This window comes from Streptomyces sp. NPDC001020, assembly GCF_053599115.1.
In genome coordinates this window covers 113,265-170,935 of sequence record NZ_JBSFLQ010000010.1, presented here as the reverse complement: position 1 = coordinate 170,935, position 57,671 = coordinate 113,265, and the positions used below count along the sequence as shown (strand labels likewise).

Here is a 57,671-nt window from a genome sequence, read left to right as displayed (position 1 = left end):
CACCCCGCTGGTCGTCCTGGCCGGCAAGGAGTACGGCTCCGGTTCGTCCCGTGACTGGGCCGCGAAGGGCACCGCGCTCCTCGGCGTCAAGGCCGTCATCGCCGAGTCGTACGAGCGCATCCACCGCTCGAACCTCATCGGCATGGGTGTGCTCCCGCTCCAGTTCCCGGAGGGCACCTCGGCCGAGTCCCTCGGCCTGACCGGCGAGGAGACCTTCTCCTTCACCGGCGTCACCGAGCTGAACGAGGGCACCACGCCGCGCACGGTCAAGGTCACCACCGACAGCGGTGTCGAGTTCGACGCGGTCGTCCGCATCGACACCCCTGGTGAGGCCGACTACTACCGCAACGGCGGCATCATGCAGTACGTGCTGCGCAGCCTCATCCGCAAGTAAGCGGTTCCGTACGGCAGTCGAGGGCCGCACCCCCACGGGGGTGCGGCCCTCCGCCATGTCCGCCCGGCGTGCTGGGACAGCCCTTAGATCCACCCAACGGCCTGGGCAACCACGAACGGTGCGGGGACCAGGGTCGCCATGCCGAGCCACAGGTGCAGCGGTCTGCCTTCCTGCCACGGTATGAGGACGTCCACGACCAGCACCATCCCGACGACGAACGCGCCACCCAGCACCGCGCCGAGCGTCATGCCGAGTGCGTTGTCGGGCGACTCCGCGCCACAGCCGAACTCGCCGACGCAGCGGACCAACTCGTGCCCGGTCAACAGCCACCGGATGCACATGCCCGGGACGATGGCCACTGCCCCGATCAGAAGGTTCGCCACCGCGGGCGCCCACCAGGAACCGGCAGTGTTCTTCTCGCAGCCATCCGCACCGGAACCGTGCACAGCCCGCCCGCCCTCTCCCCGGTCGTTGCGTTCGTAAGGTGTAGATGACCACGAGAGCACTAGGGTTGCCCGTTGCGCGCCCCGGGACCGAGAACACCGCCCCCACGAGTGACGTCGAGTGGATTCAGGTGCCACTCCGAAGCGGAAGGGACGGGCCCAGGTGACCTCGGGCCCGCCCCCTTTGCCGTGAGCGGTGTCAGGCCAGTAGTTCCACCTCCGCCAGGGTCGCCTTCCGGTCCAGGACCAGGCGGTAGTGCGGGTACGAGGCGGGATGCGGGATCGAGAACGCCTTCGTCTGCCGGTCCCAGGTGAAGGGTTCGCCCTCCCGCCGGTCCAGCGTCGTCCAGTGCGTGCCGTCCTCGGAGGCCTCCAGCCTCCAGCCCGTCGGGGCCCGCGTGTGGTCGGCCGGGGAGGTCAGGGTGTACTGAACCGCCTTGGTGCGGCCCGCCACCGGCAGGTCCACGCTTGTCACGGTCGCCTCCGTCGCCGACGTGTTGTCGAAGAGCGCGCCCGCACCCGTGAGCACGTCCGTCCGCGGCGACGGCGCCCTGCCGTCCCGCGTGATCGAGACCGGTGCCGCGTTCTTCCCCGTGCCCCACGCCGACGGCCGCGGCCCCAGGTCGAAGTCCAGCACTCCGCCCCGCGCGATCAGCGCATGCGGCAGCGATGTCGAGTTCCACGCCTTGCCGTTGACCCTGAGACCCTGGACGTAGACGTTCCTCGCGTTGTTCTTCGGCGCGTTGACGACAAGGTCCTTGCCGTTCTCCAGGTGCACCGTCGCCATAGTGAACAGCGGCGATCCGATGGCGTACTCGCCGCTTCCCATCACCAGCGGGTAGAAGCCCAGCGCCGAGAACACGTACCAGGCCGACTGCTCGCCGTTGTCCTCGTCGCCGAGATAGCCCTGCCCGATCTCGCTGCCGGTGTACAGGCGGGAGAGGACCTCGCGAACGTATCCCTGCGCCTTCCACGGCTGCCCCGCCGCGTCGTACATGTAGATCACGTGGTGCGCCGGCTGGTTGGAGTGCGCGTACATGCCCATCCGGACGTCGCGCGCCTCCGTCATCTCGTGGATGACGCTTCCGTACGAGCCCACGAACTGCGGCGAGGCCGTCTCGGGTGTGGCGAAGTACCTGTCGAGCTTGTCCGCCAACTTGCCGCGGCCGCCGTACAGGTTCGCCAGACCCCGGCTGTCCTGCGGGACCATGAAGGCGAAGCCCCAGCCGTTCGTCTCCGTGTAGTCGCAACCCCACACACGCGGGTCGTACGCGGACGGCTTCAGTCGCCAGTCGCCCTGCGCGTCGCGGCCCTGGAAGAAGCCCACTCTCGGGTCGAAGAGACGGACGTAGTCCCGGGCGCGGTCGAGGAAGTACGCCGACTCCTCCTGGTAGCGCTTGTTGCCGGTCTTCTTGTACAGCGCCTGGCCCATCTTCGCGATGCCGTAGTCGTTGACGTAGCCCTCCATCGCCCACGACAGGCCCTCACCGGTACTGGTGCTGGTGTAGCCGAGGAACGGCGCGGTCACCATGCCCTTGCGGCCGACCCCGGACGAGGGCGGCGCGACCGTCGCGTTCTTCACCGCCGCGTCGTAGGCGGCCTGCGCGTCGAACTTCACGCCCTTGACGTAGGCGTCCGCGAACGCCACGTCCGAGGACGTACCGGTCATCAGGTCCGCGTACCCGGGGGAGGACCAGCGCGAGGTCCAGCCACCGTCCTTGTACTGCTGTACGAAGCCATCGACGAGTTGACCCGCTTGACGTGGTGTCAACAGTGAATATGCCGGCCAGGTGGTCCGGTAGGTATCCCAGAAACCGTTGTTGACGTACACCCTGCCGCCGACGATCTTCGCGCCGGTGCGGGTGGGCGTGTCCGAACCCGTCATGGGGGAGAAGGGGGACGCGTACCGGTAGGTCGAACCCACCTTCTCGGAGCCCGAATTCGGGTACAGGTACAGCCGGTAGAGCGACGAGTACAGCGTCGTCAGTCGATCCGTCGTCGCTCCCTCGACCTCGACCTTGCCCAGCAGTCTGTCCCAGGTTTTCCGCGCCTGTGCCTTCACCTCGTCGAACGACCTGCTGTCCGGGACCTCTTGGCGCAGATTGTCCTTCGCCTGGGCCACGCTGATGAGGGAGGTCGCGAGGCGGAGAGTCACCGTGTGGTCGGCGCCCGGCTTGAAACGCAGATACCCCTTCACTCCCGTGGCGGCTCCGTCCGTCACGGGTGCGTCGAACACACCGTAGACGAACAGCCGTGTCGCTCCCGTCGAGAGTGCGGACTTCACGTCAGAGAAGCCGGTGACGGTTCCGTTCGCCTTGTCGAGGGTCAGTCCGCCCTGTTCCGTCACGTTGTCGAAGAGCACGCTCGCGTTGTCGCCGGGGTAGGTGAACCGCAGCACCGCCGCGTGGTCCGTCGGCGTCATCTCCGCCTTGAGACCGTTCTCGAAGGTCACCCCGTAGTAGTACGGACGCGCGGTCTCCCTCTCGTGCCGGAACGCCAGCGCCCGCGCGGTACGGCCGGTGTCAGGCGTGCCGGACGCGGCTGACGGCATCACCTGGAACGTCTGCCGGTCACCCATCCACGGGCTCGGCTCATGGCTTGCGCTGAACGCCTGGATCGTGGGCAGATTGTCCGCGTTGTTGGCCCGCGCGTAGTCGTACAGCCAGCTCAGCGAGCCCGCGTTGGTCACCGGCGTCCAGAAGTTGAAGCCGTGCGGAAGGGCCGTCGCCGGGAAGCTGTTGCCGCGGGAGTAGGAGCCGCTGGAGTTGGTGCCGCGGGTCGTCAGCACGTAGTCGGACAGATGCGCCTTCGGCCTCTCCGGCGGCACGATCCTCAGTGCGATGTCGTCCAGCCAGCCCTGCGACCTGGCCGGTCCCTTGGGCGAGTCGTAGGCCACCAGGATCCGGTCGACGGTCTTCCCGGCCGCAACCGACCCGATCCGCGAGACCACGTTGTTCCACTGGTTGACGGACAGGACCTTCGCCGCGCCCTGGCCCTGCGGGCTCAGCGGGAAGCCGTGCTGGTCGAGCGCCCCGAGGCCGCTCAGACAGGTGCCGTCGGTGAAGGCCAGGTCGACGGAGACGTTCGTGGCGTCGTAGTCCCGGTCCCCGTCCGCCATGGACGGGAAGATCCGGTACGAGAGCTGGGTGTTCCGCTCGACGCCCACGTGCACATGAAAGATCTTGTTGTACGAGTACGCCCGGCCGCCCGCCGTGTGCGTGCCCGCGTACCGCAGTGCCCGCCTGCCCGTGAAGCCCGCACCCGCCTTGGCGGTGGGGGAGCCGCTGGGGCCGTGGTCCACCAGCGTACGCATGTCCTTGGCGTTCCCGCCGTCCACACCGGATGCCCGCTTCGAGCCGTCCGCCGCCGTGTCCACGGTGTTCAGCCAGGTCGGCGCGGCGTCACCGGGTTCGAACGAGGAGGCGAACTCCCGGTCCGTGGACGCCTCGTGGGCGGGCAGTGCCACCGCCGAGCCCTGCGCGGCCACCAGCAACGCGAAGGCGGCCGTGGCCACGACCGCCGTGGGGGCCCATCTGTGCCGATATCTGTGCCGCTCACGAGCGCCGCGTCTCCACGAACACCACTTGGCTGTCGCTGATGATCTGGGTGGCGGGAATTCATACCGAAGCTGCACAGCCGCGATCGTAGCCTCCGTAATGCACACGAACCCGGTCTTTGCGACGAAGCACCCACGCGGCGTACGCGACAACGGGACGCCGACGGCGGGAGAGGACTCCACGCGCACGGTGTCCGGGGACTGCTGAAGCGGCTTCAACGGCGAAACCGATCACGGGCTGAAGGTCTGGGCGCCGGATGCCCTCATGGGCCCCGGAAGGCGGGGAGCTCGCCACAGCACGGGTCAAGTGACCAGTGGTCTAGAGGCGTTGAGTGTGCCGTTCGAGCCCAATGCGGCGGATATCCCGTTCGGTGGGACGCGCGGGCATTCCGTGTTTCCGCGAGGTCTCAACTCGGAAAAGCACGGCGCCATCCTTGCGCTCGATCTTGCTCAGCTGGCGGGAAGTGGACTATACCTGTCGGCGTCCGGGCAGTCGTCACCAAACCGAACGACGGCCGCGGGCAGGCACGACCGGGGGGAATCGGGAGGCGGCGGACCGTTGCGGGTACGACCGGCTGTTGTGCCGTCCTACTGAATCCCCCATGCACCACCCGAGCTTCACCATCACCGCGGTGCCGGGGAGGATCCGGTTCACCGCCTGAGTCCTGGAGAAAGCGAGGACTTGAGCATGGGATCCACTTCCGGCGAGAGCAACGAGAGCACCACCTTCGGGGGCGTCGGCCGCCGCGACCTCATCAAGCGGTCCGCCGCGCTCGGCTTGATCTCCGTGCCCACGATGAGCTTCCTGTCCGCGTGTGCCAGCAGCGGGGGCGGCGACAGCGAGGACAAGCCCAAGGCGGGCAAGAAGACCGCGAAGAACCCGCTCGGCGTCAACGACACGACGCAGATGGAGTTCGTGCTGTTCGACGGCGGTTTCGGCAAGGAGTACGCCCAGGACGCGGTCAAGATCTACGAGAAGGCCTATCCCAAGGCGGAGGTCAAGTTCACCGCCACACAGAAGATCCAGTCCACCCTGCAGCCCCGCTTCAACCAGGGCAACCCGCCGGACCTCATCGACAACTCCGGCGCCGAGCAGATGGACATGGGCGTCCTCGTGGGCAAGAACCAGCTCGCCGACCTCACCCCGCTCCTCGACGCGCCGTCCGTCGACGACCCGAACAAGAAGGTCCGCGACACGCTCCGCCCGGGCATCGTCGAGATGGGCCAGTTCGACGGCAACCCCGTCTGGATCATGTACTACGCCTACACCGTGTACGGCGTCTTCTACTCGCAGAAGGCCCTGGACTCGCTCGACGAGAAGTACCCCGAGACCTGGGACGAGATGCTCAAGGTCTGCGAGAAGGCCAAGAAGAAGGGCATGGCCGGCTGGACCTACGCGGGCAAGTACCCGTACTACATCCCCTTCTCCCTGTACCCCATGATCGGCAAGGTCGGCGGCCGTGAGGTCCTCGACGCCATCGACAACCTGGAACCGAACGCCTGGAAGGACCCGGCGGTCAAGGCCTGCTTCGAGGCGTACTACGAGCTGTACAAGAAGGGATACATCCTCAAGGGCACCCCCGGTCTCGACCACATCCAGTCGCAGACCGCCTGGGCCAAGGGCAAGGCGCTGTTCATCCCGAACGGCAACTGGGTGGAGAACGAGTCCGCGAACGTCATCCCGGCCGACTTCAACCTCGCCGTCTCCGCGCCCTCGGGCCTCGACTCCTCCGACAAGCTGCCGTTCGGCACGATCTGGGCCTCCGGCGGCGAGCCCTTCGTCGTCCCGGCCAAGGCGAAGAACCCCGAGGGCGGCATGGAGCAGCTGCGCATCATGCTCAGCGAGGCGTCCTCGAAGAACTTCACCGCCAAGGTCAAGTCGCTGACGGCGCTCAACGGCGGCACCGAGGGCCTCGACCTCACCCCGGGCCTCAAGTCCGGCGTGGCCGCGCTGGAGAAGGCCGGAAGCAACGTCCTGAACCCGCGCATCCAGGACTGGTACGTGAAGCTCCAGAAGGAGCAGATCGGTGTGTCCGCCATCGGCGAGATGATGGCCGGACGTCTCACTCCGGCCGAGGCCATCAAGAAGATCCAGGGCTTCGCCGACGCGGCGGCCAAGGACACGTCGATCAAGCACTACAAGCACAAGTGAGGGTCCGTCACCAATGGCGCCGGCCGCCCGCGCGGCCGGCGCCGGGGGCCATGCAGCGAGATCGAGGTCGGTAGCAATGCAGCACGGCAAATACCGGTTCATCGTGGGGTTCCTGACGGTCCCCCTCGGGCTGTACGCGATCTTCGTCGTATGGCCCTTCATCCAGTCCATCTACTACACGTTCACGGACTGGACCGGGCTGAGCCCCGAATTCAAGATGGTGGGCTTCGACAACTACAAGAGGATGTTCGACGACGACATCTTCTGGAAGTCGCTGCAGCACAGCCTGCTGTTCGCGCTGCTGGTGCCGTTGGTGACGATCAGTCTGGCGCTGTTCCTCTCCTTCATGATCAATGTGGGCGGTCGGCGGCGGAAGGGCGGGCCGGCGATCTCCGGCGTGCGGGGCTCGTCCTTCTACAAGATCGTCTACTTCTTCCCACAGGTCCTCTCGATCGCCATCGTCGCGCTGCTGTTCGCCTTCGCGTACAACCCGGACAGCGGTGCGATCAACTCGCTGCTGCGCGGCATCGGTCTCGGCAGCGTCCAGCCGCTGTTCCTGGGCGACCCCAACCTCGCCCTGTGGTGCGTGATGGCGGTCCTCGTCTGGTCCACGGTCGGCTTCTTCGTGGTCCTCTTCTCCGCCGGCATGGCCTCCATCCCGGCGGACCTCTACGAGGCGGCTCTGCTCGACGGGGCGGGCCGCGCCACGACGTTCTTCCGGATCACCCTGCCGCTGCTGTGGGACACCGTGCAGTCCGGCTGGGTGTACATGGGCATCCTGGCCCTGGGCGCCGAGTCGTTCGCGGTCGTACAGATCATGACGACCGGTCCGGGTGGGCCCGACTACTCGACCACCGTCCTGGTGCTGTACGTCTACCAGAAGGCCTTCCGTGACGGTCAGGCCGCCTACGCAACCACGATCGGTGTCGCCCTGCTCGTCGTGACGCTGCTCTTCGCGGCGATCGTGATGCGGCTGGGCCGGCGCGAGCGGCTGGAGTTCTGAGCATGAAGACAACCAAGACCCCCGCCCCGATCCCGGCCGAGCCCGGCGCCACCGTGACCAAGACCGGCGCCGGGGCCGACGGGCCTGTGCGACGCAAGAAGGACGGCGCCGTCCTCAACGTCTTCTCGCACGGCATGCTCGTCCTGTGGGCGTTCATGGTGGTCATGCCGCTGCTGTGGGCGGTGATGACCTCCTTCAAGGACGACAACTCGATCTTCAGCTCGCCCTGGGCGCTGCCGGACAAGCTGCACTTCGACAACTGGGCGCGGGCGTGGACCGACGCCAACATGAGCGACTACTTTTTCAACACCGTCCTGGTGGTGGGTGGTTCGCTCATCGGCACGCTGGTACTCGGCTCGATGGCCGCGTACGTCCTGGCGCGCTTCGACTTCCCGGGCAACCGGTTCATCTACTACCTGTTCATTGCCGGCATGAGCTTCCCGATCATGCTCGCGTTGGTCCCGCTGTTCTACGTCGTGAACAACATGGGCCTGCTGAACACGATCCACGGTCTGATCCTGGTCTACATCGCCTACTCGCTGCCCTTCACGGTCTTCTTCCTGACCGCGTTCTTCCGCACGCTGCCGACATCGGTGGCCGAGGCCGCTTTCGTGGACGGGGCCTCCCACACCCGCACGTTCTTCCAGATCATGCTCCCGATGGCGAAGCCGGGACTGATCAGCGTGGGGATCTTCAACTTCCTGGGCCAGTGGAACCAGTACATGCTCCCGACCGTCCTGAACACCGATCCCGACAAACACGTCCTCACCCAGGGCCTGGTCCAACTCGCCGCCAGCCAGGGCTACAAGGGCGACTGGTCCGGCCTCTTCGCGGGCCTGGTGATGGCGATGCTGCCGGTGCTGGCGGCGTACATCATCTTCCAGCGGCACGTGGTGCAGGGGCTGACCGCGGGGGCCCTGAAGTAGCCGCCTGGGTTTCACCCGAAGCAGCCGTACGGGCCCGAACGACCTGACGCGCCGACGCCCTCCCGTGAACCGGGGGTGGCGTCGGCGCGTCCGTATGTCTGCCCATCCGTTCCCCCTCGATTTCCGTCAAGGACTTGACTGCGGTAACCCGTTCGGCGGACTTTGGAGTTCACAACTTGTACGTGACCCGGGTTCCGCTGCCGTGACCCGGGCCACACGGGCGGCATCGTGGCCGTCGGGCTGAGGGAGTGGATGAGTCGATGGAGACTCCGGGGTCGCAGTCGTCGCTGCACCGAGCAAATCTCGAGCGCGTCGTCCGTGCGGTGCGCCTTGCCGGGTCGCTCACGCAGGCCGAGATCGCGAGGACGACGGGTCTGTCCGCGGCGACGGTCTCCAATATCGTGCGGGAACTCAAGGACGGCGGAACCGTCGAGGTCACGCCCACGTCGGCGGGCGGTCGCAGGGCTCGCAGCGTCTCGCTCAGCGGAGACGCCGGCATTGTCATCGGCGTCGACTTCGGGCATACCCATCTGCGTGTCGCGGTCGGAAACCTCGCCCATCAGGTGCTCGCCGAGGAGTCGGAGCCGCTGGATGTGGACGCTTCCGCCGCGCAGGGCTTCGACCGGGCGGAAGAGCTGGTCAACAGGCTGATCGAGGCGACCGGGGTGGACCGGTCCAAGGTCGCGGGCGTGGGTCTGGGCGTGCCCGGTCCCATCGACGTCGAGTCGGGCACGCTCGGCTCCACCGCCATCCTGCCGGGCTGGGCCGGCACCAGACCCGCCGAGGAGCTGCACAGACGGCTCGGCGTGCCGGCGTACGTGGACAACGACGCGAACCTCGGCGCCCTCGGAGAACTGGTCTGGGGCAGCGGCCGGGGGGTCAAGGACCTGGCGTACATCAAGGTCTCGAGCGGTGTCGGTGCCGGACTGGTGATCGACGGGAAGATCTACCGCGGCCCCGGGGGGACCGCTGGGGAGATCGGTCACATCACCCTTGACGAATCAGGTCCCGTCTGCCGCTGCGGCAACCGCGGCTGCCTGGAGACGTTCACGGCGGCCGGGTATGTCCTGCCGCTGCTTCAGCCCAGCCACGGCACCGATCTGACCATGGAGGGCATGGTCAAGCTGGCACGGGACGGTGATCCGGGGTGCCGTCGGGTGATCGCCGACGTGGGCCGCCACATCGGTAGCGGAGTGGCCAATCTCTGCAACCTGCTGAACCCCACCCGAGTGGTGCTGGGCGGGGATCTCGCCGAGGCGAAGGAACTGGTGCTCGGGCCCATCAGGGAGTCGGTCGGGCGGTATGCGATCCCCAGCGCCGCACGCCACCTGACGGTGCTGCCGGGTGCACTGGGAGGCCGTGCCGAGGTGCTCGGCGCGCTCGCGCTCGCCCTCAGCGAGATGGGTGATTCAACCCTTTTGGATGGCACGCTGTCCGCTGGGCCCGTGCCTTCACTTAGAGAACGGATGGCATCGTTGCCATCTCGTTAAGGATTTACTTCTTGACGTCGCACGTATGGCCGACTTGACTTCCAGTCACCTCGGCCGCAACGTCGCGGCCTCGTCAGGGAGGTTTCTGAAGTGAACACGCGTATGCGTCGTGCCGCCGTTGCCGTTGCCGTTGGCGCGATGGCCGTCTCGCTGGCTGCCTGTGGCAGCGCCAAGGAGTCGGGCGGCAGCTCTTCTTCGTCGTCGAGTGCGAAGAAGGGTGACGCGATCAAGGTCGGTCTGCTCCTGCCGGAGAACAAGACCGCCCGGTACGAGAAGTTCGACAAGCCCCTGATCGAGAAGAAGATCAAGGAGCTGACGGGCGACAAGGCCACGCTGGCGTACAGCAACGCCCGACAGGACGCGAACCTGCAGGCCCAGCAGGTCGACACCATGATCACCGACAAGGTGGACGTCCTGATCATCGACGCCGTCGACTCCAAGGCGATCGCGAACTCGATCAAGAAGGCCGACGACGCCGGCATCCCCGTGGTCGCGTACGACCGTCTGGCCGAGGGCCCGATCAAGGCCTACACCTCGTTCGACAACACCGAGGTCGGCAAGACGCAGGGCGCGGCCCTGCTGAAGGCCCTTGGCGGCAACGTCAAGAAGGGCAAGATCGTCATGATGAACGGCTCGCCGACCGACCCGAACGCCGCTCAGTTCAAGAAGGGCGCCCACTCCGTTCTCGACGGCATCGTCAAGATCGGCCGCGAGTACGACACCAAGGAGTGGTCGCCGGACAACGCCAACGCCAACATGGAGGCGGCGATCTCGGCGATCGGCAAGAAGAACATCGTCGGTGTCTACTCCGCCAACGACGGCATGGCCGGCGGTATCATCACCGCCCTCAAGGCCGCGGGCATCTCCGACGTCCCGGTCACCGGTCAGGACGCCGAACTCGCGGGTGTGCAGCGCATCGTCTCCGGCGAGCAGTTCATGAGCGTCTACAAGTCGTACCCGCAGGAGGCGGACGTCGCCGCGCAGATGGCCGTCCTCCTCGCCAAGGGCAAGTCGCTCGACACGATCGCCAAGGACAAGGTCGACAGCTCGACCGTCAAGCAGGTGCCCTCCGTCCTGGTCCCGGTCATCGCGCTGGTCAAGGACAACATCAAGGACACGGTCATCAAGGACGGCATCTACACCGCCGCCGACATCTGCACCGGGCAGTACAAGAAGGACTGCGACAAGATCGGTCTGAAGTAACCGGCCCGAGCCCCTTTCCCCCTATGGGACTTCGCCCTTTGAATGCCCGTACGGGACCGGTGCCCCGGCAGACGACGCTCGCCCCGTCGAACGCCGCCTGCCGGGGCACCGCACCGAAGCTCCTCCGGCGCCCCGTGTTCACCAGCCCCGCAAGCTCGTCGCGTGGCGCCGGAGGGGAGCACTTCCTCCATACTTCTGCACAACCTTCCGCCGGGTCAGGCGGCGAAGGAGATGGTTCACGTGTCCGCTACGCCCGTGCTGGCGTTGCGCGGGGTCTCCAAGCGGTTCGGTGCCGTTCAGGCGCTCACCGACGTAGAGCTTGAGGTCCACGCCGGTGAGGTGGTCGCCCTGGTCGGCGACAACGGCGCCGGAAAGTCCACGCTGGTCAAGACGATCGCCGGCGTGCACCCCATCGATGAGGGCGCCATCGAATGGGAAGGCAAGCCCGTCCAGATCAGCAAGCCGAACGACGCCCAGAACCTCGGCATCGCGACGGTCTACCAGGACCTCGCGCTGTGCGACAACATCGACGTCGTCGGCAATCTCTTCCTCGGCCGCGAGATCAAGAGGCGCGGCATTCTCGACGAGGTCGAGATGGAGCGGCGAGCGCGCGAACTGCTCACCACCCTGTCGATCCGGATCCCGAGCGTGCGCATCCCGATCGCCTCGCTCTCCGGCGGCCAGCGCCAGACCGTGGCCATCGCCCGTTCGATGCTCGGCGAGCCCAAACTGGTCATCCTCGACGAGCCCACCGCGGCGCTCGGCGTCGAGCAGACCGCCCAGGTCCTGGACCTGATCGAACGGCTGCGCGAGCGCGGCCACGCGGTGATCCTCATCAGCCACAACATGGCCGATGTGAAAGCCGTGGCGGACAAGGTCGCGGTGCTGCGCCTCGGCCGCAACAACGGCGTCTTCGAGGTGAAGACCACCTCGCAGGAGGAGATCATCTCCGCCATCACCGGCGCCACCGACAACGCTGTGACCCGCCGTGCGGCGCGCACGAACGGGGAGGTTTCCAAGTGAGTATCGACAAGACCTCCGAGACCGCGAAGGGCGCGCCCGCCGTCGAGAACCCCGAGGCCGCCGCAGCCGCGGTGACCGCGGTCGACCCCCGTCTCCTCGTGCGCGAGCAGGGACTCGCGGGCTACGTGGGGGAGTTCAAGCGGAAGATGCGCGCGGGTGAGCTGGGCTCGCTGCCCGTCATCGTGGGCCTGATCGCCATCTGCGTGATCTTCCAGAGCCTCAACTCGGCCTTCCTGTCCGCGGAGAACCTCAGCAACATCACGATCACGATGGTCGGCACGGGCATGATCTCGGTCGGCATCGTCTTCGTTCTGCTGCTCGGTGAAATCGACCTGTCGGTCGGTTCGGTCAGCGGCGCGGCCAGCGCCCTCTCGGCCGTCTTCGCCGTCAACCAGGGCTGGCCCGAGTGGCTCGCGGTGCTCGCGGCCGTCGCGGCGGGCGCGGCGATCGGCGCGGCCCACGGCTTCTTCTTCGCGGTGCTCGGCGCTCCCGCCTTCGCCGTGACACTGGCCGGCCTGCTCTTCTGGCTGGGCTTCATGCTCCAGGTGCTGGGCGCCAACGGAACCATCAACCTCAAGAGCGACGGCCTCATCGGCCAGCTGACCACGTACTTCTTCTCCGATGTGGCAGCCGCCTACGGTCTGGCCGCGGTCGTGGTCGTGGTGTTCTTCGCCACCTCGTACCTGGGCGCGCGCCGCCGTGAGGCCGCGGGGGTCCCGTCCCGCCCGCTCAGCGAGACCGCCCTGCGCACGGCCCTGCTGGCCGTCATCTCCTTCGCCGCGGCCTACATGTACAACCAGTACAAGGGCCTGCCGCTGGCCACGGTGATCTTCCTGGCCGTCCTGGTGCTCACCGACTTCGTGCTGCGTCGCACGGCGTACGGCCGCAAGGTCTTCGCGCTCGGCGGCAGTGTCGAGGCGTCGCGTCGCGCCGGTATCAACGTCACGGCCATACGGATCTCGGTCTTCGCGATCTCCGGGTTGTTCGCGGCCATCGGCGGACTGTTCCTGGCCTCCAAGATCGCCGCGGCCAACCAGAGCGCCGGTACCGGTGACCTGCTGATGAACGCGATCGCCGCGGCTGTCATCGGCGGTACGAGCCTCTTCGGCGGGCGTGGGCGTACGTGGAACGCGCTGCTGGGCGTGATGGTGATCGTTTCGATCCAGTACGGCCTCCAGCTGGAGTCCATCGCCGAGCCGGTGAAGTACATGATCACCGCGGGTGTGCTGCTCACCACCGTGGTGATCGACTCGATCACCCGCAAGACCCAGAAGACCGCGGGTCGGGCGTGAGCCACACGCCCTGGGGTCTTTCGTCCGGACCCGGTTCGATCCGGACGAGAGGCCTCGGCGGCGCGGGCCTGCCCCGTTGACCTGTGCTCGGTACCCATCGCGGTGCCGGGCACAGTCATGTGCGGCCGAACGTGTGGCGTGGAATGCGAGGCCCGCCCGTGATCCGCGCAGGCGGAACATTAGACTCAGCCCGGCGAATAGCTCGACACAGCTCTACTTCAAGGAGGCACAGGTGCCGCTGCTGACCCGCATCGGGGGACCGCGCGATCTGGACCGGCTCAGCCTGGAGGAGCTGGACCAGCTTGCAGAAGAGATCCGGACCTTCCTCATCACCGAGGTCTCCAAGACGGGCGGCCACCTCGGCCCCAACCTCGGTGTGGTGGAGCTGACCATCGCCCTGCACCGGGTCTTCCACTCGCCGAAGGACAAGGTGCTGTGGGACACCGGCCACCAGTCCTACGTGCACAAGCTGCTTACCGGCCGTCAGGACTTCTCCAAGCTGAAGATGAAGGGCGGCCTGTCCGGCTACCCCTCGCAGGCCGAGTCCGAGCACGACATCATCGAGAACAGCCACGCCTCCACTGTGCTGGGCTGGGCCGACGGCATCGCCAAGGCCAACCAGCTGCTCGGGCGGGACAGCGATGTCGCCGCGGTCATCGGCGACGGCGCGCTGACCGGCGGCATGGCCTGGGAGGCGCTGAACAACATCGCTGATGCCAAGGACCGCCCGCTGGTCATCGTCGTCAACGACAACGAGCGGTCGTATTCCCCCACGATCGGTGGTCTCGCCAACCACCTGGCCACCCTGCGCACCACCGACGGCTACGAGAAGTTCCTCGCCCGCACCAGGGAGGTGCTGGAGCGCACGCCCGTCGTCGGCAGGCCGCTCTACGAGACGCTGCACGGCGCCAAGAAGGGCCTGAAGGACTTCATCGCCCCGCAGGGCATGTTCGAGGACCTGGGCCTGAAGTACGTCGGCCCGATCGACGGCCACGACATCGAGGCCCTGGAGTCCGCGCTGGCCCGCGCCAAGCGGTTCCGTGGCCCGGTCATTGTGCACTGCCTCACCGAGAAGGGCCGCGGCTACCAGCCCGCTCTCCAGGACGAGGCCGACCGCTTCCACGCCGTCGGCGTCATCCACCCCGACACCGGTCTGCCCATCAAGGCCGCAGCCGCCAGCTGGACCACCGTTTTCGGCGACGAGATGGTCAAGCTCGGCCGCGAGCGCGAGGACATCGTCGCCATCACCGCGGCGATGCTCCACCCGGTGGGCCTGAAGAAGTTCGCGGACGCGTTCCCGAACCGCACCTACGACGTCGGCATCGCCGAGCAGCACGGGGCGGTCTCCGCGGCCGGCCTCGCCACGGGCGGACTGCATCCCGTCTTCGCGGTGTACGCGACCTTCCTCAACCGCGCCTTCGACCAGGTACTCATGGATGTCGCCCTGCACAAGTGCGGTGTGACCTTCGTCCTCGACCGGGCCGGTGTCACCGGTGACGACGGCGCCTCCCACAACGGTATGTGGGACATGTCGATGCTCCAGGTGGTACCGGGTCTCAGGATCGCCGCCCCGCGTGACGCCGAGCAGTTGCGCGCCCAGCTGCGCGAGGCCGTCGACGTCGACGACGCGCCGACCGTACTGCGCTACTCCAAGGGCGTCGTCGGCCCGGCGGTCCCCGCGGTCGGCACGGTCGGCGGCATGGACGTGCTGCGCAAGGCCGACGCCCCCGTACCGGACGTCCTGCTGGTCTCCGTCGGCGCGCTCGCGCCCATGTGCCTGGAGATCGCCGACCTGCTGAACAAGCAGGGCATCTCCACCACCGTCGTCGACCCGCGCTGGGTCAAGCCCGTCGACGAGGCCCTCGCCCCGCTCGCCGAGCGGCACCGTGTGGTCGTCACCGTGGAGGACAACTCGCGCGTCGGCGGCGTCGGTTCGGCGATCGCGCAGGCTCTGCGCGACGCGGGCGTCGATGTGCCGCTGCGTGACTTCGGTATCCCGCCGCGCTTCCTCGACCACGCCTCGCGCAAGGAGGTCATGGCGGAGATCGGCCTGACCGCGCCGGACATCGCCCGCCAGGTCACCGGGCTGGTCGCCAAGCTCGACGGAGGGTTCCACCGTACGGGTGCCGCACAGACGGTGGACTCGGTCGAGCCCGCGCGCGACTGACCGATCGCAGGCCTGCTGGGCCGGTTTCGCCATCCTTTATGGTGGCGAAACCGGCCCATTTGCGTGAATCGGCCCACCCCAGGGCATATGCACTGAAGCTCTCTCTCGATCATGTCGGGGACGACGAGCGTGGGAGGTAAGCCCGTGAACAGTGCCCTCTTCCGGACGAAGAACGTCGAGCAGTCGATCCAGGACACCGAGGAACCCGAGCACGCGCTCAAGAAGACCCTGTCCGCCCTGGATCTGACGGTGTTCGGCGTCGGTGTCATCATCGGCACCGGCATCTTCGTGCTGACCGGCAAGGTGGCCAAGGAGAACGCGGGCCCCGCTGTCTCCCTGGCCTTCGTCGTGGCCGGTGTCGTCTGCGCGCTGGCCGCGTTGTGCTACGCGGAGTTCGCCTCGACGGTCCCGGTCGCGGGTTCTGCGTACACGTTCTCGTACGCCACGCTGGGCGAGCTGCCCGCCTGGATCATCGGCTGGGACCTGGTCCTGGAGTTCGCGCTGGGCACGGCGGTGGTGGCGGTCGGCTGGTCCGGGTACGTCCGCTCGCTGCTGGACAACGTGGGCTGGCATCTGCCCGCGTCGCTGAGCAGTCGGGAGGGGGCGCACGGGTTCGGCTTCGACGTCCTTGCCGCCGCGCTCGTCCTGGCGCTCACCGTCATCCTCGTCGTCGGCGTGAAGCTGTCGGCCCGGGTCACCCAGTTCGTCGTCGCGATCAAGGTGGCCGTGGTACTGATCGTGATCATCGCCGGCGCCCTCTTCGTCAGCGCCGCCAACTACAGGCCGTTCATCCCGAAGCCGCAGCCGGTGGCGGCGGGCGGCTCTCTCAAGGCACCGCTGATCCAGCTGATGTTCGGCTGGGCGCCGTCCAACTTCGGGGTGATGGGCATCTTCACCGCCGCGTCCGTCGTCTTCTTCGCCTTCATCGGCTTCGACATCGTGGCTACGGCGGCCGAGGAGACCAGGAATCCGCAGCGGGACATGCCGCGCGGCATCCTGGGCTCACTTTTCATCTGCACCGCGCTGTATGTGGGAGTTTCGATCGTCGTCACGGGAATGCAGCACTACAGCGATCTCTCCGTGGACGCCCCGCTGGCCGACGCGTTCAAAGGCGTCGGGCACCCGTGGTACGCGGGCGTGATCAGCTTCGGCGCCGCCGTCGGCCTGATGAGTGTCTGCATGATCCTGCTGCTCGGCCAGACCCGGGTCTTCTTCGCGATGAGCCGCGACGGACTGCTGCCGCGCTTCTTCTCCCGTGTCCATCCGCGGTTCAGGACCCCGCACCGGCCGACCATCCTGCTCGGCGCGGTCATCGCCGTCGTCGCGGGCTTCACCAGCCTCAGCGAACTCGCCGAGCTGGTCAACATCGGCACGCTCTTCGCCTTCATCGTGGTCGCGATCGCCGTGGTGATCCTTCGTAACACCCGGCCCGATCTGCACCGCGCCTTCCGGACCCCGTTCGTTCCCTTGGTGCCGATCCTGTCGGTGTGCGCGTCGATGTGGCTGATGCTGAACCTGCCCGCCGAGACCTGGCTCCGCTTCGCGATCTGGCTGGTCATCGGCTTCTTCGTCTACGTCCTCTACGGCCGCTCGCACAGCCGCCTGAGCGGTCGCGAGAATTAGCCCAGACACAGGCGGCGTTCGTGTGTGCCCTGTGCGCGCTGTGGCCAGGTGTGGGCCTGTGGCCGTGCAGAGGAAGGGGACCGTATCGGCCTTCAGCCCTCAGCCGAGTACCGTCCGCGGCCCGGCCACCTCCGCACCCAACTCCGCGACTCTGCGGCGCAGTTCCCGGTCCGCCGTGATGACCAGACAGGGGCGGCCCCTGGCGTCGGCGGCCAGCTCGACGATGCGGTCGTCTCCGCTGCCGGGCGCCTCGTCGACGCGCACGCCGGGCACGGACGCCACACCCCGGGCCGCGCCCTCGATGACGAGGACGACCTCCAGCGGTTCTGGGTGTTCCGGCAGTCCGGACTCCGCGTAGGGCGCCAGCCGGTCCCGCAGACGCTCGGCGGCGGCCCGTCGGTCGCGCCACCAGCCGTCCGGCACGGAGCCGACGACGTTCGCTCCGTCGACGACGAGCAGTGTCGAGGTCGCTGACGTGCCCCCGCCCTTGGGTGTGCCTTCGGTTTCGGACATGCCCTCAGCCTGACACGGAGCGGTCGGCCCAGCGCCGGGTGACCTCGGCGACGGCGGACGCCGCGCGTTCGGCGGCGGGCCCGTCCGAGCGCAGGGCGGGCGCGAACTCCACATGCAGGAACGGTACGTGCTCGTCCTGCGCGGCACGCCCCTGCAGGTTCGTCAGGCCCTCCAGTGGGCATGAGCGCGCCCAAGCTCGGCAGACATGGAAATCGCGATCGCGCAGGGAGTCGGCCAGGTGGCGGGCCTCCGACTTGCCCCGCGATCCGGAGGACGTCGAGGCGATCACATCGAAGCCGGGGGCCGAGGACGAAGCGAACCCGTGAACCTGGATTCCGGGCATGTTGCGGCGGGCCAGTTCCGCGCAGACGGCATGGAATACCGTGTTCCGGCGGTGGGCGACATCGGCGGAATTGCCCTTTCCGGCATTGCGATGTGCTCCGGCGATGACGAGAACGCCCCCCGGGGAGCCGCGCAGGACACGTACGCCCAACTGCTCGGTGCCCTGGTCGGCGACCGGATGCGGGACCTGGACCGACCACCGCGGACGGCTGTCGAGGTCGACGTACACCCGCCCCCAGCCGCGTGGCGTCACGGCGGCCTCCGTGCGGTCGGCCACCTCGGCGTAGCGGTGCCCGGAGACCCGGTCGACGACGGTGCGCAGGGTGAAGTCCAGTTGGGAAAGGTGCTGCTCCGCCTGTGCGCGGTGGCCGTCGAGGAGCAGCCCGACCGCCTCTGCGACACCGGTGCGGTCGGCCCGTGTCGGCGGCTGGTAGCCACTGTCAGGGCCGAACCGGCTCGTGTAGGCGGCGACCTCGCGTGCCAGGTCCACGCCGTCGGTCTGACCGTCGTGGGTACGGCCACCGATGGCTGTTCCGTCGTCGTGGGACGTCCGGAGTACGGCCGTCAGGGCGGCTGCGAGACCTGTGATGGCCAGCACAATTATTGCGATCGTTATGATCCACGGGCGGTTTGCTCTCATGGTTGTACCAAGATATCCCGGTGACCAGACGTCGTAGCCACACCGTGCTGACCTTGTTGACCCCGCTCGCCCTCACCGCCTCCGTCGCGGGGTGCGGCCTCCTCGGCAACGACACCGACGCGAAGGGCGACGGACGCACCTTCACCGTCGCCGCCGCGGGGGACATCCTGATGCACCCCCAGCTCATCGACCAGGCGCGCAAGGATGCCGAGCGGACGGGCAAGGGCGTGGCCGGCCTGGACTTCGGGCCCATGATGGCGGGTATCAAGCCGGTGATCAGCAAGGCGGACCTGGCGATCTGCCACATGGAGCCGGTGCTCGGCAAGCCGAAGGGTCCCTTCGAGAGCTACCCGAACTTCCTCGTGCCGCCGCAGGTCGCCACGACGATCAAGGACATCGGCTACGACACCTGCTCCACCGCCTCCAACCACGCGCTCGACCACGGGTACGAGGGAGTCAAGCGCACCCTGGACACCCTGGACGCCGCCGGCGTGAAGCACACGGGTTCGTTCCGTACGGAGCGGGACTCACTCACTCCGCTCGTCATGGACGTCAAAGGCGTCAAAGTCGCGCAGATCTCCTTCGCCTTCGGGTTCAACGCCCACGAACTGCCCGCGGACAAGCCGTGGCTGGCCAACCTGACCGACCTCGGACGGATCAAGGCCGCCGAGCAGCGTGCTCGAAAGGCCGGCGCCGAGGTCGTCATCCTGTCGCTCCACTGGGGGCGCGAGCACCACCCGAACCCCTCGACCCCGCAGCTCAAGTTCGCCCGGGAGCTCGCCCGGAAGACCGGGATCGACCTGGTCATCGGCCATCACGCGCATGTGGTGCAGCCGATGGAGAAGGTCGACGGCACCTGGATCGCCTACGGGCTCGGTAACCAGGTCGCCCGGCACGACGTGCCCACGGGTCTCACCGAGGAGGGCGTGATCGGCTGGTTCACGTTCACCGAACACAACGGGAAGTGGGAGGTCGAGCCCCGCTACGAGCCGACCCTCGTGGAGATTCCGCCGGACCCGGAGAGTGCCGACGACGGCAGTACGGTCGCGGCGAGTGCGGACGACGTCAAGGAGTACCGCCTGCTCGACGTCGCGGCCGCGCTCCGCGACGACGACCTGACCGACCGGCAGCGGGCCCGGCTGCGGCTCGCCTTCCAGCGCACGGAGGGGACCATGCTGAACCGCGGAGCGGCCAAGGATGGCCTGAAAGCGCTGACCCCACTGCCCGAGTGAGCGTACGAGGCGTGATGAGGTGCGCAGTCTTGCCAGTTATTGATCGCGCAAAACCAGATGTTGCCTGAATCACACTTATCTCATTACAACCTCTTACCGGTTTAACAAGTCTCATGGTTCCGGGTGCGCCCGAAGCGATCGGCGCATCCGGCACGCCTGTGCCGCAATCGCACCTGCTTCCCCGTGCGGAGTCCCACCTCCGCACAGCTTGAGAGGACCGTTCCTTGGCGTCTCCGCCCCCGACGCGGCAGCACAGAGCCCGCCGCCGCGCCGACATGTCGCTGCTCGGAGGCATCCGCCCGCCGATCGCGGTCCTGTCGGTGCTCCTGCTGTCGCTGGCCGGCGTCACCGCTCTCGTCCTGGGAAGGGTCGACGACAGCGGAGTGCCCAAGGCGGTGCAGATCTCCCAGCAGCACTTCGCCGAGGACGGCGCTATCGCCATGCGCGCCTCCATCGACGAGTCCGTCACCGACCTCACCCGCTCCGCCACGCTGTTCAGCGCGGGGAAGCCGGTCTCGGCCGACACGGTGCTCGACAAGCTCGGCAACACCTACCAGAAGTGGATGGGCACCGCCGTCATCGAGATCCGGTCCGGCAAGCTGCTCGGCGCGCGCGGCGAGACCGTGCCGCTGACCTCGCTGGACCTCTCCACTCTCGGCGACGAGGGTGGCCTCGACCCGCGGATGGTCCGGTTGAAGAACGGCGAGGTCCGACTGCTGTCCTTCGCGCTGCTGTCCTGGCCCGGTGAGCCACAGCAACTGCTGGTGGCCTCCAACGCGCTGAAGTTCCCGGGCATCAGCCTCGGCCAGTTCCGCTCCATCGCCGTCGTCGACCAGGAGGGCGCGATCCTCAGCAGCGATGGCATACCCGAACCCGAGCAGGTGCTGACCGAGCTGCAGCGCAAGGAGGTCGACGCCTCCCGCAAGCAGCTGAAGAACTTCGCCGAGCGCGCCACCCGCGAGGCGGAGCAGGACCCGCGCAGCAGCAAGGAACCCGGCTCCGGCGGCTACCGGGGCGTCAGTGGCAGCCTGCTCGGCGGAAGTTTCCTGAGCGACCGCTCCGTCGCCGGGTACGCCACGCTGACCGGTCCCGAACCCGGAGAGGCCACCACCGCCTCCGGGCTCGGTCTCACCGTCGTCGCGATGGTGAAGGTCGCCGAGGACCCCACCCGGACCATCTCGCCGGTCTTCGGCCTGATCGCGGGCGGCGCACTGCTCGGCATCGGAGGCCTCGCCGTCGCCGTACTGCTCGGTACCGTCCAGCGCCCCCTGCTCCGCCTCTTCCTGGAGTCCCGCCGGCTCTCCCGCTCGGACGTGACCCGCCCCGTCACCGTCCCCGGCTACGGCGAGGCACACCGCATCGGCACCGCGCTGGAGCGGCTGCGGCGTCAGCTGCTGGGCGAACCCGCCGAGGCCACCGGCCCCGCCGCGCGCCCGCGCGGGCTGCGCCGGTTCGGCAGCCGGGCACTGCTCGTCGTCTGTGTCGCCCTGCTGCTCGTCTGGTGCGTACCGCTGCTGCTGCTCCTCAACCGCGCCGACGGCACGGCCGTCGTCCCGCAGCAGATCGTCAACGACCAGCGGGAGCGCACCGACACACTCACCGACCGGGTACGCCGGGCGCTCAACGAGGGCGACGCCGACCTGGAGTCCGTGGCGAGCCTGATCGGCGACCGCACCGAGCCCGCCGCCATGACCAAGGTGCTGCAGAACACCATGAACCAGCACCAGCGCTATCGCTCGCTGTACGTGGTCGACGCCTCCGGCAACGTGGTGGCCCGTTCCGGGGACAGTCCTCGCGCGGCCGGCCCCAAGCCCGCCACCGCCGCCCCGATCCGGCTGCTGGGTCAGGGAGGCAAGGAACCCATCGTCGTCGCCACCGCCGGCATCCCGGGCCGCGACGACTCCGCGGTGGTCGGTGAGTTCCGCATCGACTTCCTCAACTCCCTGCTCAACCGGCCCGGCCTGGGCGTGGTGCGCCTGGTCGACGACAAGAGCCGGGTCATCGCCGGGAACACGGGCTTCCTCGCCTTCCAGGGGCTGCCCGACGACCGCTTGAAGGACCTGGTCGCCGCCACCAGCCAGAAGGTCGGCAAGTCCGCCCACGCCGGCGGTGTGCTCTACCGGAAGAACGGCGTACAGATCGCCGCCGCCGCGCCCTTCGTGGGCGGTGGCCCCGCCAAGCCGCTCGGCTGGACCGTGGTCAGCTGGCAGCCGGCCAACCGGCTCGCGATCCCCGAGTACGACATGCAGAACAGGACCGTGCTCGCCGGACTGCTGGGTGCCGCCGCTGCCGCCGCCTGCCTGGGCTGGCTGCACATCGTGGTGGTCCGGCCGCTGCGCTACCTCGCCGACCAGGCGGAGGCACTGGCCGACGGCGACCGCAAGACGGTGCTGTTCCCACGCCACCACGACGAGGTCGGAGCGGTCACCCGCTCGCTGGAACTCATCCGCCAGCAGCTCCAGGACCAGCGCAAGCAACAACCTCGCCGGACCCCGCCCACGGCGGGTCCCCCCGTGCCGGGCTCGACCGGGGCGCCGTACGGGCCGCACGACCCTCACGGCCCGCAGGGCCAGCAGTACGTAAGGAACTGATCACCTGTGCTCTTCCTCTACACCGTGCTGCTGGTGTGCTGCGCGATCCTGCTCGTGGCGGGCGTCGTGGAGCAGCGGCGGCACTTCGTCAACCTCGACAACATCCCCACCCGGGTCCTGGTCAACGGCATCCGCGGCAAGTCGTCCATCACCCGGCTGTGCGCGGGCGCGCTGCGCGGCGGCGACCTCGTCACCGTCGCCAAGACGACGGGCACTGCGGCCCGGTTCATCCACCCCGATGCCACCGAGGAGCCCGTCTACCGCAAGTTCGGCATCGCCAACGTGGTCGAGCAGATCGGCATCGTGCGCCGCGCGGCCGCGTACAACCCGGACGCGCTCGTCATGGAGTGCATGGCGGTGATGCCGGCCCTGCAGGAGATCAACCAGTCCAAGCTGATTCGCTCCACGATCGGTGTGCTGTGCAACGTCCGTGAGGACCACCTCGCCGAGATGGGCCCCACCCTGGACGATGTGGCGCGCTCGCTGAGCCGGTCCATGCCGGAGGGCGGGATCTGCGTCACCGCCGAGAAGGAACGTTTCCACATCCTCCAGGAGGAGGCGGACTCCCGGGACTGCAAACTGATCTACGCCGATCCCGAGACGGTCACCGACGAGGAGCTGCGCGGCTTCAGCTGGTTCACCTTCAAGGAGAACGTCGCCATCGCGCTCACCGTCGCCGAACTGCTCGGCGTCGACCGCAAGACGGCCCTCCAGGGCATGTACGACGCCCCGCCGGACCCCGGTGTGCTGTCCGTCGAGCGCTACCAGACCCCCGAGAACAAGAAGCTGCGCTTCGCCAACGTCTTCGCGGCCAACGACCCCGAGTCGACGCTGATGAACATCAACCAGCTCCTCGACCTCGGCGCGATCCACCGTCCGCTGAACGTGGTCATCAACTGCCGTCCCGACCGCGTCGAGCGCAACGGCCAGATGGGCGAGATCATCCCCGACCTCGACCCCGAGCACGTCTTCGTGATCGGTCACCCGGCCAAGTCCGCCATCGACGCGATCCCCGCCGAGTTCCGCTCGCGCGCCGTCGACCTGGGCGGAGACCGGCGGGACCCGGAGGAGTTCATGTCCCGGATGCTCGGCATGCTCGGGCCGGACTCCTCGCTCGTCGCCATCGGCAACATCCACGGCCAGGGCGAGGTGCTTCTGGAGCACCTCGCCGAGCTCCCGGCGGACGAAACCCCCGACGAGCCCGCGGCCACCCCGCCCAGCCGCACGGAAGCGGCGCCCTCCATGCCCGAACACATCGAGACGATGCAGCTCTACGCGCCCCGCATCGACCCCTACCAGGGCTACCCGCAGGCGTACGAGGAGCGGTACGGCCACCAGTACCACGCCCCGCAGATCCCGGTGCAGCGCGATGCCGCGTACCCGCACCCGAACCAGTACCCGAACCCCGGTCAGCAGCAAGCCGCCCCTGCCGGGCACACCGCGCCCACGCCGCGCCCCCAGCAGCCCCAGACCATGGCGGCGGGCGCCCACCCGGGCGAACCGTACGGTGCCGTGCCCCAGGCGCGACCCGACGAGGCCCAGCCGCGCGGCCTGTTCGAACCCCGCGTACGACCCGTTCCCCCCACCGACGACCCGCAGCAGTGGCACAGCCCAGGAGAGCCCCGTTGATCCCCTCCGTCCTCACCCCCGAGATCGCAGCGATCGGCATCGGCCTGGGCCTGATGTTCTCGCTGATGTGCTACCTGACGACCAATCTGTCGCCGGGCGGCATGATCACGCCGGGCTGGCTCGCGCTCACCCTGATCGAGGATCTGCAGCGTGCCGCGCTGGTGGTCGGGGTGACCGTACTGACCTACGTGACCACGCTGGTACTGCAGCGGTTCGTGATCCTCTACGGCAAGCGGCTGTTCGCGGCGGTGGTGCTCACCGGCGTGCTCATCCAGGCCACCGTGATCATCGTGCTGCAGATGGAGTTCCCGCTGCTGTACGCCAACCAGACACTCGGCTTCATCGTTCCGGGCCTGATCGGCTACCAGCTGGTGCGCCAGCCCAAGGGCGCGACGCTGCTGTCCACCGGATCGGTGACGCTGGCCACCTATGTGGTCCTCACCGCCGGCATCCTCCTCGGCGCTCTCCCGTCCGCCTGAGCCCGCCCGAACGAACGCGAACCTGGAGTCCCTCACCATGCCGAAGCGTAAAGGCCGCCCCATCGTCCATGCGGCGACGGTGATGGCGCTGCTCGCGGGCAGCGCCTACTTCACCTACGAACTGCGCCAGGACGAGCAGGCGAAAGCCCCGGCCGTGCAGGCCGTCACCGACGGTACGAAGGGCAAGGGCAAGGCCGCCACCGGCAAAGAGACCTGGGAGAGGCTGAACAACCCGGCACGCTCGGTGCTCCGCGATGCGAGCGGCGCGGTCGTCGCCACCTTCACCGACGGCGCCCGCACCGCCACCCTCAAGGGTCCCTCGCGGACCTTCAGCGAACCCTCCAACACGACCTCCCGGGTGGTCACCGACGACTGGGTCCGCCTCATGCCCGAACCCTGGACCAAGGGATCCGAGAAGGAACAGTGGTTCAAGGACTGGTTCAAGACGAGCCTTGGCAGCGAGGAGGACGACATCTTCGCGCTGGCCTTCCAGTACGTCGAGGGCGCGCCGATCAAGAAGGACTCCGAGGGCACTCCGTACGCGGGCGACGCGGTTTTCGGCCCGTTCAAGGAGGACGGTGTCGACCGCCTGGAGCAGAACGACTTCTACGACTACCTCGGCAAGCCGTACACCTTCCGCAACGGCACCACGATGCAACCGCGCGCGGAGCGCTACCGGGCGCTGGACTGCTCCGGTTTCATGCGCATGGTCTGGGGCTATCGCGCACGCTTCCCGCTGATGGCCACCAACGCGCTCGGCGACGGTCTGCCCCGTAGCGCGGACGGCATGGCCCGCTCGAAGACCGGCGTCGACATCATCAAGCTCCAGGGCCCTTCCCCCTGGTATGTCCGGCCGGCCAACATCGACGTCCTTCAGCCGGGCGACCTGCTGTTCTTCAAGATGGACCACCGCACCGGCAACCACATCGACCATGTCGCCCTCTACCTGGGCCTGGACACCGACGGCCACCGCGTCTTCATATCCAGCCGCAAGGAGGTCAACGGGCCGACGATGGGCGACAAGGGAGGCGCCTCCCGCATCGACGGCAACGGCTTCTACGCGAAGCTCTTCCGGAGCGCGAAGCGGCTCTGAGCGGGGCACAGGGCGGTCCGTGACGGCGGACCGCCCCGCTTAAAGTGAAACCGTGAACGGCGACTGGCTCATACGCGGCCGTGAGGGCCGACTCGTTGTCTATCTTCCGTCGGACGACGCCGTCCTGTGCCGGGCGGAGCACCGGCCCGGCGGTTCCTGGGACGGGCCGCGCAAGGTGGGCGGCGACCAGAAGGTGTACCCCTGGCACGCGGTCGGCCAGGGCGTCGACGGATACGCCCATGTCGTCGCCTGGCGCCCCACGGTCCGGGGGGAGTCCGGCCTCGTGCACTCCACGCACTTCCGGCCCCAGTTGGCCGCCCTCGACTGGATCCCGATCGGCCACCCGAACAAGAAGGGCGAGCGGACCGGCCCCCCGGCGGTGGCCGTGGACGCCGAGGGACGCGCCCATGTCTTCGTGCGCAACAAGGGCGGCGGCGTCAGCATGGTCGCCCAGAAGGAGCGCGGCGGCTGGGGCCCCTGGCACGATCTGAAAGGCCGGGGCACGCATGAGGAACTCACCGCTGTGACGGGGGGTTCGGGCCGTGTCGAGTTGTACACCAGTTCGGCGGACGGCATCCGGCACTGGCGCCAGGAGGAACCGGGCGCGGCCCTGGTCCCCGACGAACTGTTGGACGTGCGGGTCCGGGCTGACACGCTGAGCGCCCTGGTCACCTCCAAGGAGCACACCACGCTGTTCTTCGCGGACGCCGAAGGCATGCTGTGTGCCTGGCGTCCGGGCGGCGATCCCGTCCCGCTGCTCGCAGCCGCGGGTCCCGGGCCGGTCGCCGCCGTCCGCTGTGTCGTCGAAGGCGTCGACTGCACGCTGGTCGCCCAGCGTTCCGCCGCCGGCCGGGTCGTCTTCGCGGCCTGTCCCACCGAACAGGAGTCGGCGGGCCTGTGGTGGACCGAGTCGGGTCCGCACCTGCCGACGGGCGCGCGGGTGGCGGTGGCGGAGGACGCCGAGGGACGTGTGGTGGCGGCGTCCCTGACCGAGGACGGCGAACTGCGTCTGGCCCGCCGGAAGGACGAGCCGGGGCTCGCGCTGGCGGCCTGGCAGACGGTCTGACCGCGCCACAGCGCATCACCGAGGCGCTCCGCCCGGCTCACGGGCACCGCAGAACCCTGTTCACGGGCAACGCGAAAGGGGTGGGCCGCACGGACTTCGCCGTGCGGCCCACCCCTTCACAGGTGGCCTGTCAGGCCGGGACGCTCGCCACGCCAGGGGCGAGGAACTTCTTGCCGTTCACCCGCTCGGAGACGCCCTCGCGGTCCAGGTACGGCGTGATGCCGCCCAGGTGGAAGGGCCAGCCGGCGCCCGTGATCAGGCAGAGGTCGATGTCCTGGGCCTCGGCGACGACGCCCTCGTCGAGCATCAGGCCGATTTCCTGGGCGACAGCGTCCAGGACGCGGGTGCGGACCTGCTCCTCGGTCAGGGCGGTGTCACCCTGCTTCAGGAGCGCGGCGACCTCCGGGTCCAGCTCCGGCTTGCCGCTGTCGTAGACGTAGAAGCCGCGCTTGCCCGCCTCGACGACCGCCTTGAGGTTCGGGGAGACCTTGAAGCGGTCCGGGAACGCCTTGTTGAGGGTCTCCGACACGTGCAGACCGATCGCCGGGCCGACCAGCTCCAGCAGGACCAGCGGGGACATCGGCAGACCCAGCGGCTCGACCGCCTTCTCGGCCACCTCGACCGACGTGCCCTCGTCGATGACGTTCTGGATCTCGCCCATGAAGCGGGTGAGGATGCGGTTGACGACGAACGCAGGGGCGTCCTTCACCAGAACCGCCGTCTTCTTCAGCTTCTTGGCGACGGCGAACGCCGTGGCCAGCGAGGCGTCGTCGGTCTTCTCGCCGCGGACGATCTCCAGCAGTGGCAGGATCGCGACCGGGTTGAAGAAGTGGAAGCCGACGACCCGCTCGGGGTGCTTCAGCTTCGCGGCCATCTCGCTCACCGAGAGGGAGGAGGTGTTGGTCGCCAGGATCGCGTGCGCCGGGGCGACCGCCTCGACCTCCGCGAACACCTGCTGCTTGACGCCCATCTCCTCGAAGACCGCTTCGATGACGAAGTCGGCGTCCGAGAAGCCCTCGGCCTTGTCCAGCACACCGGACACCAGCGCCTTGAGGCGGTTGGCCTTGTCCTGGTTGATACGGCCCTTGCCCAGCAGCTTGTCGATCTCCGCGTGGACGTAGCCCACACCCTTGTCGATGCGCTCCTGGTCGATGTCCGTGAGGACGACCGGGACCTCGAGGCGGCGCAGGAAGAGCAGGGCCAACTGAGAGGCCATCAGGCCCGCGCCGACCACGCCGACCTTCGTCACCGGCCGCGCCAGGTTCTTGTCCGGAGCGCCCGCGGGGCGCTTGCCGCGCTTCTGGACCAGGTTGAACGAGTAGATACCGGCGCGCAGTTCGCCGCCCATGATCAGGTCCGCGAGGGCCTGGTCCTCGGCGTCGTAGCCCTGCTGGAGGTCGCCGTTCTTCGCCGCGGCGATGATGTCCAGGGCGCGGTAGGCGGCCGGGGCCGCGCCGTGCACCTTGGAGTCGGCGATGAACCGGCCGCGCGCGACGGCCTGGTCCCAGGCGTCGCCACGGTCGATCACCGGGCGGTCGACCTCGATGTCACCCTTGAGGACGGAGGCCGTCCAGATCAGCGACTGCTCAAGGAAGTCGGCGCCCTCGAAGATCGCGTCGGCGATGCCGAGTTCGTGGACCTGCTTGCCCTTGAGCTGCTTGTTCTGGTTGAGGCTGTTCTCGATGATGACCGAGACGGCCTTGTCGGCGCCGATCAGGTTCGGCAGCAGGGTGCAGCCGCCCCAGCCCGGGACCAGGCCCAGGAAGACCTCGGGGAGCGAGAAGGCCGGCAGGGCCTTCGAGACGGTCCGGTACGTGCAGTGCAGACCGACCTCGACGCCACCGCCCATCGCCGCGCCGTTGTAGTAGGCGAAGGTGGGGACGGCCAGCTTCGCCAGCCGCTTGAAGACCTCGTGGCCGCCCTTGCCGATGGCCAGCGCGTCCTCGTGCTTCTTCAGCAGCTCGACGCCCTTGAGGTCGGCGCCGACCGCGAAGATGAACGGCTTGCCGGTGATGCCGATACCGACGATCTCGCCGGCCTCGGCCTCCTGCTCGACCTGGTCGATCGCGGTGTTGAGGTTCGCGAGCGAGGCCGGGCCGAAGGTGGTCGGCTTGGTGTGGTCGAGGCCGTTGTCCAGGGTGATCAGGGCGAAACGGCCCGCCTGGAACGGCAGCTCGAAGTGGCGCACGTGCGCCTGGGTGACGACCTCGTCCGGGAACAGCTCGGCCGCGCCCTTCAACAGTTCAGCGGTGGTGCTCACTTGTCCCCCTCGAAGTGCGGGTTCTCCCAGATGACCGTCGCGCCCATGCCGAAGCCGACACACATGGTGGTCAGGCCGTAGCGGACCTCGGGCTGCTCCTCGAACTGGCGGGCCAGCTGCGTCATCAGACGGACGCCGGAGGAGGCGAGCGGGTGACCGAAGGCGATGGCGCCGCCGTACTGGTTGACGCGCTCGTCGTCGTCCGCGATGCCGTAGTGGTCGAGGAAGGCCAGGACCTGGACGGCGAAGGCCTCGTTGATCTCGAACAGGCCGATGTCCGAGATGGACAGACCCGCCTTGGCGAGGGCCTTCTCGGTCGCCGGGATCGGGCCGTAACCCATGACCTCCGGCTCGACGCCCGCGAAGGCGTACGAGACGAGACGCATCTTGACCGGCAGGTTGTTCTCGCGGGCGAAGTCCTCGCTCGCGATGATCGAGGCGGTGGCACCGTCGTTCAGACCGGCCGCGTTGCCCGCCGTGACCCGGCCGTGGACGCGGAACGGCGTCTTGAGGTTCGCCAGGTTGTCCAGGGTGGTGCCCGGACGCATCGGCTCGTCGGCCGTGACCAGACCCCAGCCGGTCTCGCCGGTCTCGGGGGTGGTGCGGCGCACGGAGATCGGCACCAGGTCCTGCTGGATCTTGCCGTTGGCGTACGCCTTGGCTGCCTTCTCCTGCGAGCGCACCGCGTACTCGTCGGCGCGCTGCTTGGTGATGTGCGGGTACCGGTCGTGCAGGTTCTCCGCGGTCATGCCCATGAACAGGGCCGACTCGTCGACCAGCTTCTCGCTCACGAACCGCGGGTTCGGGTCGACGCCCTCGCCCATCGGGTGGCGGCCCATGTGCTCCACGCCACCGGCGATGACGGCGTCGTACGCGCCGAACGCGATGGAGCCGGCCGTGGTCGTCACGGCCGTCAGCGCACCGGCACACATACGGTCGATGGAGTAGCCGGGGACCGACTGCGGGAGACCGGCGAGGATGCCGGCCGTGCGGCCGAGGGTCAGGCCCTGGTCGCCGATCTGCGTGGTCGCGGCGATGGCGACCTCGTCGATCTTCTTCGGGTCGAGACCCGGGTTGCGGCGCAGCAGCTCCCGGATCGCCTTCACGACGAGGTCGTCGGCGCGGGTCTCGTGGTAGATGCCCTTCGGGCCCGCCTTGCCGAACGGGGTGCGGACGCCGTCAACGAAGACGACGTCCCTGACGGTACGAGGCACGATGGCTCTCCTCCAGGGTGCGGGATGGCACTGCTGCGACGCGCTGAGCGCGCGCTCAGCACCATGCTACTCGCGAGTAACCAACCTGCCCAGTCCCGCGGGCGGGAGCGGTGAAGGTCACACCTTCGGCCCAGCCTTCAGCCCACCTCGCCGGCAGGGCATCGGCACCGGACCCGGATGCGGCCCCGCTCCGCTCGATCACCCCGGACCGTGCCCGTGCCGCGCGCCCCGCGACCCCTCGGGGTCGCCCTCGTACGCCCGGTACCGAGGGCGACCCTCGCGCTCACGGCGAGGATTCAGGGCTTGGGCGCCTTGATCAGCGCGGCGACGAGTATCGGCGTCACCTGCTCCACCTGCCACAGCCGAGCCCCGTACCCGGTGAGCGCAGCCGCGACCGACGCCTCGTCGGCCTGGTTCGGTGGCGTCCAGCACACCCTCCGTACCGTGTCGGGTGTGATCAGATTCTCCGGCGGCAGGTGCAGTCGCTCGGCGAGCGCGGACACCGCGGCGCGCGCCGCGGACAGCCGCGCGGCAGCGACGGGGTCCTTGTCGGCCCACGCGCGCGGCGGCGGCGGCCCGGTCACCGGCTGTCCGGGTTGCGGCAGCTCGGCCTCGGGGAGTGCCCTGGCGCGATCCACCGCGGCCTGCCACTGCTCCAGTTGACGACGGCCCATGCGGTGCCCGAAGCCGTTGAGGGAGGCCAGGGCGTGGACGTTCGGCGGGAGCGCGAGGGCCGCCTCGATGATCGCCGCGTCCCCGAGCACCTTGCCCGGGGAGATGTCCCGCCGTTGCGCGATCTGGTCGCGGCTCTGCCACAGCTCCCGGACGACCGCCATCTGCCGACGGCGGCGCACCTTGTGCATCCCGGACGTACGGCGCCAGGGGTCCTTGCGCGGCTCCGGCGGCGGCGCCGAGGCGATCGCGTCGAACTCCTGCCGGGCCCACTCCAGCTTGCCCTGCCGGTCCAGCTCCTTCTCCAGCGCGTTGCGCAGGTCGACGAGCAGTTCCACGTCGAGGGCGGCATAGCGCAGCCAGGGCTCGGGCAGGGGCCGTGTCGACCAGTCGACGGCGGAGTGCCCCTTCTCCAGTACGAACCCCAGGACGTTCTCGACCATGGCGCCGAGCCCCACCCGTGGGTACCCGGCGAGGCGTGCGGCCAGCTCGGTGTCGAACAGGCACGTCGGCACCATGCCTATCTCACGCAGACACGGCAGGTCCTGGGTGGCGGCGTGCAGTACCCACTCCCCGCCGGAGATCACCTCGCCCAGGCCCGACAGGTCGGGACAGGCCGCGGGGTCGATCAGTGCGGTGCCCGCGCCCTGGCGGCGCAGCTGCACCAGATAGGCACGCTGGCCGTACCGGTAGCCGGACGCGCGTTCGGCGTCGACGGCGATGGGGCCGGTGCCGGCGGCGAAGGCGGCGACCACCTCGGCGAGCGAGGCGGCATCGACGATCACGGGTGGAATGCCGTCCCGTGGTGCGAGCAAGGGAAGCGGCGCCGTTTCGACGTCGTCCGGAGGAGCGCCTCCGGTGGTTCGCAGTGGGCTGTCTGCTGCGGTCTCTTGGGCGTCGGTCACCGTTCAAGGGTATCGGTGGATCGACTGCGCCCGCCGACGGAACGTTCCGTCGGCGGGCGCGAGAGGGTCGTAAACCAGTCATGTATCACACGTGTCAGTGAAGGATTGCGGTGTAGGGGATCGGGTCAGTGGATGATGCCGGTACGTAGGGCTACGGCCACCATTCCGGCGCGGTCACCCGTGCCGAGCTTGCGAGCGATGCGGGCCAGGTGACTCTTGACGGTCAGCGCGGACAGGCCCATGGAGACGCCGATCGCCTTGTTCGACTGACCTTCGGCGACCAGGCGCAGCACCTCGACCTCGCGGCCGGACAGTTCGCGGTAGCCGCCCGGGTGGCTCGGAGCACCCGGGGGGCGGCGGTGCAGGCGGGCAGCGGCGGCGCCGATGGGGGCGGCGCCTGGCCGGGTGGGAAGACCGATGTTCGTGCGTGTGCCGGTGACGACATAGCCCTTCACTCCGCCTGCGAGGGCGTTGCGCACGGCGCCGATGTCGTCGGCGGCGGACAGGGCGAGGCCGTTGGGCCAGCCCGCGGCACGGGTCTCCGACAAGAGGGTGAGACCGGAGCCGTCGGGGAGATGGACGTCGGCGACGCAGATGTCGCGCGGGTTGCCGATACGGGGACGGGCCTCCGCGATGGACGACGCCTCGATGACGTCGCGCACTCCGAGCGCCCAGAGGTGGCGGGTGACGGTGGAACGGACCCGAGGGTCGGCCACGACCACCATGGCGGTCGGCTTGTTCGGGCGGTAGGCGACCAGGCTTGCGGGCTGCTCGAGGAGAACGGACACCAGGCCTCCTGGGGGGCGGGACGGGGCCGGCTCTGGGGAGAAGCCGGGACGAACCGTGCTTTCAAGGTCACAGTCGTCTTCGGCATCAAACTCGTGCTCCTTTAGGGAATGATCACGATTTGGTGAGTAACAATCCGTGCAATTCGGACGAGCGAGCGATCAATCGAAGATCGATTGGGTGCACTCCTGTGTCGATACGGGGTCGAAAGTGGCCGTATCGACAAAGAGATGGCAAGAACTGTCAATGCAGAGTTGACAGGGAATGCGTCATGGCGGCACCTACGGCACGGCCTTCACCGGGGCCGGCCGGAACGATCGGCGGCGTCAGCGGGGCCGCGGCCCCCGGCGCTGCGGCAGGGTCACCACCGAGGGGTCTCCCTGGCCCGCCGGGGGCAGGCCGGCCACCTGGGACAGCAGATCGCACCAGGAGGCCAGGTGGGCGGCTGTGTCCGGGGCGCCGCCGGGGCCCTCGCGGGGCGTCCAGGAGGCGCGGATCTCGATCTGGGAGGCGGCCGGGCGTGCGGCGAGCCCGCCGAAGTAGTGGGAGCTCGCGCGCGTGACGGTGCCGCTCGGCTCGCCGAAGGGCAGCCCGCGGGCCTGGAGCGCGCCGGTCAGCCAGGACCAGCACACGTCGGGCAGCAGCGGGTCCGCGGCCATCTCGGGTTCGAGCTCCGCGCGCACCAGCGTCACCAGACGGAAGGAACCCTGCCAGGCACCGTGTCCGGCGGGGTCGTGCAGCAGGACGAGGCGCCCGTCGGCCAGGTCGTCGCCGTCCTGGACGACCGCGGCCTCCAGCGCGTACGCGTATGGGGCGAGCCGCTGCGGCGGGCGTACGGGCTCGATCTCGACCTCCGGCCGCAACCGCGCGGCCCGCAGCGCGTCGACCGCGGCACGGAAGGGGGGCGGAACCGTCTCCGTCGCATCCGCTTCCCCCTCCTGCGCTTCGTCCATTCCGCCAGCGTTGTCCGTCAGTCGTCCCTGAGCCGCAGCCATGCGGGGAAGGGTAAGGGGAAGAAAGCGCCTTCGCAGGGATTGCCCCCGGCGGTTTGGCCGGGAACGGCAAGGGGCGGCTTCGGCCGTGGCTCCTGGTGACGACGGTCGTGGACGGGTGTCGTAAGGCGCTGTCGGACGGCGGCTGCGGGCCCGGTGGGCCGTCGCGCCCACGCGGCTCAACCGTAGGGCGTCGCGGCTCCACGCCCCTTGCGGGACACCCCTTTCGTCCGGGGCTTGCCCCGGGAGTTCCTCGCCCGCGCGCCGTGCGAGACTTTCGGCGTGAGTGCCAATCACCGCCCTGCGACGGGCCAGCCGACAGCGACGTACGACTCCGCCTTCCTGAAGGCGTGCAGGCGCGAGCCAGTGCCCCACACGCCGGTGTGGTTCATGCGGCAGGCCGGGCGTTCCCTGCCCGAGTACCGCAAGGTGCGCGAGGGCATCCCCATGCTCGAGTCCTGCATGCGGCCCGAACTGGTCACGGAGATCACACTGCAGCCGGTCCGTCGGCACCGCGTGGACGCGGCGATCTACTTCAGTGACATCGTCGTCCCCCTCAAGGCCATCGGCATCGACCTCGACATCAAGCCCGGCGTAGGCCCGGTCGTCGAGAACCCGGTCCGCTCCCGCGCCGACCTGGTCCGGCTGCGCGACCTGACCCCCGAGGACGTGTCGTATGTCACGGAGGCCGTCCGACTGCTCACCGCCGAACTGGGAGCCACCCCGCTGATCGGCTTCGCGGGTGCCCCCTTCACGCTCGCGAGCTACCTCATCGAAGGCGGTCCGTCGCGGACCTACGAGCACACCAAGGCGCTGATGCACGGCGACCCGCAGCTGTGGGCCGACCTGCTGGACCGGCTCGCGGACATCACGGCCGCCTTCCTCAAGGTCCAGATCGAAGCGGGCGCCTCAGCGGTGCAGCTCTTCGACTCCTGGGCCGGCGCGCTCGCCCCGGTCGACTACCGCCGCTCGGTCCTGCCCGCCTCGGCCAAGGTCTTCCGGGCCGTCGAGGAGTACGGCGTCCCCCGCATCCACTTCGGCGTCGGCACCGGCGAGCTGCTCGGCCTGATGGGCGAAGCCGGCGCGGACGTCGTCGGCGTCGACTGGCGCGTCCCGCTCGACGAGGCCGCCCGCCGCGTCGGTCCCGGCAAGGCACTCCAGGGCAACCTCGACCCGGCGATCCTCTTCGCCCCGCAGGAGGCCGTCGAGGCCAAGACCCGCGAGGTGCTCGACGCGGCCGCCGGTCTCGAAGGCCACGTCTTCAACCTCGGCCACGGCGTCATGCCGTCCACCGACCCGGACGCCCTCACCCGCGTCGTGGAGTACGTCCACGCACAGACGGCCCGCTGATCCGCCCCGCCGGGCCCTCGTACCGACCGCCGACTCACCACCCGGTCCGCGCTTGCCTGCCCCACAGCGGCCCGCGCGGTTCGGGCGGCCGATGGGTGCCCGGTTTGAGGGGCCAGGCGAGCAGCATGCCCACGACGAAGCCGACCACGTGAGCCGCGTACGCCACGGTCCCGGCCGCGGAGACGGCGGTACCGGACGAGTAGATCGCCTGCAGTACGAACCAGAAGCCGAGGACGATCCACGCGGGCAGCCGCAGCGGCAGGAACAGCAGGAACGGCACCAGGACCCAGACGCGCACCCTCGGGTAGAGCACCAGGTAGGCGCCGAGGACGCCGGCGATGGCTCCCGAAGCGCCGATCAGGGGATCGGCGGAGCTGGGGTTCGTGAGAGCGAATCCGTATGCGGCCGCGTACCCGCAGGCCACGTAGAACAGCAGATAGCGCACGTGGCCCATGCGGTCCTCGATGTTGTTGCCGAAGATCAGCAGGAACAACATGTTGCCCAGCAGGTGCAGCCAGCTGCCGTGCAGGAACATCGCCGTGAAGACCGAGACGGGCGGCGACTTGTGGTAGCTCGGCGGGGCCACCACACAGCCCGCCCCGTGCGGGCCGACGCCGACCTCGCCGGTGGGCACGAGCTGCGGCAACTGATCGTGGATCAACTCCCGCGGCACCGCCGCGTACTGATCGAGGAACGCCTGGAGATGACAGAGCTGGGAGAGGTCGCTCTGCCCCGCCACCGAACCCGCTATGCCGGGGGTGAACAGGAAGACGACGATGTTGGCGGCGATCAGCGCGTACGTCACATAGGGCGTACGGCGCAGCGGGTTCACGTCACGTACGGGGATGACCACAAGGAAGTAGTGCCCGGGATGAGCCCGGCGAATCGGTGAACGCGGCGCTCCAGACGTGCGTATTTCTCCTCGGCCGCCCGCGGCGCGGGGACGGCGTTCACACGGCGGAGCCGCATGAGAACCGGCCCCGCGCCCGTGCGGGACGTCTCCTCACCCGGCGTTCTTCCGTACCGCCGTGGCCGCCTTCCTCGCCGCCACCAAAATGGGGTCCCACACCGGGGAGAACGGGGGCGCGTAACCCAGGTCCAGAGCCGTCATCTCCTCGACCGTCATCCGTGCGGTCAGTGCCACCGCCGCGATGTCCACGCGCTTGGCCGCGCCCTCCCGGCCGACGATCTGGACACCGAGAAGCCGTCCGGTGCGGCGTTCGGCGAGCATCTTCACGGTCATGGGCGCGGCGCTCGGGTAGTAGCCCGCGCGACTGGTCGACTCGATGGTGACCGTCTCGTACTGGAGCCCCGCCCGCCGCGCGTCTTTCTCGCGCAGACCGGTGCGGGCGATCTCCAGGTTGCAGACCTTGCTGACGGCCGTGCCGACGACGCCGGGAAACGTGGCGTAGCCGCCGCCCGCGTTGGTGCCGATGACCTGCCCGTGCTTGTTGGCGTGCGTGCCCAGGGCGATGTGCCGCTCACGTCCGGAGACCAGGTCGAGGACCTCGACGCAGTCGCCTCCGGCCCAGATGTTCTCGTGGCCGCGCACCCGCATCGCGAGGTCGGTGAGCAGCCCGCCGTGGTCGCCGAGCGGCAGCCCGGCGGACTTCGCGAGCGCGGTCTCGGGGCGTACACCGATGCCGAGGACCGCCACGTCCGCCGGGTACTCGGCGGCGTCCGTGCCGATGGCCCGGACGCGGCCGTCGTCGCCGGTGAGGATCTTGGTGACCTCCGCGTCGTTCACCATGGTGATGCCCAGGTTCTCCATGGCCCGGTGCACGAGCCGGCCCATGTCCGGGTCGAGCGTGGCCATGGGTTCGCTGCCGCGGTTGACGACGGTGACCTCGTAGCCGCGGTTGATCAACGCCTCGGCCATCTCCACGCCGATGTAGCCCGCGCCCACGACGACCGCGCGCCGCCCCTTCGTGGCGGCCAGCGTGTCCAGGAGTGCCTGGCCGTCGTCCAGCGTCTGCACCCCGTGCACCCCCGGAGCGTCGGCGCCGGGCAGGTCGGGGCGGATGGGGCGCGCACCGGTCGCGATCACGAGTTTGTCGTACGGCGTCCACGCCTCGGTCCCTGAATCGACGTCTCGCGCGCGGACGCGTGCGCGCGCGACATCGATCTCCGTGACCTCCGTCCGCATCCGCAGATCGATGTCGCGGGCCCGGTGCTCCTCGGGTGTCCGTGCGATCAGCTCGTCCCGTGTGGCGACGTCACCGCCCACCCAGTACGGGATTCCGCACGCCGAGAACGAGGAGAAGTGACCGCGTTCGAACGCCACGATCTCCAGTTCGTCGGGGCCTTTGAGACGACGCGCCTGCGACGCGGCGGACATGCCCGCCGCGTCGCCCCCGATCACGACCAGGCGCTCTTTCGTGTGGCTCGTACGACTCATATTCATACGAACACGCTACGGGGGAGGGCTGTTTCAAGGCTCCTCGCTCTGTCCTGTGTTCTCGGGTGCCGCATGGGCCACCGGGACCGTACGCGGTGACAACCGTCGGCGCACGAGCCGCACCCACACCAGCACCAGCAGCCCCGCCAGCACCATGAAGGGGAGCGCCGCGCCCACCGCCACGGCGATCCACCGCAGCAGGGTGACGAAGACGTGCCAGCCGCCCGCCAGCGCGTCCACGAAGCCCGGCCGGTCGTCCTTCGTTCCCTTCTTCACCGGCGTCTCGGACAAGGAGAGGGTGATGGTGGCGAGGCTGGTGCGGTCCTTCAGGGACGCCTGCTGGGCCAGTAGCGCCTCCAGATCGGCCTCACGGGAACTCAGTTCCCCTTCCAGGGCGACCACATCGCTGAGCTTGGTCGCCCTGTCCATCAGCTCGCGCACCCGCGCCACGCTGGCGCGCTGCGACTTGATGCGGCTGTCCACGTCGACGACCTGGTCGGTGACGTCCTTGGCATTGGCGGTGCGCTCGACGAGCTTGCCCGCGCCCTGAAGTTCGGTGAGCACCTCGTCGTACTTCTCGCTGGGCACACGCAGGACGAGCCGGGTGCGTTCATGGCCCTCGGTGTCGTGGCTGGTGCTCTCGCTGCCGACGAACCCGCCCGCGTTCTCGGCGGTTGTCCGTGCCTCGCCGAGTGCCTTGGGCACGTCCTTGACCTGCACGGTCAGGGACGCCGTACGGATGATGCGGTTCGCGGTGACCTGGGGCGCGCCTGAGCGGCCCTTGGCGCCGCCGGCCGTGGCGCTGTCGGCGGCACCCTGCCGCTGGGCGCCGGGCGCGGCGGCCTTGGAGTCGCCGCCGGAGCTCTTGTCGTTGGAGTCGGCGCTGCAACCCGCGAGCGCGAGCGCGGCGGCGAGCAGTGTCGCGGCCAGTAACCGGACCGGTCGTACGGAGCGTGGAGTGTGCATGCGGGCATACCCCCGAGGGTTGTCGGAACGGATGCTTCTTCGACGTCTGACCCGGCCGGAACGTTGGCCGGATTTGATCCCGATGAGGTCACGGTCGGGACTCGGCGGGGACACCCGGCCCAGGCGGGTTGGGGCCACGGCCGGGACTCGACAGGGTCACCCGGCCCATGCGGGGGTGTCCGCCAGGTCTGAGAGGCTGGGGGGCATGAGTGCAAGGGAGGCCCGCGCGGGCGCGGGGCATGTCGTTGTCATCGGAGGCGGGATCGCGGGGCTGGCCGCTGCCCACCGGCTGCTGGACCGGGGCGCGCGTGTGACGGTCCTGGAGGCGTCGGACCGGGTCGGCGGAAAGCTGCTGCCCGGGCAGATCGCGGGCGTTCGGGTGGATCTCGGTGCCGAGTCGATGCTGGCGCGGCGGCCCGAGGCGGTGGCGCTGGCCCGCGAGGTCGGCCTCGCGGACCGCCTCCAGCCTCCGGCCACGGCGACGGCCTCGATCTGGACGCGCGGCGCCCTGCGGCCGATGCCCAAGGGACACGTCATGGGCGTTCCCGGCGCCGCGTCCGCGCTGTCGGGTGTCCTGTCCGACGAGGGACTGCGCCGCATCGAGCGCGATGCGGAACTGCCGCGCACGGAGGTCGGCGACGACGTGGCGGTGGGGGAGTACGTGGCGGCGCGCCTCGGCTGTGAGGTAGTGGACCGCCTGGTGGAGCCGCTGCTCGGTGGGGTGTACGCGGGTGACGCGTACCGCATCTCGATGCGCTCGGCCGTCCCACAGCTTTTCCAGGCCGCCAGGGAACACGACTCGCTGACGGAAGCGGTCCGCGAGATCCAGACGAAGGCCGCCGCGGCGCCGCAGACGGGCCCCGTTTTCATGGGCATCGAGGGCGGTGTCGGCCAGCTCCCGCTCGCCGTCGCTCAGTCCGTGCGGGCGCGGGGCGGCGAGATCCTCCTGAAGACCATGGCGGACGGACTGAACCGCACCCCCGAGGGGTGGAAGGTCCTGATCGGGGACCAGACCCTGGAGGCGGATGCCGTGGTCGTCGCCGCGCCCGCCCAGGAGGCAGCCCGCCTGCTGCGCGCCGCGTCCCCTGAGGCCGCCGATGAGCTGCGCGCCGTCGAGTACGCCTCCATGGCCCTCATCACCCTCGCCTACCGCCGCGCGGACGTCGCCCTCCCCGAAGGCAGCGGCTTCCTGGTGCCGCCGGTCGACGGGCACACGATCAAGGCGTCGACCTTCGCCTCGCAGAAGTGGGGCTGGCTCGCCGACGAGAACCCGGACCTGGTCGTGCTGAGGACGTCCGTCGGCCGGTACGGCGAGACGGAGGTCCTGGCGCGCGACGACGCCGACCTCGTGGCCCTCTCGCGGCACGACCTGCGCAAGGCGACCGGCCTGGACGCCGCTCCGGTCGAGACCCGCGTCACTCGCTGGACCGACGGCCTGCCCCAGTACCCCGTCGGCCACCACGCGCGCGTGGCCCGCATCCGCGAACATGTCGCGGAGCTTGCGGGGCTGGCCCTGTGTGGTGCGGCCTACGACGGCGTCGGCATCCCGGCGTGTATCGCGAGTGCGTACGCGGCTGTGGACCAGCTCGGCGGTGACCTGCGCGGTGTGGAGGAACTCACCGCGAACCCGGTGCAGAGCCTTCATGGCGGAGCAGGAGAATAGGAACATGAGTGACGACGCCCCCACCACCGAGTCCGGCAGGATCCCGAACAAGGGCAAGCTGGCCAAGGACCTCAACGAGGTCATTCGTTACACGCTGTGGTCGGTCTTCCAGCTGAAGGACGTGCTGCCCGAGGACCGCGCGGATTACGCCGACGAGGTCCAGGAGCTGTTCGACCAGCTCACCGCGAAAGGCGTGACCATCCGCGGTACGTACGACGTGTCGGGCCTGCGTGCCGAAGCCGATCTCATGATCTGGTGGCACGCGGAGACCAGCGACGAGCTGCAGGAGGCGTACAACCTCTTCCGCCGCACGAAGCTGGGCCGCGCCATGGAGCCGGTGTGGTCGAACATGGCGCTGCACCGCCCCGCCGAGTTCAACCGCTCGCACATCCCAGCCTTCCTCGCCGACGAGACGCCGCGCAACTACATCTGCGTCTACCCGTTCGTGCGTTCGTACGACTGGTATCTGCTGGCCGACGAGGACCGCCGCCGTATGCTCGCGGACCACGGCAAGATGGCCCGCGGCTTCCCGGATGTGCGGGCCAACACGGTCGCCTCGTTCGCCCTTGGTGACTACGAGTGGATGCTGGCCTTCGAGGCCGACGAGCTGTACCGCATCGTCGACCTCATGCGCCACCTGCGCGGCTCCGAGGCCCGGATGCACGTCCGCGAGGAGGTGCCGTTCTTCACCGGGCGCCGCAGGTCGGTCGCGGACCTCGTCGCCGGGCTCGCCTGACCGAAGGCGCTGCCACGCGGCGGCCGATGTCGTGCTTCCCGGATGCCTCCGGAAGGCGCGGCACGAGCCGCCGCAAGGCTCGCCCGCTCGTCTGCCGTGCCGTACGACGCTCCTCTGAGGCCGGTCCGGTGTCACGGCGGCGGACGGGAAGCGGCCGGCGGAAGCGAGTAGGGCGGCGACGGGGTCACCGGGACCGGAGTGCCGGGGTGGTCCGTGGGCCCGGGCAGGGCGGGGGAGCTGGTGAGCGGGGGCGGGCCGACGGTGGCCGCGTCCTGGGCCAGCGCGTCGAAGTCCACGTAGCCGGTGGCCTCCAGGATCTTGATGTGGTCCAGGACGACGGTGTTCGCGTCCTCCGCGAGGGCACGCACGAGCGAGTTGCGCGTGGCGGCGCGGACCTGGGCGACGATGGTGAAGACCTTGCCGTGGGCCCGGCGCAGGATGTTGACGAAGTCGCGGTCGTACTCCTCGCCCTGGGCCGCCTCCAGGGTCTCGAGCCATTGGCGCTGTTGTGCGCTCGGCTGGTTGGGCAGCGCGAGCGCGAGGCGCGCGGCGACGTCCCGGACGCGGTCGTCCAGGACGGTGTGGCCCTCGACTAGGTGCTCGCCCGCGGTGCGCACAGCCTGGCTGGTGCCTTTCTGCTCGGCCTGCTGCCCGGCCGGCAGTTCCCACAGCCCGGCGAGCCGGACCCGGTCGACGAAGTCCCGGTCCAGCGCGGACAGCGGGCCGAACTTCGTCGGCACGGTCTGGGCGGCGAGGGCGTCCAGGCCGGTGCCGGAGCGGTCCGCGTAGGACCAGACCGGGAAGATCAGTGCGATGAGGGTCACCGCGAGCAAGGCGATGATGAGCCCGGTGCCACTGAGGATTCCGCGGGCGTTGACAGGTCTGGATCGCATGGTGCCTCCTGCTTGCGGCACCGCACGCTAGTGCGCTCCAAGCACGCGTCGGCGAAGTACCGCGCGGTTTACGCCAACTGCCGTAGGAGGGCCCGGCGCGTGGCGCGGACCAGCCGGGCCGCGGGGTGCCGGGACGGCGGGGTCGGGCCCGAACGCTCCAGCCACCATTCGCGCAACCGGCGCCGCGTGTGGGCGTCCTCCAGTCGCCCGGGGAGCAGCAACTGCCCGGCGAAGTCGAGGGCGTCGCGCCGATAGCCGCCGGTCATGGGGTGGCTGTGGGCGTACGCGAGGAAGGCGGGCCGGTACGTGTCCCCGAGGATCTCGGGCAACTCGGGCGCGACCTTCGCCACGACCCCCGCCCGCTTGGCGGCGAGGGCACGCGCCTGCACACCGAGCCGCACCCGGTCGAACGCCTCCGGCACGGGGGTGCCGGCGACGAGCGAGGAGAGCAGCGCGGCCTGCGCGAGCGCGAGCCGCTGACGAGCCGGGGCAGTTGCGGCGGGGCCCCGCCACAGCCCACCCTCCGGCAGCGGGTCCGCGGGGCGCGGCCCAGGGTTCGCCGACCGGTTCCCGGCCCTGACGGCCGCCTTCTCCACTGTCTCCCGGATGGTCGTCAACTCCCGCTCCAGCTCGACGGGTTCAGGGAAGTTGTCGTCGCGTTCCAGCAGGACGCCGGGCGGGGTCGTCCGGGACGCGAGGTCGGTCAGAATGTCGAGGACCGGCTGTGGCACCGGGTGGGCGTGGCTGTCGTGCCAGACGCCGTCGCGTTCGAAGCCGCCCGCGACATGGACGTACGCGAGGGCCTCGACGGGCAGTTCGTCCAGTGCCCTGGCCGGGTCTTCACCCCGGTTGACGTGATTGGTGTGAAGGTTCGCGACGTCGATCAGCAGCCGTACGCCTGTGCGGTCGGCCACCTCGTACAGGAACTGTCCCTCGGTCATCTCCTCGTTCGGCCAGGAGATCAGCGCCGCGATGTTCTCCACGGCGAGCGGGACGGGCAGCGCGTCCTGTGCGATGCGTATGTTCTCGCACAGGACGTCCAGCGCGTCCCGGGTCCGCGGGACCGGGAGCAGATGGCCGGCCTCCAGCGGTGCCGAAGCGGTCAGGGGTCCGCCCGCCCGTACGAACGCGATGTGCTCGGTGACCAGTGGCGAATCCAGGGCTTGAGCGCGCTCGGCGAGGGCGGTCAGTCGTGTCTCGTCGGGCCGGTCCGCGCCGCCGAGGCCGAGGGAGACGCCGTGCGGAACGACGGTGACGCCGCGCTCGCGCAGCCGCAGCAGAGATTCGTGGAGGTGCCCGGGGCACATGTTCTCGGCCACGGCTTCGACCCAGTCGATACCCGGCATGCCCTCCACGGTGTCGGCGATCTCCGGCCGCCACCCGATTCCCGTCCCCAGCCGCATCATCGCCCCCTTCTCGACGGACCGCCGGTGCGTAGAAGTCATGGCCCCGGCTGCCGGGACCGAACCCCTCCGCAGGGACGTTCAGAGCAGCATTTGAGGTTCCGCCCGCTGGGCGCCGGTCAGCCTGCGCCTACCGCAGCACGGTGTCCGAGCCGACGGGTTCCGACTCGGTCGGTGGTGACCGTGCCCGGCTCGCCCCGGGATGAGCGAGCGGTCAGTTCCGCAGCGCCGGATGGTCCGCCACCACGGTGCAACTCCCGGGGGCGATCTCCGTGTAGCCCGCGTCCCTCACCACGGGCAGGCCGGACGCGGTCAGTTCGCGCCAGCACAGCGGGTCGGCGGTGCGGACGGCGAGGGTGAAGCCCGCGTCATGCCAGGACGCGCGCTGCTCGTCCGGCAGGGCCCACCAGGCGAGCTGGGCGCCGTGGCCGACCTGGGCCATCGCTTTGCCCGCCGACATCTCCAGGTCAGGGTTCAGCCAGAGCACGGGGGCAGCCGGGGCCGCCTTCATGGGCGGCTCCGGCTCGTCGAGGTCCGTGCCCGACACCTGCAGCCGGGAAAGGTCCTTGGGCCAGCCGTCCAGCGGGACGGGCGGGAAGGCCCTGACCTCCGCCGACTTGCCCGTCACCGTGATGCCCGGCAGCGACTCCGCCCGCCGCCACTCCGCACCGCGCGCCCGGCGCACCACCTTGCGGATCCTGGTGTCCTGCCAGTCCCGTATCGCCTGAGCCCACTCTCCCTGACCCAGCGAGCGCTCGTCGCTCAGGATCACGAGGACCGCGCGCGCCGCGGTCTCCAGGGCGTCGGTACGCGCCGGAGGGGCGGCCCGCTCGATGCGCACGACGAGCGGCAGCACGAACTGCGGTGCCTCCTCGAGTACGGCGCGCTCGGAACGGGAGGTACTGTCCTGGCTGCCCTGCGGGGAGGCCGCCGGGACGGCGGAAATCTGGTCGCTGCTCACGACGTACCAGTCTGCCAGGCGGGAGATCGGATCATCGCGGGGCGAGCGGCCGTGAAGGGTCCCGAGCCGGTTCCGTCACTGTCGGCCGGCCGACGCCCCGATCAGCGTGGATACCTTGGCGAAGCTGTAGCCCTGCTTGCGCAGTTCGGGCACGACGGTGCGAACCACCTGTTCGGTCAACGGTGCGGCACTGAGCGTGCAGTGCAGGACGACCACGGAACCGGGCCGCACCCCGTCCAGTACCTGTCGCACCACCGTGTTCCTGTCCGGCGCGAACGCGTCACCGCTTGCCACGTCCCACTGGACCGCGGTGAGACCGAGCGAGCCGACCGCGTGCAGGGCCCGGTTGTCGTAGCAGCCGCCGGGGAAGCGGAAGTACGGCATCGGATGGGCCACACCTGCCTTGCGGATCGCGGTGTCGGCCCGTTCCACGTCCGAGCGCATCCGGTTCTCGGGCAGTGCCGGCAGCCCGAAGCAGCCGTGGGTGAAGGCGTGGTGGCTGTAGGAGTGGTTGGCCACCTCGAAGAGCGGGTCCCGTCCGATCTCCCGGGCCTGCCGGGGATACTGGTCGGCCCACCGGCCCGTCATGAACACGGTCGCGGGCACCTTGAGTGTGCGCAGCGTGTCCATCAGTCCGGGGTTGTCGAAGTGCTCCCCGGCCGCCGCCCGTGGCCCCTGCTCCGCGGTCATGTCCGCGTCGAAGGTGAGGGCGACGATCTTGTCGTGGGTGGCCGCGTTCTTGAAGACGGGCGTCAGTCCGCCCGGTCCCGGTACGAACGTGGGCAGTGACGACGCCGCAGCCGACGGAATCGTCCCGAGCCGCACAGGTCGCGGGGAGTCGGTGGATGCACAGGCGGCGAGCGCCGTGACGAGGGCACAAGCGGGGGCGATATGTCGTACAAGAGAGATCACCATACGAACGTAATGCGAGGAGTGGTCGCATATGTCCATCTGGTGTATATGCCGGGCGGTACGGGCCGTGAAGTCACCCGCCCGGCTGCCTGGGGCAGAGTGAACCACTGAAGTCGGTAAGCGCTGTCCTACGGGAGAGCCGGGCGACTTGGATCGGATCCCTGAGATCCGTCAGGGTAATCACCCATTTCCTGGATCGGAGGTTGCCCGTCCGTTGAGCGTGCCAGCACACTGAGCCCATGCTGGCCGACATCTCTGGAGCAGACGATTCCTCACCCCACCACCAGATGCCTGAGCTGCGGGTATCTCATCGAGACCGGGATCAGGCCGTGGAGGTCCTCCGGGTCGCGGCCGGCGACGGGCGGTTGACGGCGACCGAGTTGGACGAGCGCGTCGAAGCGGCATTGGTGGCACGCACCGCCTCCGACCTCGCGGTGCTGACGGCTGACCTGCCGCTCGAAGGGATGCCGCCGCAGGCCCGCGAGGTGATCCGGATCGACCAGCGTTTCGGAGACGGCAAGCGCAGTGGACGCTGGCTGGTTCCACGCCGGATGGAGATCCGGCTCAAGTTCAGCGACCTGAAGCTCGACTTCACCGAAGCCGTGGTCACCCATGACACCCTGCACATCGATGTGGACCTGCGCATCGGCGGAAATCTGACTCTGGTGACCGGACCGGGGATCGTGGTCGATGCCGACGATGTCACCTACAGCCGCGGAGACATCAAGGTCCCGCCGGTCACCGACCCCCAGGCTCCGCTGAGACTGCGCGTGGTGCTGTCCGGCAGGTCGACCGGTGGCGACATCGTGGCTCGGCCGCCGCGGCGCACGCCTCGACAGTGGCTTCAAAAAGGCAAGCCTCGGGAGGTCAGCGACCGCTGACCTTGCGGGCGCGGCGAGCCGTCACCATCGTCCACGGGCGGGGCGTGTGTACAGGGCAACGGGTGTGCTTCATGCCTGTTGTGCGGTAGGAGCGATCCCCTCCCGTGTCCGATGAGCGCGGTGGACGGCAGATCCTTGCCTGCCCGGTTCTCCGCGGCGAACCGCCGTGCAGGGCCTGGGCCCGGCTATGGGGGCCACCGCGGTGGCCCGTCTGCCACAGTGCGGATCGAAGGCAGACGAACCCGCGCCGACGCGTGCTGGAATCGGGCCGGCGGGCGGCCCCTACCGGTCCCAGAGAGCGGTGCTCCGGCGGGCGACGAGGTCGGCGATGTGGTGCAGTGCCTCCTCGGCCGGCTGTGGCTCAAGGCGGCGGCCGTCGCGCAGGCGCAGTGCGACGCGGTCGTCCGCGGCCTCCGCGGAGCCGATCACCGCCTGGTAGGGGGCCAGCCGCGCCGCCCGGATGCGGGCGCCCAGAGTGCCTTCCTCGGGGGTGGCGAGGCGGGCCCGAAGGCCCCGGTCCAGACAGCGGTGTACCAGTTTCGCGGCCTGTTCCCGCTGGGCGTCGGAGACGGGCAGGACCGCCACCTGAACGGGCGCCAGCCAGGCCGGAAAGGCGCCGCCGTGTTCCTCGACGAGATGGGCGACGGCCCGTTCAAGGCTGCCGATGATGCTGCGGTGGACCATCACCGGGCGGTGTCTTGCGCCATCGGGGCCGATGTAGTGCAGGTCGAAGCGTTCCGGCTGGTGGAAGTCGATCTGCACGGTGGACAGGGTTGACTCGCGGCCCGCCGGGTCGGCGATCTGGACGTCGATCTTCGGGCCGTAGAAGGCGGCTTCGCCCTCCGCGGCCTCGTACGCCACGCCGCTGCGGTCGAGGACGTCGCGCAGCATCGCCGACGCCCGGCGCCACAGCTCGGGGTCCGCGACGTACTTGCCGCCCGGCCCCGGCAGCGACAGGCGGTGGCGGGCCGGGCGGATGCCGAGCGCCTCGTACACCTCGCCGATCATCCGCAGCGCGGCGGCGGCCTCCTCGACGGCCTGGTCCAGGGTGCAGAAGACATGCGCGTCGTTCAGCTGGATCGCGCGTACGCGGGTCAGTCCGCCGAGCACCCCCGACAGTTCGGAGCGGTACATGCCTCCCAACTCGGCGATACGGAGAGGAAGTTCACGGTAGCTGTGGGAGCGGGAACGGTAGATCAGCGCGTGGTGGGGACACAGGCTCGGACGCAGCACAACCTGCTCCCCGCCCAGGTCCATGGGCGGGAACATGTCGTCGCTGTAGTGCGCCCAGTGCCCGGAGGTCTCGTACAGCTCGCGCTTGCCGAGCACCGGCGAGTACACGTGCAGGTAGCCCGCGCGGCGCTCCGCGTCCCGTACGTACTCCTCCAGGGTGTGCCGTACGACGGCGCCGTCGGGCAGCCAGTACGGCAGGCCGGCGCCCATCAGTGGGTCGGTGTCGAAGAGGCCGAGTTCGCGGCCGAGGCGACGGTGGTCGTGCATCGGGGTCTCCTCTCGATGGAACCTCCGGGGGAGACCGGGACCACACGGTGAAGCCCCGGGCACTCGCCCCGGGGCTTCGGACCTTTGGTCAGCAGTCAGCGCGCCGGGACACTTCCGGCGTCGTCGTGCACAAGGGCGCGCGCTGCATGCCCGGAACGCTAGCAAGGGGCATGCGAGCGGCGCGCGCGAATTTTCGGCTGCCGTGCCGGTCCCCGCGAGGCTGTGGCGGGCTCGTCGGGCGGGCTCGTCGGGCGGACGCGTGCGGATGCGCGTGCGGCGCGGCGTCGCCCGCGGGGAGGATGCGGCGGGCGTCGGCGGGTCAGTTCTCGGGGGTGACGGACGCGGGTGCGGTGTCCAGAGGTGGCGCGGTCCCCTTCTCGGCGGCGGGCTCGGGCGACAACGCCGGCTCGGTTTCGTCCGGCAGCCCGGGGGCGGTCTCGTGGGGCGGCGCCGGTGCGCCTTCGGTCGACGGCGGTCGTGTCTCCTGCTGCTGAGCCGCCCGCTCCAGGAACCGCAGCAGCTCCACCGGGAACGGCAGGACGAGCGTGGAGTTCTTCTCGGCCGCGACCGCCACCACGGTCTGCAGCAGCCGCAGCTGGAGCGCGGCCGGCTGGGCGGCCATCACCCCGGCGGCCTCCGCCAGCTTCTTCGACGCCTGCAGTTCCGCGTCCGCGTTGATGACGCGCGCCCGGCGCTCCCGGTCCGCCTCGGCCTGACGGGCCATGGACCGCTTCATCGCGTCCGGCAGCGACACGTCCTTGATCTCGACCCGGTCGATCTGCACGCCCCAGCCCACCGCCGGGCTGTCGATCATCAGCTCGAGGCCCTGATTGAGCTTCTCCCGGTTCGACAGCAGATCGTCCAGATCGCTCTTGCCGATGATCGAGCGCAGTGAGGTCTGCGCCATCTGCGAGACCGCGAACCGGTAGTCCTCGACCTGGATGAGCGCGTTCGCCGCGTCGATCACCTTGAAGTAGACGACGGCGTCCACGCGCACGGTCACGTTGTCCCGCGTGATGCCCTCCTGCGCGGGGATCGGCAGTGTCACGATCTGCAAGTTGACCTTGTACAGCCGGTCGATGACGGGGATCACCATGGTGAAGCCCGGTGGCCGGGGAGCGTCGAGGAGCCGTCCGAGGCGGAAGACCACCCCGCGCTCGTACTGCTTGACGACCCGTGCCGCCGCGGCCAAGTACACGAGTCCGCTGGCGCCGACCCCGACCAGCGCACCCACCAGCTCCTGGAGCATGACGCCCTCACATCGAGAGGCCTGATATGTCTGCTCTTGCCACGATAATTCCGTCGGAGGCCGCGAGGCGAGGGCAGGCCGTTCCGACGGGGTCCGCTGAGCGAGGGCCCGCCGCTGCCGTGTCGGCGGGCCCAGAAGCATCGGGGTCGAGGGACTCGCTGATATCGCGCGTCTGTTCGGTTTCGCTAGTGTTCGACGAGGTTTTTGGCGTCGCGGGCGAGGGCGGTGAGGCGGGAGATCGCACGGAAGTACTTCTTGCGATAGCCGCCCTTCAGCATCTCCTCGCTGAACAGCTGGTCGAACGGCAGCCCGGAGGCGAGCACCGGCACCTCGCGGTCGTAGAGCCGGTCCGCGAGCACGACGAGCCGCAGTGCCGTCGACTGGTCCGGTATCGGCTGGACGTCGGTGAGGCAGACCGCCCGGAGGCCGTCGGTCAGGGCGCCGTACCGGCTGGGGTGCACGCGCGCGAGGTGCTCCAGCAGGTGCGGGAAGTCGTCGAGCGAGGCGCCCTCGGTGGCGTGGGCCGCCTTCGTCACCTGCTCGTCGCTGTAGGGGGCCGGTGCCTCGGGCAGGCCACGGTGGCGGTAGTCCTCGCCGTCGATGCGCAGCGGGCGGAAGTGGGCGGACAGGCCCTGGATCTCGCGCAGGAAGTCGGCGGCGGCGAACCGGCCCTCGCCGAGCTTGCCCGGGAGGGTGTTGGAGGTGGCGGCGAGTGCGACGCCCGCCTCGACGAGCTTGCGGAGCAGGGTGGAGACGAGGACGGTGTCGCCGGGATCGTCGAGTTCGAACTCGTCGATGCACAGCAGACGGTGCCCGGAGAGCGTTCGGACCGTCTGCTGGAAGCCGAGCGCGCCGACCAGGTTCGTCAGCTCCACGAAGGTGCCGAACGCCTTCAGCGCGGGCTCGGCCGGAGTCGCGTGCCACAGGGAGGCGAGGAGGTGGGTCTTGCCGACGCCGTAGCCGCCGTCGAGGTAGACGCCACGGGGGCCGGCCGGGGCCTTGGGGGCCTTCGCCTTCCCGAACCCGAAGAACGAACGTCTGGCGGGGCCGGGGGCACCCCCGAGCCCAGCGGCGAAGCCGTCGAGCACGCGCACGGCCTCACTCTGGCTGGGCTGGTTCGGGTCCGGAATGTACGTGGCGAAGCGGACCGAGTCGAAGCGCGGCGGCGGCACCATCTCGGCGACGAGCCGGTCGGCGGGGACATGGGGCTCGCGCGCGCACAGGGACAGCGGGGCCGCTGCGGCTATCGGATCGAGCTCGGAGACGGCAGTGGAGGACGACACGGTCCACCACTTTAGATGCCATGCCACACTGCACGACATGCGACGCCTGTTCCCTGTGACCGACCAGACAGTGCCCCGGACGCCCGGTGCGGCCCCGGAGGCCGGGGAGATCCCCGGCATCGACCGCGAGTGGACACCGGCGGAACTGGCTGCCGCGTACGCCTACCCCGAGCCCCGGTCCGGCGGCCGGGAGCCCTGGCTGCGCGCCAACATGGTCTCCTCGCTCGACGGCGCCGCCCAGCACGAAGGACGCTCCCAGCCCATCTCCGGCGCCGCCGACATGCGGATCTTCGGCACGCTGCGGGCCCTCGCGGATGTCGTGCTGGTGGGTGCCGAAACGGTTCGGCAGGAGGGGTACCGTCCGGCCCGCGCACGGGAGGTCTTCGCGGCACAGCGCAGGGCGGCCGGACAGGAGCCCGCGCCCGCGATCGCTGTGGTGAGCGCGAGCCTCGACCTCGACTACTCGCTGCCGCTGTTCACCTCGCCCCTGGTGCCCACCCTCGTCCTGACCGGAGCGGCGGCGGCGCCGGACCGGGTGGCGGAGGCCGAGAAGGCGGGCGCCCGTGTGGTGGTCACCGGGGACGGCGCGAGCGTGGACCCGGCCCGCGCCGTACGCGCCCTCGCGGACCTCGGCATGACCCGGCTGCTGACCGAGGGCGGCCCACGCCTGCTGGGGCAACTGGTCGCGGCCGGGGTGCTGGACGAGCTGTGCCTGACCGTCTCGCCGATGCTCACGGCGGGCGACGCGCAGCGGATCGCCTCGGGACCCCCGGTGGAGGTGCCCAGGCGGTTCACCCTCGTGTCGTTGCTGGAAGAGGACGGATTCCTGTTCGGCAGGTACTGCCGGACGTGAGATCACGGGGCAGGATGGTTTCCGCAGGGCCTCGACGGCCCATGGAGAAACGAGGCCCCGCGGGGTCCTCGGAGGAGAAGGGGCGCCTGTCGTGTTCAAGAGCGTACTGATGATCGAGAAGGCCCTCACGTCCGCCGACGTGGAGTTCGTCACCACATTGCACGGCGAGGAACCGGTCTCCTTCCACGTCCTGCTGCAGCCCCGCGGCGACCAGGCGGACCGCCTGCTGCGGGCCATCGACGACATCGCCCTCGGTGAGCTGGACGAGGCGGCGCACGAACGGGAGACCCCGGAGGGCAAGGACGCCGCGGCCCTCGGGCGGCAGGCCCTGGAGGTGTCGCTGTCCGCACTGCACGCGGCGGGCAGCGAGGCCGAGGGCCGCCTCGTCGAGGACCACCCGCTGGACGCGCTCAAGGCACTGGTCGGCGAGACCGGAGCGGACGAGGTCATCGTGCTGACCGACCCGCACTACGTGGAGGAGTTCTTCCATCGCGACTGGGCATCGAGGGCCCGGCACAAGGTGGGCGTGCCGGTACTGAAACTGTTCTCGCACAGCAAGGCGTAGCGGTCGGGCGGTGTACGTCATCCCGGGCGCCACGGCATAGGGTGGGCCGCTGAACGCACGCCGTACCAGCACCCAGGAGACACGCATGGCAGCCGGCCTCCCCACCGCGATGGATCGACCGCACTTCATCGGCATCGGCGGCGCCGGAATGTCGGGCATCGCGAAGATCCTCGCGCAGCGGGGCGCCAAGGTGGCCGGCAGCGACGCGAAGGACTCGCCGACCGCCGAGGCCCTGCGCGCGCTGGGTGCGACGGTGCACATCGGGCACGCGGCCGAGCATCTCGCCGACGACGCCACCTGCGTGGTCGTCTCCTCCGCGATCCGCGCGGACAACCCGGAGCTGGCGCGCGCGGCGGAGTTCGGCATCCCCGTGGTCCACCGCTCGGACGCGCTGGCCCGCCTGATGGACGGCCTGCGTCCGATCGCGGTCGCCGGTACCCACGGCAAGACGACCACGACGTCGATGCTCGCGGTGTCCCTGACCGAGCTGGGGCTGACGCCCTCGTACGCGATCGGCGGTGACCTGGACGCCCCGGGTTCGAACGCCCAGCACGGCGAGGGCGAGATCTTCGTCGCCGAGGCCGACGAAAGCGACCGCAGCTTCCACAAGTACGCGCCCGAGGTCGCGATCATCCTCAACGTCGAACTGGACCACCACGCGAACTACGCGTCCATGGAGGAGATCTACGACTCCTTCCGGACCTTCGTGGACCGGATCGTGCCCGGCGGCACGCTGGTGATCTCGGCGGACCACGAGGGTGCGCGCGAGCTGACGCGGCGGCTGGACGGCTCAGTGCGGACGGTGACGTACGGCGAGTCCCCGGACGCCGACGTACGCATCCTCTCGATCACCCCGCGGGGACTGAAGAGCGAGGTGACGGTGGTCCTGGACGGCGCGGAGCTGACCTTCGCGGTCTCCGTTCCCGGCAGCCACTACGCGCACAACGCCGTGGCCGCGCTGGCGGCGGGCGTGGCCCTCGGCGTCCCGGCGGCGGAGCTGGCCCCGGCCCTGGCGGCGTACACGGGTGTGAAGCGCCGCCTCCAGCTCAAGGGCGAGGCGGCCGGGGTGCGGGTCATCGACTCCTACGCGCACCACCCCACGGAGATGACCGCGGACCTGGAGGCGATGCGGGCGGGCGCCGAGGGCCGCGTCCTGGTGGTCTTCCAGCCCCACCTCTTCTCCCGCACGCAGGAGCTGGGCAAGGAGATGGGCGAGGCGCTCGCCCTGGCGGACGCGTCCGTCGTCCTGGACATCTACCCGGCCCGTGAGGACCCGATCCCGGGCGTCACGAGCGAGCTGATCATCGAGGCGGCACGGGCCGCGGGCGCCGAGGTGCAGGCCGTGCACGACAAGGCGGGTGTTCCCGCGGCCGTGGAGGGAATGGCGAAGCCCGGGGATCTCGTTCTCACCATGGGCGCGGGTGACGTCACGGACCTGGGCCCGCGGATCCTGGACCGGCTGTCGAAGTAAGGGGCTGACACTCATGGCGTACGACATCGAGAAGCCGGACGAGCAGTGGCGCGCGGAGCTGAGCCCGGCGGAGTACACGGTCCTGCGACAGGCGGGCACGGAGCCCGCCTTCACCGGCGAGTACACGAACACCAAGACCACGGGCGTCTACTCCTGTCGCGCCTGCGGCGCCGAACTCTTCACCTCCGACACGAAGTTCGAGTCGCACTGCGGCTGGCCGAGCTTCTACGACGCGCGCGCCTCGGACGCGGTGGAACTTCTGGAGGACCGTTCGCACGGGATGGTGCGGACGGAGGTCCGTTGCGCGAGGTGTGGTTCCCATCTGGGCCATGTCTTCGAGGGGGAGGGGTACGCGACGCCGACGGATCAGCGGTACTGCATCAACTCGATCTCTTTGCGGTTGGTGCCGGACGAGGGCTGACCGGAGCGGTCAACAGGCGGGGTTCGGTTCCACCCGTTGAGCTCGCGACACAAGGATTTCCTTCTCAGCGTTCGGCCGGAGTGCGACGCACGTTCAGGCGCCAGGGGCTTCCTTCATCTCGTCGTGGGTCATGGACTCGTCGGAGGGTGCCGCAGCGTCGCGGTCCTGGACGCGGCGGCGGTACTCCCACAGCGCGACCGCCGCGGCCAGGATGCCGAGCGCGATGGTCAGCTCCTTGTAGCCGCCGTAGCCGGTGATGGCGAAGCCGGTGGCGCCGACGACCAGGATGACGGCGAGCAGCGCGGTGAGGAACCAGGCCAGCGGCACGAAGAAGTCCGGGAGCCGGATCGGGCGTGCCAGGTCGGGGCGGTCCCGGCGCAGCAGCGCGAAACCGGAGATCGCCAGGATGTGCGTCAGGATGTAGCCCAGGTTGCCGGTGACGATGATTGCCAGCGGCGTCTTGAGTACCGTCAACACGACCACGTTGATCGCCAGCGCGACGGTGAGCGCACGGGCCGGTACGCCACGCCGGTTGAGCACACCGACCTGACGGACCGTGACGCCCTGCCGGCCCATGTCGTACAGCACCCGTGAGCCGTCCGCCAGCCCGGTGATCATGATGAGCAGCAGCGAGGCGATGAGGAACACGATCATCAGGTCGGCGGCCCCGCCGACCAGGTCGTGGAAGGCGCCGACGTAGAACGCGGTCGGTTCCTCGCCGATCCTCTTCTCCCCGACGTAGCCCGAGAGCGCCAGCGGCAGCAGGATGAAAACGCCGAGGCAGAACAGCACGCCCGCGCGCAGTGCCCGGGAGGTGTCCCGCACGGTCTCCTTGTACTCGGGGGCGAAGGTCGCGCACACCTCCACGCCGAAGGAGGTCCAGGCCATGATGTACAGCCACACCAGGGCCTCGCGGAGCCCGCTCATGCCGTGCAGGTTCCAGTGCAGCCCGCCCGTGCTCCAGTCACCGGACAGGAACGGTCCCACGATGAAGACCGCGAGTGGGATCAGCAGCACCCCGCCGGTCGCATAGACCACCCACATCGCCGCATGCAGGCCGTACATCGCCGCCGCGTACAGCAACCCCATGACGACGAGCCCCAGCACGATCGGCAGACTCAGCTCCGCCACTCCCAGGTCGAGCTTCCAGGTCTGGTCGGGGAACCACTGCGCCTGCACCAGGGAGCCGATGATCCCGGCGTACACCGACAGGGCGGTGGTCCAGGGGAGCCAGTAGCCGATACCGGCCACGGCACCGACTTGGGGGATCCGGCTGCGCCAGCCCTCGGTGGCGTAGTGCGCGATACCGCCCGAGGACTCGGGGAACATCGCGGCCATCTCGGTGTAGATCCAGTTGGTGGCGGTGGCCAGCACCATCGACACCGCCCACAGGGCGATTGCGCCCCACGCGCCGAGCCCCCCGATGGAGGCCCCCAGCGATGCGATGAGTGCGGCCGGCATGGTCAGCGACATCGCGAACCCGTCGTACCAGCGCATCTTTCGGGCAAGGGCAGGCTGCTCGAACAGCTCGGACATGGGTGTCCCCTTCTTCGGGCGGAGAGCGGGAAGGCGGTGCCGGGGCGGTGCGGGAGCGGAGTGCCGGGGCAGAGCGGGAGGGAGAAGCGCCAGGGCAGAGCGGGAGAGAAGAGCCGGAAGACAGTGCCGGGGGCTATGAGCCCCGGATCGTAGGGCTGGTGATTTCGCAGTGTCAACGGCTTGAACCTGCTCATTCAGCAAGCGATCAGCCTTGGGGTTGCCGGTTCCGACCCATTGACAGCCTTCGATTGTCCAACCGATGGTGTGGGGCATCACTCCCTCGTGCTCTTCCACGTTCGCACCAGAAGGGGTCCTCATGTCTGCCGCGCACCCGTTCTTCATCAACGGCGAATACGCCGACAGCACCGGTACCGAGACTTACGACGTGATCAGCCCGGTGACCGGCGCGCGCATCGGCACCATTCCGCTCCCCTCCGCCACGGACCTGGACATCGCCGTGAAGGCCGCGAACGAGGCACAGCAGGCCTGGGCGAGAGTCAACGTCTGGAAGCGGGCGGAAATCTGTCACCGTGTCGGCGACGCGTTGTCAGCGCGCGTGGACGAACTGGCCCGTCTGCAGACGCTGGAGCAGGGCAAGCCGCTCGCCGAGTCCGTCGCCGACATCGAGGAGGCGGCGCAACTGTTCCACCTGCACGCCGAGGACGCGGTGCGCCTGCACGGCGAGACGATGCCGTCCACCGACAGCAGCAAGCGGATGTGGACCTTCTACCGGCCGGTCGGCACCTGGGGCATCATCACTCCCTGGAACTTCCCGCTGCTGATGTTCGCCGAGTTCGTCGCCCCAGGCCTGGCCACAGGGAACGCACATGTCATCAAGCCGCCGGCGAACACCCCGCTGACCGTGCTGAAGGCCATGGAGGCGATCGTCGAGGCGGGGGTACCGGCGGGCCTGGTGAACATCCTGCCCGGTGAGGGCACGGCCGGGGACATGCTGGTACGCCACCCCGGTGTCGACGCCATCGGCTTCATCGGTTCCTCGGCGACCGGCGCGAAGATCGCGGCTGCCGCCGGCCTCAAGCGCTCCGTCATGGAGTGTTCGGGCAACGGCCCGTTGGTGGTGCTCGCCGACGCCGACGTGGATGCGGCGGCGCGCGCCGCGGTGTACGGCGCGTACCTCTGCTCCGGTCAGGTGTGCTGCGCCACGGAACGGGTGGTCGTCCACGCTGACGCGCACGACGGCTTCGTCGAGGCCGTGCTGCGCGCCGCTGAGGACGTCGTCCTCGGTGACCCGTTCGAAGCGGCGACGAACCTCGGCCCGCTCAACAACGAGGGCGTCGCGGCCAAGATGGACCGGCACATGGCGGACGCGCGGGAGCGCGGCGCGCGGATCCTGCTCGGCGGGCAGCGCCGCACAGGTCAACCGACCGATCTCTACTACGAGTTCACCATAGTGGACGGCGTGCCCGAGGACAGCCTGCTGTCCCGCGAGGAGTCCTTCGGCCCGGTGGTTCCGATCATCACCGGCGGGAGCGACGACGAGCTGCTGCGCATCGCCAATGACGACGAACTCGGCCTACAGGGCGCGGTTTTCACCCAGAACATCGCCGCCGCCTACCGGTTCGTCGAGGAGCTGGCCGTCGGTCAGGTCGTGATCAACGACAGCACCTGCTTCTGGGACATCAACATGCCGTTCGGGGGCGCGGGCAACCGAGGCACCGGCTGGGGCCGCATCGGCGGCAAGCACACCCTGCTCGACATGTCCGACCTCCGTACGGGCGTCATGAGCCTCTGATCCGGGCTTGTGGCCGGCTCGCTTCCCGGGGCTCAGTACCCCGTACCGCCCAAAGCGGTGGCCGTGCCCGCTTCGAGGGGACGGCCACCGGCCCGGTTCAGCCGCTTTGACGCCACCTCCGGAGTCGCCGTATGTCCTCCCCGAGCCTGCTCGACGACATCGACCGACGCATCATCGCCGTTCTCCAGACCGAGGGGCGGCGCGCCTACAGTCTGATCGCCTCGGACGTGGGCATCCCGGCTTCCTCCGTCCGCTACCGGGTGCAGCGGCTGACGGACGCCGGCATCCTGCGGATCGTCGGCATCGCCAACCCGCTGACGATCGGGTTCGACCGCATGGCGTTGATCGGCATCCGAGTGCGGCCCGGTACGGCCCAGGCGGTCTGCCGTGCGCTGCGGGAGCTTCCCGAGACCGCGTACGTGATCATGACGGCGGGCGGGTTCGACGTGATGGCCGAGGTGATCTGCCGGGACACCGCCCACTTCGCCGACCTGATGACGCGGCGCCTGCCTCTGATCGACGGGATCCTTGCCACGGACTCCTTCTTCGTACTGGAGGTGCACAAGCAGGCGTACGGGTGGGGCGTCGGCGAAGTGGGGACCTCCCTCCTGAAGGCTCTCGGCTCGCCGGATGACGCGGACATCGGCCAGCGGTCCGGTCGCTGATCGTCCGCATCACGATCCCGTTCCATCAGGGCCTAGCCAGGGGATGCCCCGCTTGAGCGGGGTGGGGAATGGCTTCTCTGGGTTGCTTTGGCCTGGGTGCATGGTTCTGCACCGCGTGCGGTCTGGTGGACAACGCCGACCGCGTAGGCGCCTTGAACGTTCTGCACAGGGCCGGGCTGGCCCTCTGCGTGGCGGCCTGGCCACCGACGATGGAAGCCCACGCGGTCACGCGTGGGTGGAGTCACGACAGGTGGCACGACGTCACCCGCCGTGGAGCCGCACCACTCGCCGTCTAGACTCTCCCGGCAGCGACCCGTACGACAACGGCCGGGATCAGGCCGCTCCTGCCACACCCGAAGGGCATTCGGCGTTTTGATACGGATAGATTCAGTCACCAAGCGGTATCCGGACGGCACGGTGGCGGTCGACCGGCTGTCGTTGGAGATTCCGGACCGCTCGATCACCGTGCTTGTCGGCCCTTCCGGGTGTGGCAAGACGACTACCCTCCGCATGATCAACCGGATGG

Annotated in this window: 47 protein-coding genes (2 of these 47 cut by a window edge); 27 read left to right on the top strand and 20 right to left on the bottom strand. The window is 69.5% G+C overall.

The window, feature by feature from the left end; translation table 11 throughout:
• On the top strand, positions 1-394 hold the final stretch of the coding sequence (gene acnA / locus ACWDEX_RS12495; protein WP_450463225.1) for an aconitate hydratase AcnA. The gene continues 2,324 nt to the left of window position 1, outside the view; the window shows 394 of its 2,718 coding nt (coding positions 2,325-2,718); the start codon falls outside the window, past its left edge; it ends in the stop codon at positions 392-394.
• A gap of 83 nt (positions 395-477) precedes the next feature.
• Here acnA and ACWDEX_RS12490 read toward each other — a convergent pair whose 3' ends face one another.
• Both ACWDEX_RS12490 and ACWDEX_RS12485 read right to left on the bottom strand, forming a co-directional pair.
• The gene (locus tag ACWDEX_RS12490) at positions 478-777 is read right to left on the bottom strand and encodes a hypothetical protein (protein ID WP_450463224.1); all 300 of its coding nucleotides are present in this window, start codon (positions 775-777) and stop codon (positions 478-480) included.
• A 259-nt stretch (positions 778-1,036) separates the two neighbouring features.
• A complete protein-coding gene (locus tag ACWDEX_RS12485) occupies positions 1,037-4,351 on the bottom strand; it encodes a GH92 family glycosyl hydrolase (RefSeq protein ID WP_450463223.1) in 3,315 nt (1,104 codons plus the stop codon).
• Between the two features lie 730 nt (positions 4,352-5,081).
• Between ACWDEX_RS12485 and ngcE the strand changes: the two genes are divergently transcribed.
• The 9 genes from ngcE to ACWDEX_RS12440 all read left to right on the top strand — a co-directional run bounded on the left by ngcE (position 5,082) and on the right by ACWDEX_RS12440 (position 17,272).
• Positions 5,082-6,545 (top strand): N-acetylglucosamine/diacetylchitobiose ABC transporter substrate-binding protein, encoded by a 1,464-nt coding sequence (ngcE, locus tag ACWDEX_RS12480; protein WP_450463222.1) that lies wholly within the window; start codon positions 5,082-5,084, stop codon positions 6,543-6,545.
• A gap of 76 nt (positions 6,546-6,621) precedes the next feature.
• Positions 6,622-7,548, top strand: a complete 927-nt coding sequence (locus tag ACWDEX_RS12475; RefSeq protein ID WP_450463221.1) for a carbohydrate ABC transporter permease — start codon at positions 6,622-6,624, stop codon at positions 7,546-7,548.
• A gap of 2 nt (positions 7,549-7,550) precedes the next feature.
• On the top strand, positions 7,551-8,474 hold the full coding sequence (locus tag ACWDEX_RS12470; protein WP_450463220.1) for a carbohydrate ABC transporter permease: 924 nt from the start codon (positions 7,551-7,553) through the stop codon (positions 8,472-8,474).
• Positions 8,475-8,734: 260 nt separating this feature from the next.
• Positions 8,735-9,964: an ROK family transcriptional regulator gene (locus tag ACWDEX_RS12465; RefSeq protein WP_450463219.1), complete on the top strand. Its 1,230-nt coding sequence runs from the start codon at positions 8,735-8,737 to the stop codon at positions 9,962-9,964.
• Positions 9,965-10,066: 102 nt separating this feature from the next.
• Positions 10,067-11,167: a sugar ABC transporter substrate-binding protein gene (locus tag ACWDEX_RS12460; RefSeq protein WP_450463283.1), complete on the top strand. Its 1,101-nt coding sequence runs from the start codon at positions 10,067-10,069 to the stop codon at positions 11,165-11,167.
• A 231-nt stretch (positions 11,168-11,398) separates the two neighbouring features.
• A complete protein-coding gene (locus tag ACWDEX_RS12455) occupies positions 11,399-12,190 on the top strand; it encodes an ATP-binding cassette domain-containing protein (RefSeq protein WP_450463218.1) in 792 nt (263 codons plus the stop codon).
• Positions 12,187-13,482: a sugar ABC transporter permease gene (locus tag ACWDEX_RS12450; protein ID WP_450463217.1), complete on the top strand. Its 1,296-nt coding sequence runs from the start codon at positions 12,187-12,189 to the stop codon at positions 13,480-13,482. The genes ACWDEX_RS12455 and ACWDEX_RS12450 overlap by 4 nt, the downstream gene beginning before the upstream one ends.
• Before the next feature lie 232 nt (positions 13,483-13,714).
• Positions 13,715-15,649 (top strand): 1-deoxy-D-xylulose-5-phosphate synthase, encoded by a 1,935-nt coding sequence (gene dxs, locus ACWDEX_RS12445; RefSeq protein ID WP_450463216.1) that lies wholly within the window; start codon positions 13,715-13,717, stop codon positions 15,647-15,649.
• A 144-nt stretch (positions 15,650-15,793) separates the two neighbouring features.
• On the top strand, positions 15,794-17,272 hold the full coding sequence (locus ACWDEX_RS12440) for an amino acid permease (RefSeq protein WP_450463215.1): 1,479 nt from the start codon (positions 15,794-15,796) through the stop codon (positions 17,270-17,272).
• Positions 17,273-17,371: 99 nt separating this feature from the next.
• Here the strand turns inward: ACWDEX_RS12440 and ACWDEX_RS12435 are convergent, their stop codons facing one another.
• On the bottom strand, positions 17,372-17,785 hold the full coding sequence (locus ACWDEX_RS12435) for an NTP pyrophosphohydrolase (RefSeq protein ID WP_450463214.1): 414 nt from the start codon (positions 17,783-17,785) through the stop codon (positions 17,372-17,374).
• A gap of 4 nt (positions 17,786-17,789) precedes the next feature.
• On the bottom strand, positions 17,790-18,767 hold the full coding sequence (locus ACWDEX_RS12430) for a hypothetical protein (RefSeq protein ID WP_450463213.1): 978 nt from the start codon (positions 18,765-18,767) through the stop codon (positions 17,790-17,792).
• A gap of 20 nt (positions 18,768-18,787) precedes the next feature.
• Here ACWDEX_RS12430 and ACWDEX_RS12425 point away from each other — a divergent pair, with 20 nt between their 5' ends.
• The 6 genes from ACWDEX_RS12425 (at position 18,788) to ACWDEX_RS12400 (ending at position 26,857) form a co-directional block, all read left to right on the top strand.
• Positions 18,788-19,999, top strand: coding sequence for a CapA family protein (locus ACWDEX_RS12425; RefSeq protein ID WP_450463212.1), 1,212 nt, complete (start codon positions 18,788-18,790; stop codon positions 19,997-19,999).
• A 275-nt stretch (positions 20,000-20,274) separates the two neighbouring features.
• A complete protein-coding gene (locus tag ACWDEX_RS12420) occupies positions 20,275-22,590 on the top strand; it encodes a HAMP domain-containing protein (protein WP_450463282.1) in 2,316 nt (771 codons plus the stop codon).
• 6 nt (positions 22,591-22,596) lie between these two features.
• On the top strand, positions 22,597-24,219 hold the full coding sequence (pgsB, locus tag ACWDEX_RS12415) for a poly-gamma-glutamate synthase PgsB (protein ID WP_450463211.1): 1,623 nt from the start codon (positions 22,597-22,599) through the stop codon (positions 24,217-24,219).
• Entirely contained in the window at positions 24,216-24,698 is a 483-nt protein-coding gene (locus ACWDEX_RS12410; RefSeq protein ID WP_450463210.1) for a poly-gamma-glutamate biosynthesis protein PgsC/CapC, read from the top strand. The genes pgsB and ACWDEX_RS12410 overlap by 4 nt, the downstream gene beginning before the upstream one ends.
• A gap of 37 nt (positions 24,699-24,735) precedes the next feature.
• Entirely contained in the window at positions 24,736-25,791 is a 1,056-nt protein-coding gene (locus tag ACWDEX_RS12405; protein WP_450463209.1) for a C40 family peptidase, read from the top strand.
• A 52-nt stretch (positions 25,792-25,843) separates the two neighbouring features.
• Positions 25,844-26,857 carry a hypothetical protein gene (locus ACWDEX_RS12400; protein ID WP_450463208.1) on the top strand — a complete coding sequence of 338 codons (1,014 nt, stop codon included), beginning with the start codon at positions 25,844-25,846 and terminating at the stop codon, positions 26,855-26,857.
• A 130-nt stretch (positions 26,858-26,987) separates the two neighbouring features.
• On the opposite strand, the gene ACWDEX_RS12395 is transcribed toward ACWDEX_RS12400, so the two are convergent.
• From ACWDEX_RS12395 to ACWDEX_RS12375, 5 genes are all read right to left on the bottom strand, one after another.
• The gene (locus ACWDEX_RS12395) at positions 26,988-29,117 is read right to left on the bottom strand and encodes a 3-hydroxyacyl-CoA dehydrogenase NAD-binding domain-containing protein (RefSeq protein WP_450463207.1); all 2,130 of its coding nucleotides are present in this window, start codon (positions 29,115-29,117) and stop codon (positions 26,988-26,990) included.
• Positions 29,114-30,331, bottom strand: a complete 1,218-nt coding sequence (locus tag ACWDEX_RS12390) for a thiolase family protein (protein WP_450463206.1) — start codon at positions 30,329-30,331, stop codon at positions 29,114-29,116. Before ACWDEX_RS12390 ends, ACWDEX_RS12395 begins: the two co-directional genes overlap by 4 nt.
• 296 nt (positions 30,332-30,627) lie before the next feature.
• Positions 30,628-31,908 (bottom strand): HRDC domain-containing protein, encoded by a 1,281-nt coding sequence (locus ACWDEX_RS12385; RefSeq protein WP_450463205.1) that lies wholly within the window; start codon positions 31,906-31,908, stop codon positions 30,628-30,630.
• 125 nt (positions 31,909-32,033) lie between these two features.
• Complete coding sequence (locus ACWDEX_RS12380) at positions 32,034-32,696, bottom strand: response regulator transcription factor (protein ID WP_043444816.1); 663 nt, start codon at positions 32,694-32,696, stop codon at positions 32,034-32,036.
• Positions 32,697-33,020: 324 nt separating this feature from the next.
• On the bottom strand, positions 33,021-33,689 hold the full coding sequence (locus tag ACWDEX_RS12375) for a DUF3000 domain-containing protein (RefSeq protein WP_450463204.1): 669 nt from the start codon (positions 33,687-33,689) through the stop codon (positions 33,021-33,023).
• Between the two features lie 279 nt (positions 33,690-33,968).
• On the opposite strand from ACWDEX_RS12375, the gene hemE reads away from it, so the two are divergent.
• Positions 33,969-35,036 (top strand): uroporphyrinogen decarboxylase, encoded by a 1,068-nt coding sequence (gene hemE / locus ACWDEX_RS12370; protein ID WP_450463203.1) that lies wholly within the window; start codon positions 33,969-33,971, stop codon positions 35,034-35,036.
• A 34-nt stretch (positions 35,037-35,070) separates the two neighbouring features.
• Here the strand turns inward: hemE and ACWDEX_RS12365 are convergent, their stop codons facing one another.
• From ACWDEX_RS12365 to ACWDEX_RS12355, 3 genes are all read right to left on the bottom strand, one after another.
• Complete coding sequence (locus ACWDEX_RS12365) at positions 35,071-35,889, bottom strand: rhomboid family intramembrane serine protease (RefSeq protein WP_450463202.1); 819 nt, start codon at positions 35,887-35,889, stop codon at positions 35,071-35,073.
• Between the two features lie 150 nt (positions 35,890-36,039).
• Positions 36,040-37,440, bottom strand: coding sequence for an FAD-dependent oxidoreductase (locus ACWDEX_RS12360; protein ID WP_450463201.1), 1,401 nt, complete (start codon positions 37,438-37,440; stop codon positions 36,040-36,042).
• Positions 37,441-37,467: 27 nt separating this feature from the next.
• Positions 37,468-38,400, bottom strand: coding sequence for a DUF4349 domain-containing protein (locus ACWDEX_RS12355; protein WP_450463200.1), 933 nt, complete (start codon positions 38,398-38,400; stop codon positions 37,468-37,470).
• Positions 38,401-38,605: 205 nt separating this feature from the next.
• Here ACWDEX_RS12355 and hemG point away from each other — a divergent pair, with 205 nt between their 5' ends.
• Positions 38,606-40,063: a protoporphyrinogen oxidase gene (hemG, locus tag ACWDEX_RS12350; RefSeq protein ID WP_450463199.1), complete on the top strand. Its 1,458-nt coding sequence runs from the start codon at positions 38,606-38,608 to the stop codon at positions 40,061-40,063.
• A gap of 4 nt (positions 40,064-40,067) precedes the next feature.
• Complete coding sequence (hemQ, locus tag ACWDEX_RS12345) at positions 40,068-40,799, top strand: hydrogen peroxide-dependent heme synthase (protein ID WP_450463198.1); 732 nt, start codon at positions 40,068-40,070, stop codon at positions 40,797-40,799.
• Positions 40,800-40,930: 131 nt separating this feature from the next.
• On the opposite strand, the gene ACWDEX_RS12340 is transcribed toward hemQ, so the two are convergent.
• From ACWDEX_RS12340 to ACWDEX_RS12325, 4 genes are all read right to left on the bottom strand, one after another.
• Entirely contained in the window at positions 40,931-41,692 is a 762-nt protein-coding gene (locus ACWDEX_RS12340; protein ID WP_450463197.1) for a DUF4142 domain-containing protein, read from the bottom strand.
• A gap of 68 nt (positions 41,693-41,760) precedes the next feature.
• Positions 41,761-43,098 carry a DUF692 domain-containing protein gene (locus ACWDEX_RS12335; RefSeq protein WP_450463281.1) on the bottom strand — a complete coding sequence of 446 codons (1,338 nt, stop codon included), beginning with the start codon at positions 43,096-43,098 and terminating at the stop codon, positions 41,761-41,763.
• Between the two features lie 211 nt (positions 43,099-43,309).
• A complete protein-coding gene (locus ACWDEX_RS12330; protein WP_450463196.1) occupies positions 43,310-44,056 on the bottom strand; it encodes an aminoacyl-tRNA hydrolase in 747 nt (248 codons plus the stop codon).
• Between the two features lie 75 nt (positions 44,057-44,131).
• Positions 44,132-44,968 carry a polysaccharide deacetylase family protein gene (locus ACWDEX_RS12325; RefSeq protein WP_450463280.1) on the bottom strand — a complete coding sequence of 279 codons (837 nt, stop codon included), beginning with the start codon at positions 44,966-44,968 and terminating at the stop codon, positions 44,132-44,134.
• Positions 44,969-45,207: 239 nt separating this feature from the next.
• Here ACWDEX_RS12325 and ACWDEX_RS12320 point away from each other — a divergent pair, with 239 nt between their 5' ends.
• Positions 45,208-45,849 (top strand): DUF1707 SHOCT-like domain-containing protein, encoded by a 642-nt coding sequence (locus tag ACWDEX_RS12320; protein WP_450463195.1) that lies wholly within the window; start codon positions 45,208-45,210, stop codon positions 45,847-45,849.
• Between the two features lie 282 nt (positions 45,850-46,131).
• Here the strand turns inward: ACWDEX_RS12320 and thrS are convergent, their stop codons facing one another.
• The 3 genes from thrS to zapE all read right to left on the bottom strand — a co-directional run bounded on the left by thrS (position 46,132) and on the right by zapE (position 49,881).
• Positions 46,132-47,412, bottom strand: a complete 1,281-nt coding sequence (gene thrS / locus ACWDEX_RS12315; protein ID WP_450463194.1) for a threonine--tRNA ligase — start codon at positions 47,410-47,412, stop codon at positions 46,132-46,134.
• A 256-nt stretch (positions 47,413-47,668) separates the two neighbouring features.
• Entirely contained in the window at positions 47,669-48,598 is a 930-nt protein-coding gene (locus ACWDEX_RS12310; protein ID WP_450463193.1) for a slipin family protein, read from the bottom strand.
• Positions 48,599-48,783: 185 nt separating this feature from the next.
• Positions 48,784-49,881 carry a cell division protein ZapE gene (gene zapE, locus ACWDEX_RS12305; RefSeq protein WP_450463192.1) on the bottom strand — a complete coding sequence of 366 codons (1,098 nt, stop codon included), beginning with the start codon at positions 49,879-49,881 and terminating at the stop codon, positions 48,784-48,786.
• A gap of 37 nt (positions 49,882-49,918) precedes the next feature.
• On the opposite strand from zapE, the gene ACWDEX_RS12300 reads away from it, so the two are divergent.
• The 4 genes from ACWDEX_RS12300 to msrB all read left to right on the top strand — a co-directional run bounded on the left by ACWDEX_RS12300 (position 49,919) and on the right by msrB (position 53,191).
• Positions 49,919-50,734, top strand: coding sequence for a pyrimidine reductase family protein (locus ACWDEX_RS12300; protein ID WP_450463191.1), 816 nt, complete (start codon positions 49,919-49,921; stop codon positions 50,732-50,734).
• 91 nt (positions 50,735-50,825) lie between these two features.
• Entirely contained in the window at positions 50,826-51,299 is a 474-nt protein-coding gene (locus tag ACWDEX_RS12295) for an indole-3-glycerol phosphate synthase (RefSeq protein WP_450463190.1), read from the top strand.
• Between the two features lie 85 nt (positions 51,300-51,384).
• Positions 51,385-52,770 (top strand): UDP-N-acetylmuramate--L-alanine ligase, encoded by a 1,386-nt coding sequence (gene murC, locus ACWDEX_RS12290; protein WP_450463189.1) that lies wholly within the window; start codon positions 51,385-51,387, stop codon positions 52,768-52,770.
• 13 nt (positions 52,771-52,783) lie between these two features.
• Positions 52,784-53,191: a peptide-methionine (R)-S-oxide reductase MsrB gene (gene msrB, locus ACWDEX_RS12285; protein WP_450463188.1), complete on the top strand. Its 408-nt coding sequence runs from the start codon at positions 52,784-52,786 to the stop codon at positions 53,189-53,191.
• A 93-nt stretch (positions 53,192-53,284) separates the two neighbouring features.
• Here the strand turns inward: msrB and ACWDEX_RS12280 are convergent, their stop codons facing one another.
• Complete coding sequence (locus ACWDEX_RS12280; RefSeq protein ID WP_450463187.1) at positions 53,285-54,727, bottom strand: APC family permease; 1,443 nt, start codon at positions 54,725-54,727, stop codon at positions 53,285-53,287.
• A gap of 316 nt (positions 54,728-55,043) precedes the next feature.
• Between ACWDEX_RS12280 and ACWDEX_RS12275 the strand changes: the two genes are divergently transcribed.
• The 3 genes from ACWDEX_RS12275 to ACWDEX_RS12265 all read left to right on the top strand — a co-directional run.
• Complete coding sequence (locus ACWDEX_RS12275) at positions 55,044-56,480, top strand: aldehyde dehydrogenase family protein (RefSeq protein WP_450463186.1); 1,437 nt, start codon at positions 55,044-55,046, stop codon at positions 56,478-56,480.
• 131 nt (positions 56,481-56,611) lie between these two features.
• A complete protein-coding gene (locus ACWDEX_RS12270) occupies positions 56,612-57,145 on the top strand; it encodes an Lrp/AsnC family transcriptional regulator (protein WP_450463185.1) in 534 nt (177 codons plus the stop codon).
• Positions 57,146-57,517: 372 nt separating this feature from the next.
• A protein-coding gene (locus tag ACWDEX_RS12265) for an ABC transporter ATP-binding protein (RefSeq protein WP_450463184.1) crosses the window boundary here: on the top strand, positions 57,518-57,671 show its 5' end (the start). Its footprint extends 977 nt past the window's final position; the window shows 154 of its 1,131 coding nt (coding positions 1-154); its start codon is at positions 57,518-57,520; the stop codon falls past the right edge of the window.

Coding starts and splice junctions, on each gene's coding strand:
- ACWDEX_RS12270 (WP_450463185.1), top strand. CDS start 56,612: ATGTCCTCCCCGAGCCTGCTCGACGACATCGACCGACGCATCATCGCC.
- msrB (WP_450463188.1), top strand. CDS start 52,784: ATGGCGTACGACATCGAGAAGCCGGACGAGCAGTGGCGCGCGGAGCTG.
- ngcE (WP_450463222.1), top strand. CDS start 5,082: ATGGGATCCACTTCCGGCGAGAGCAACGAGAGCACCACCTTCGGGGGC.
- ACWDEX_RS12470 (WP_450463220.1), top strand. CDS start 7,551: ATGAAGACAACCAAGACCCCCGCCCCGATCCCGGCCGAGCCCGGCGCC.
- ACWDEX_RS12465 (WP_450463219.1), top strand. CDS start 8,735: ATGGAGACTCCGGGGTCGCAGTCGTCGCTGCACCGAGCAAATCTCGAG.
- ACWDEX_RS12420 (WP_450463282.1), top strand. CDS start 20,275: ATGTCGCTGCTCGGAGGCATCCGCCCGCCGATCGCGGTCCTGTCGGTG.
- ACWDEX_RS12340 (WP_450463197.1), bottom strand. CDS start 41,692: ATGCGATCCAGACCTGTCAACGCCCGCGGAATCCTCAGTGGCACCGGG.
- hemQ (WP_450463198.1), top strand. CDS start 40,068: ATGAGTGACGACGCCCCCACCACCGAGTCCGGCAGGATCCCGAACAAG.
- ACWDEX_RS12360 (WP_450463201.1), bottom strand. CDS start 37,440: ATGAATATGAGTCGTACGAGCCACACGAAAGAGCGCCTGGTCGTGATC.
- ACWDEX_RS12430 (WP_450463213.1), bottom strand. CDS start 18,767: ATGAGAGCAAACCGCCCGTGGATCATAACGATCGCAATAATTGTGCTG.
- ACWDEX_RS12300 (WP_450463191.1), top strand. CDS start 49,919: ATGCGACGCCTGTTCCCTGTGACCGACCAGACAGTGCCCCGGACGCCC.
- ACWDEX_RS12455 (WP_450463218.1), top strand. CDS start 11,399: ATGGTTCACGTGTCCGCTACGCCCGTGCTGGCGTTGCGCGGGGTCTCC.
- murC (WP_450463189.1), top strand. CDS start 51,385: ATGGCAGCCGGCCTCCCCACCGCGATGGATCGACCGCACTTCATCGGC.
- hemG (WP_450463199.1), top strand. CDS start 38,606: ATGAGTGCAAGGGAGGCCCGCGCGGGCGCGGGGCATGTCGTTGTCATC.
- ACWDEX_RS12320 (WP_450463195.1), top strand. CDS start 45,208: ATGCTGGCCGACATCTCTGGAGCAGACGATTCCTCACCCCACCACCAG.
- ACWDEX_RS12335 (WP_450463281.1), bottom strand. CDS start 43,098: ATGATGCGGCTGGGGACGGGAATCGGGTGGCGGCCGGAGATCGCCGAC.
- ACWDEX_RS12275 (WP_450463186.1), top strand. CDS start 55,044: ATGTCTGCCGCGCACCCGTTCTTCATCAACGGCGAATACGCCGACAGC.
- ACWDEX_RS12475 (WP_450463221.1), top strand. CDS start 6,622: ATGCAGCACGGCAAATACCGGTTCATCGTGGGGTTCCTGACGGTCCCC.
- ACWDEX_RS12460 (WP_450463283.1), top strand. CDS start 10,067: ATGCGTCGTGCCGCCGTTGCCGTTGCCGTTGGCGCGATGGCCGTCTCG.
- ACWDEX_RS12310 (WP_450463193.1), bottom strand. CDS start 48,598: ATGCTCCAGGAGCTGGTGGGTGCGCTGGTCGGGGTCGGCGCCAGCGGA.
- ACWDEX_RS12375 (WP_450463204.1), bottom strand. CDS start 33,689: ATGGCTGCGGCTCAGGGACGACTGACGGACAACGCTGGCGGAATGGAC.
- ACWDEX_RS12355 (WP_450463200.1), bottom strand. CDS start 38,400: ATGCACACTCCACGCTCCGTACGACCGGTCCGGTTACTGGCCGCGACA.
- ACWDEX_RS12405 (WP_450463209.1), top strand. CDS start 24,736: ATGCCGAAGCGTAAAGGCCGCCCCATCGTCCATGCGGCGACGGTGATG.
- ACWDEX_RS12280 (WP_450463187.1), bottom strand. CDS start 54,727: ATGTCCGAGCTGTTCGAGCAGCCTGCCCTTGCCCGAAAGATGCGCTGG.
- ACWDEX_RS12435 (WP_450463214.1), bottom strand. CDS start 17,785: ATGTCCGAAACCGAAGGCACACCCAAGGGCGGGGGCACGTCAGCGACC.